This window comes from Trinickia sp., assembly GCF_051954495.1.
Taxonomy (GTDB): Bacteria; Pseudomonadota; Gammaproteobacteria; order Burkholderiales; family Burkholderiaceae; genus Trinickia.
In genome coordinates, this window is sequence record NZ_JBQCHR010000158.1 from 1 (window position 1) to 56784 (window position 56784).

Below are 56784 nucleotides of genomic sequence, written 5' to 3' on the forward strand. Positions count from 1 at the left end.
CCCCATTCCGGCGTTACCGCGCAGCCCCGGAATGAAATGCCCCTTGCCCTCGAGCTCGATCGAGACGGTCACCTCGGTGCCGATCAGCTTGTTCAAATCGATGTTCGCCGCCATGCTCGGCGAGAACGAGAGCGAATCGGGGGTCTTCAGCTCAAGCGTGTACTCGAACAACTCGCCAAGCGTTTCCCGGCCGCTCAGTTTGACCGGTGTGAGGATCGGTTGATCGCCGTACATCGGCAGGGCGGCGCCGGATATTGACAGCGTCCGCGGTGCATCAAACAAAGCCATTTCCGCTTCTCCCGTGATTTCGGCTCGCCTCAAGAGCGCACGCTTGCATGCGATCGCAATGCCAAGCCGCTGAGTGATAGAGGTGTCAAACGTGACGAATCATTCGATCGGACGCGCGCATATCAGCGCACGCCCCACAGCTCCATCCTGAGCGACGGAAACTCCCCGGCCACATGCAGCGCAATGCCGCCATGGCGTGCGATTTCCTCCCAAAGCGGCCCACCCCGCGTCAGCTCGTAATAGACGTAGCCCGCGTTGAACGGAATCTGCCGCGGCGGAACGGGCAACGCCTGCAGGCCGATACCGGGCAGATGACTGCCGACCAGGCTGGGCAGCTTGTCGGAAGGGCCGACCTTGGCCTGCGCGAGAAACTGCTGTTGCAGCACGTCGGGCGGCATCGCGGCATGCACGGCCAGCACGAGCGCAGTAAATCCGCGCATATCGGCGGGATCGACCACGGCGTTATGCATGCCGTGGCTCAAATCCTTCAGTGCGATGCTCTGCGCGCTGCGCACCAACACCGCATTGAGCAATCGGTGGGTGTCGTCGACGATGGGCTTTAAACATGCATACGGCGCCGTATGCCGGTACGCCGGCTGCGACGCGAGCGGCCGCCGCGTATCGGTGCGCAGATGCGTCGACAACTCACCCGCTATGCCGATGAGCAACGCGTACACGTCAGCCGGGGAGGCCGCCGGCACATGCAGCAAGTGCTGCAACAGCGGCTCGTAGCGGTTCAAAATCTGCAGCAACAGGTAATCGCTCACCGTCGCGGCGCTCGCCGTCGTCTCCTCCGTCCCGGCGAGCCGCTGCGCCAGCGCATTGGCCCGCAAGCGCGCGAGGTCATGGATTTTGGTGACCCAGCTAGTGAGCAGCGGGCTCGCCCCGTAGCCCGACACAGGGGGCACGAGCGTGTCGTCGAGTTCGATGCTGCCGTCGGAACGGATCGTCTTCACACAGGCAAACGCCAATCCGATCCACGCGTTGCCCAGTTCCTTCTCCGGCAAAAGGCGCAAACGCAAATCCGATAACTGCACCTGCTCCGGCCCAAGTCCAGTCGAATTCGTGTCGCGCAGTTCGGTATCGAATACGGCATAGCGCGCCAACGAATCGGCCGTGTCGTCGAAAGTCGTCTCTTCACAGTTCGGCAGACGCACGGGCACCGCGAGATAGATCACTTGATCGAGATGCTCGGGCCGGATCGTCAATGGCGGCGGCAATGTTGTAATGCCTGGCGCGTCGAATGGGGTGCCGTCCGCGAACACGCCCCCGGCCGATTTGACGATCACCTTGCCCAACGCCAGCGCTTCGATATCGATCGCGTAGTGCGTGAAGCCGAAAAAGAACGGCGAAAGCGGCGCCGCCCGCATATGCGCGTACTTTTCGAAATAGCGTTCTTGTTGTTGAAACAGCTGCGGTCTAAAAAACAACCCTTCCTGCCAGGCGACTTTGGCGTACCAGCTCATATGTATCGTCCGTCTCGTTGCTTCACGTTTGTCATCGCTTTACTTCGGTGATCTTGATGGCGTTGGCCTCGAGATCGATGGCGAGCTTGAGCTTCGGCTTGGAGAAGCGGTACCAAGCGGTTTCTCGCGTCGCGGGTATCGAATACACGGCTCGCCAAACCGAATTCGGCAGATCGCGATAAGCGGCCAGCACGCCGATCGCCGTCGTCGCCGGATCAAAGGGCCCGACGATCGTTCGATGCTCGCCGGGCCGCAAGACGAACTCGTCGCGGTTGACGAGTTCGTCGGGCAATACGGTCTTGTCGCGTTTCTGCAGCGTGAAGTAATCGGCCTCGTTGAATGCGGTCGTGTTTTTCAACGCATAGATGCGCACGGCGATGGGCCCGGCTCTCCCTTGATCGTCCGGGTTGACGCCAGGAAGGGCGCTGACTTTCAGCTCGAGCCGAACCGGCTCTTTCACTTCCGGCTTGGGTGCGCTGCTGACGCAGCCGGCAAGCGCCACGACGCTAACGAGTGCGGCTACGGGCGCTGTGATGGTCGAGAACGAACGCATGCAGAATTTCCTAGCGAGTCGATGTATCAGCAAATCCATCGACCGGTAAATCAACGAATCAATAAGCCCACGAGCCCATGAACCGATGAGCCCTCGGATGATCGGCCCCGGCAAAGCATGCTTCCTTCGCCGGGGCCGATCATTCGATGACGCTTACGCTTCCTTGTTGCCCTTGATATCGAAGCCGGCCGTCACCGCGCCGCCGCTGCCGCCCTGCGCGTTTTGCACGACGTATTCGTGCTTCACCTTTGAGAACGACAGCGATACGGCCTCGCGGCTCTTTTCGGCATCGCTCCGGCTGCCGGAAGGCTTCACGCGCGTGACGATCACGTCGTTCATCGTGATCTTCAAATATTCGAGCGGGTTCCCGCCTGCCTTGCGCATCACGAGCACGGCCTCGTTGATATGCTTGCCCGTCAGCGCGTACTTCATCAAATTCGGGCTCGCGCGGTCGATGTTGTGTTCGAACGTCAGATCCTTGACGGTAGCCTTGCCGGCGCCGCCGCCGCTGCCCGAATGCATCGACGACTCCTGCTGGATTTCCCACTCCCAGGTGAGAATCTCGATTTCGTCTTTGTGTGCGTCATCGAGCGACTCGCCGTTGATGCCGTCGATTTTCAGAAAAATGTCCTGCGCCATATCAACACTCCTTGAAGTTGATGACAAAAGGCCGCAGCCCGCCAGCGTCGTGTCGACGCCGCCAGGCTCCGGTCAAACGAATGAATAAATCGGTAGGTGCGTAAGCTGCGCAGCGATCCCGCCCGCGCCGTTACGCCGCTTCCTTGATCGAAGGAAGCTTGGTGACGAGGCGCAGCGAAACCGTAAGGCCTTCGAGCTGAAAGTGCGGGCGCAAGAAAAACTTCGCCTGGTAATAGCCCGGGTTGCCTTCTACGTCCTCGACGAGCACTTCGGCCGCCGCGAGCGGCCGGCGCGCTTTGGTCTCCTGCGATGAGTTGGCCGGATCGGCATCGACGTAATGCATGATCCATTCGTTGAGCCAGCGCTGCATGTCCTCGCGCTCTTTGAAGGCGCCGATCTTGTCGCGCACGATGCACTTGAGGTAATGCGCAAAGCGCGAACAGGCGAAGAGATAAGGAAGACGAGCCGATAGGTTCGCGTTGCCGGTCGCGTCCGGGTCGTAATACTCCGCCGGCTTTTGCAGCGACTGCGCACCGATAAACGTGGCGTGATCGGTATTCTTGCGATGCACGAGCGGGATGAAGCCGTTCTTCGAAAGCTCCGCCTCGCGGCGATCCGAGATCGCGATCTCGGTCGGACACTTCATATCGATGCCGCCGTCATCGGTGGGGAACGTATGGCACGGCAGGTTCTCGACCGTGCCGCCCGATTCGACGCCGCGTATCAGCGAGCACCAGCCGTATAGCTTGAACGAGCGGTTGATGTTCACGCCCATGGCGTAGGCGGCGTTCGCCCACCCGTAACGGCTGTGATCGGACCCGTTGGTGGCTTCCTCGAAATCGAATTCGTCGACGGGGTTGGTTTTCGCGCCGTACGGGAGGCGCGCCAGAAAGCGCGGCATCGCGAGTCCGATGTAGCGCGCGTCCTCTGTATTGCGCAACGAATTCCATGCGGTGTATTCAAGGTTCTGCGTGAAGATTTTCGTGAGATCGCGCGGATTGGCGAGTTCCTGCCACGATTCCATTTGCAGCACGGAAGGCGCGGCGCCCGCGATGAACGGCGTATGCGCAGCCGCCGCCACTTTCGCGATCGAGCCAAGCAGATCGACATCGGGCGGCGTGTGGTCGAAGTAGTAATCGGCGACGAGGCACCCGTACGGTTCGCCGCCAAGCTGCCCGTATTCTTGTTCGTAAATTTGCTTGAAGAGCGGGCTCTGATCCCACGCGATGCCCTTGTGGCGGCGCATCGTGCGGTGCAGCTCCGCCTTCGACACGTCCATGAAGCGGATCTTCAAGTGCTCGTCGGTTTCGGTGTTCGACACCAAATGACTCAATCCTCGCCACGCCGATTCAAGCTCTTGTAGATCCTCGTGATGCAAGATGAGATTGATCTGCTCGGACAGCTTTTTGTCGATCTGCGCGATGATCGCCGCAATGCTCTTGTAGGCGTCGTCGCTCATCGTGACCGACTGCGCGAGCGCTTGCTCGGCCAGCGTTTGAACCGCGCATTCCACGGCTTCGCGGGCATGATCCGTCTTAGGCCGGAATTCCTTTTCGAGCAGTTGTGCGAAATCGGAATGCGTCGGGGTTGCGGTTTGGGCCTGAGCGGCCTGGGCTTCTTGTTTCGCCACGGTGGTTATCCTCGGTCGGTTCGTCGGTTAGGACGGTCGGCTTGATCGGTTCGATGCTCGGTCAGCTCGCGCTTTCGTCGGCAGCGGCCTCGCTGCTGCTGCCGCTGTCGCGGCGCTCGGGCTTGGGCGCGGCGGCCAGCGATTTCAGCAGCGTCGGGTCCCGCAACAATTGCGTGACCAGCGCTTCGGCGCCCGATTTGCCGTCCATATACGTCTGCAAATTCGCCAGTTGCATGCGTGCTTCGAGCAGTTGCCGTAGCGGCTCGACCTGGCGAGCGATCGCCGCGGGCGAGAAGTCCTCCATGCTCTCGAAGGTCACGTCGACCATCATTTGGCCGTCGCCCGTCAGCGTGTTGGGTACGGCGAACGCCGCGCGCGGGCGGATCGCCTTCATGCGCTCGTCGAAATTGTCGATGTCGATGTCGAGAAAGCTTCGGTCCGATACCTCGGGCAACGGCTCGATCGGATGCTTGCCCGATAGGTCGGCCAACACGCCCATCACGAACGGGAGCTCGACCTTTTTTTCCGAGCCATAGACTTCGACGTCGTATTCGATCTGGACACGCGGCGCACGATTGCGCGCAAGAAACTTCTGTGAACTGTCGGATGCAGACATTGAGGACTCCTAAACGGTGACGAAGTAGGGAACGTTCCGGTGAGCCGGATGCTTATGAATCGCGGAACGCTGAATCGAAGGTAAGCGCCTGGGCGGGCGCGTGGGACGGGTCGGCCACGCCGATCGCAATGTGCGAGAGCGGTCGTTTCGCGGCGAAGGCATCGAGCCACACGCCACTGAGCCGCGGCAACACGTGCTGCTCGATAAAGCCGATGAGCACCCGTGCGCCTGTTTCCTGCACCAAGCATCGGCCGACGATGTAGTCGACCAGCGTCTGGCTATAGCTGAGCTCGATGCCGTGAGTGCCGGCCATGCGGTGGACGACGCGGCGCAGATGTAGACGCACGATGCTGGCGAGCGCGCTATCGGCGAGCGGACGGTAGGGCACGACGGTGACGCGCCCGAGGAACGCCGCCGGGAAGGCTTTCAACAACTCTGGCGCGAGCGCTTCACGCAGGCTGTCGATGTCCGGCGCTTTGGAAGGATCGGCGCATAGGCTCGCGCAACGTTCGGCGCCTACGTTGCTCGTCAGCAGAATCGTCGTGTTGCGGAAATCGATGTGGCGCCCATCGCCATCGTCCATGTAGCCCTTGTCGAATACTTGGAAGAACATCTCATGCACATCGCGGTGGGCTTTCTCGATCTCGTCGAGAAGCACGACGGAATACGGCCGACGGCGAACCGCCTCGGTGAGGATCCCGCCCTCTCCATAACCGACATAGCCCGGCGGCGCGCCCTTCAGGCCCGATACGGTATGAGCCTCCTGGTACTCGCTCATATTGACCGTGATCAGGTTCTGCTCGCCGCCGTAGAGCGCTTCGGCCAGCGCCAGCGCCGTTTCGGTTTTGCCGACGCCGGAGGGGCCGGCGAGCAGGAAGACGCCCAGCGGCTTGCGCGGATCGGCCAGGCCCGCACGAGCCGTCTGCACGCGCTCGGCGATGCGGCGCAGCGCACCGGATTGGCCGATCACCCGTGCTTCCAGCATGTCGGGTAAGACGCGTACAGCGGCAAGCTCGTCGGTCACCATGCGGCCGACGGGGATGCCGGTCCAGTCGGCGACGATTTCGGCGACGATCGCCTCGTCGACTTCCGGGAATACCAGCGGTGCATCGCCTTGCAAGCGGGCGAGCGCTTGTTCGAGTTCGCGCAGCTTGGACATCGATGCCGCTCGGTCGATCGGATCGCCGAGCGAGTCGAGCGGGCTAAGGGCAGCTGCGGTACCTGGGGCATCGATTGCATCGGTCGCATCCTCAACCGCTTGGCGCGCATTGATCAGCGCTTGCGCGGCAGCCGCCTCGTCCCGCCAGCGCGCGTCGATCGCCGCTTCTTCCGCCGCTAATCCGTCGATGCGCGCGCGAACGCCGGCCAATGCTTGGTCCGCATCGAGCCCCATCCGCGCCTCCTGCACGAGCAGGTCCTCTTCGACGCGCGCAGCCGCCAGCCGCCGCCGCACCTCCTCCAATTCGCGCGGCGCGGCATGCTGCGACAACGCGACCCGCGCGCACGCCGTGTCGAGCAGGCTGATCGCCTTGTCCGGTAATTGACGCGACGGGATGTAGCGGTGAGAAAGCGTGACGGCGGCGCGGATCGCTTCGTCGCGCACGACTACCCGGTGGTGCCGAGCAAACGTAGCGGCCAGCCCGCGCACCATGTCGACTGCGGCGGGCTCCGCCGGCTCAGCCACTTGCAACACCTGGAAGCGGCGGGTCAGCGCGGGATCTTTCTCGATGTGACGCTTGAACTCCGCCCAGGTCGTCGCCCCGATCATGCGGATCGTTCCGCGCGCCAGCGCGGGTTTGAGCAGATTGGCCGCATCGCCCGTGCCGGCCTGGCCGCCCGCGCCCACCAACGTATGAATCTCGTCGACAAAGAGGATCACGGGCACGGGCGATTTGGCCGCGGCTTCGAGTACGCCTTTTAGACGCGCTTCGAACTCGCCCTTCATGCTCGCTCCGGCCAACAACGCCCCGACGTCGAGCGAAAGCAGGCGCACATCGGCGAGCGCCGGCGGCACGCTACCTGCCGCGATGGCCCGCGCGAGAGCTTCGACTACGGCGGTTTTGCCCACCCCGGCTTCGCCCGTCACCAGCGGATTGTTCTGCCGGCGGCGCAGGAGCACGTCGATCATCGTTCGGATCTCGATCTCTCGCCCGATCACGGCGTCGATCTCGCCCGCTCGCGCGCGCGCCGTCAGATCCGTACAGTACTGCTCGAGCGATGCGCTTTGGGTCGCAGACGGCATCGCGCTCGATGCCTCGCCCGGCGCGGCGGGCGCGAACTCGCCACGGTCATAGGGCGCGCCGGCCGCTTCAGGCGAACCATCGATCCACGCGGGCAGCACATCGGCTAGCCCCTCGGTGGGGATCTTGCCGAAAGCCGCGGAGATCGCGAGCAGCACGCGCCGCAGCTCGGGGGTGGAGACGAGCGCCGCCACGAGCCACGCGCCGCGCACGCGGCTATCGCCATAGCCGAGCGTGGCCTGTACCCACGCGCGCTCGATCGCCGATTCGATGTGCCATGAGAAATCGCTGATCGAACTGGCGCCGGCCGGCAACGCAGCCAGCGCTCGAGCAAAGTCGCGATCGAGCACATCGCGATCGATGCCCGCATGCCGCACGATGCGATGCAGATCTCCATCGGGCTGCTGCAGGACTTGGTGCAGCCAATGGACTAGCTCGACATAAGGGTTGCCACGCAGCTTGCAAAACGCGGTGGCTGATTCGATGCCTCGGTAGAGCTCTCCCCCGAGCTTACCGAACAGTGCCTGGCGTGGAATCGTCATGCGTGATCCCGATGGCTTACGCCGTCGTCGCCACGCGTTCTAATGATCGCACTGCTCTCGCACATTGCACGGTCAACAGCCGCCTGGCATAGCCATACAGCCACGCGCTCTAGCATGGTCTTCTTCTCATTATTCGAATTCATTTATTTCTTGAAATTTCGTCAACTCTCAGTGGGCTGAATTATCAACACGAACACGAACTCGCATCAACAACCGTCGGCGAGAAAGAGACAGAGATCTCGTCGCGGCAGGCTAACAACAACCCACCCAGAGACGCGCAACACTCCCTCCCACACCCCGTCAGCTTTGACTGGCAGGCTTTACCCCGGCATCTCGAATAGGAAACTTCTCAAATTTCGTCACCTCGGAGAAACACCGAAACATCCTCCCTCGACACCGCCTTTTACTGAATCCAACCTCCAAAACAGGCACATCTCAAAATAGCGGCATATCGATTAACGACTATTAATTAAGAGATAAGCATTTCATCGCCATCCGTGGTTAAATGGCGGCCTTTTTGCAAGACAGATCCTTTCCATGGACTCACTGCGCCTCCCGTGGCGCCGCCGGCCGAGCGCCCCCAACGTCGAGCCTACGTTGATCGCCGAACACAAGCCGCCAGCGGAGCGGGACCCCGAATTCAATACTTCGTTCGAAGAGCATGTGTGTGAGCCGCAAGACGCCGATCCGATCCTCAGCCTGATCGGCGGGGCGGATGGGGGAACGCGAGCACAGCAAGCGTGGCACGACCCGGGCGAAACACCCGCGGCTTCGAACGCCACGAGCGCCGCCCCATGCGCGGCCGATCTCATCGCCACCTTGCATGAGCAATACTGGCGGGCGTTGAGCGATCCGCAGGCCTCGGTCACGCAATCATGGGTCGATCAATCAGACGAGGCGCCCGCGCATGCCATACCGCATGCCCTACCTTGCGATACGGACGAAGAAGCGGCACACGGAGCATCCGCGGGTACAAAGCAAGGCAACGCCGGCTCGATCGAAACCTTGCTCGCGGGCGAAAGCACGATCGACGGCTGCTTTGGCCGGCTGGAAGGCCGCTCTGCGGCCGATCCACTTGGCCTCGCCGAAGATTCGGAGCCGGAAGTTTTGCGGCTGTTTGCTCCACCCGAGTATTGCGCCGCCACGCAGCCTCATTCGTCAGCACGCGCGTCGGTCCTGCCGCCCCCGCTAACGCGACGCGAACACCATGTGCTGTCGATCGATAGTCCGCTCGTCGCGCCGTCATGCACGGAGCGCTCGGCCGTGAGCCCCGACAACCTCGGTTCTGTCGAGCCAGCGCTTCGCGCGAGCGGGCGACTCGCGCGCGAAGCTGAGCTAGCCGAAGCGGCCGTACCGTCCAACGCGAAGGCGATCGATGAGCAAGCGTGAACCGCGTCGCACGGCTGGCCATATGCAGCGCTCGGCGCCGCATCGCGCGAGCTCGCATTTGCTGCCCACACTCATGGATCGTCTGCGCGACGACGCGCCCCAGCGCCAATTCGAAACGCCCGAACACTACGCGGTCACCCGCAAGCAGCTGCGCGACATCATCCAGCGCGATCTCGCGTTCTTGCTCAACACCACCAGCATCGAGGACCTCATCGACCGCGATCGCTACCCGCAGGCCGCCGCCTCGACGGTCAATTTCGGCGTGCCGCCGCTCGCCGGCGCCTTCCTCGCCTCACGAAGGTGGAACGATATCGAGCAGATGATCCGACGGGCGATCACTGAATTCGAGCCGAGATTGATCCCCGGATCATTGGTGGTTTCGCCATGTCAGGCGATCGACGCCGGCGAGCATCACAACATCTTGTCGTTCGAAGTGCGAGGCATGGTGCAGATGGACCCGTATCCGCTCGAATTCATGGTGCAGAGTTCGCTCGATCTCGACACGAGCGAAGTCAACATCACGGGCATGCGCGCCGGCTGAGCGCTGTGCGGCACGCACCACATCACGAGGCCTCCCAATGGATCCGAGACTGCTCGAGTACTACAACCAGGAACTCATCTATATGCGTGAACTCGCCGCCGAGTTCGCGCAGGCTCATCCCAAGATCGCACGGCGGCTAGGTATGCAAACGGGTGAGACGGCCGATCCCTATGTGGAACGGCTCATCGAATCGTTCTGTTTTATGTCGGCTCGCACGCATATCAAGCTCGACGCCGAGTTTCCCCGCTTTACCGGGCGCCTGCTGGAAGTGATCTATCCGAACTACGTCGCGCCCACGCCGTCGATGGCGGTCGCCCGTCTCTATCCTGGGGGCTCGGAGGGTAATCTTGCCGAAGGCTATCGCGTCGCGCGCGGCTCGATGTTCGCGGCGCGCATCCCCGACGGCGAAAAAACCGCATGTCAGTTCACGAGCGGCCAGGACGTCACGCTCTGGCCGCTCGAAATCATCGACGCTCGCTTGACGGGCGTGCCACCCGACATTCCGGCGTTGGATCGCTATGTGTCGCCGGACAAGCAAGTGCGGGGCGCGCTGCGGCTGCGGCTCGCCGCAACGGGCAATGCCCGCATCGGCGATCTTAAGGCCCTCGATCGGCTGCCCGTCTATCTGGCCGGCGACGAGCAAGTCGCCTCGCATCTGTTCGAACTGCTGCACGCAGCTAGCGTGGCCTGCGTGATCGCCGCGCCGGGCGAATTCGGTCGGCCCGGGCGACCACCCGCCGTCGTGAGCCGCGATGCGGTAGGCCATGAGGGGCTGCGCTCGGATCAGGGCTTGCTCCCGCTCACCTGGACGAAATTCCATGGACACAACCTGCTGCACGAATACTTCTCCTGCCCGGCGCGTTTTCTGTTCTTCGCGCTCAACGGTTTGGGCGAAGGCTTCTCGCGGGTCGACGGCCGCGAGGTGGAAATCGTCGTGCTGCTCGATAGGATGCCGGGGCAACTGGCGAACCTTGTCGATGCGTCGCGCTTCGCGCTCTTTTGCACGCCCGTCGTCAACCTCTTCAAGCTCCATACCGACCGCGTCGAAATCTCCCCGCGCGACGTCGAATTTCATCTAGTACCGTCCAGGCTCGCGCCGCTCGATTACGAAGTGTTTTCCGTCGAGACCGTGTATGGACAAATCGGCGAGGCCTCGGCCGAACAGGAATTTCGTCCGCTCTTTCAAACGTTGAACGACGACGAGGGCAACCACGGTCGCTATTTCTCGGTGAGGCGCGAGCGGCGGCTGATGTCGGATTCTGCACGGCGCTACGGCACGCGCACACCGTACGTCGGCACGGAAGCGTTTCTTTCGCTCGTCGATCAGAACGAGGCGCCCTACAGCGAAGCGATGCGCTTCCTATCGGTCGATGCGCTCGTCACCAACCGCGATTTGGCTGCGCTCGTCCCGCGCGACGGCGTGTGCGATCTGACAACCGCGCAGTCCGCCCCGGTTCGGAACATCGGCCTCATTCGCCCGCCAAGCCCGCCCAAGGCGCCCTATGCGGAGCGCGAGATGGCGTGGCGGCTGATACGCCAGCTCAACTTCAACTACCTGCCGTTGGAGGAACTCGATCACCGCGACGGCGGGCGCGGGCTGCGCGATTTGTTGCGCCTGTACTTGACCGGCGAAGGGACTGAACAAGAACGGCAGGTCGAAAGCCTCGTCGGCGCAAAAACGCGGCCCGCGACACGCAAGCTGCCGGGCACAGGGCCCATGACATTCGGGCGCGGCGTCGAGTGCATGCTGACCGTGGACGAAACGGGCTTCTCGGGCGCGAGCCCGTATCTGTTCGGTCTCATCCTCGAGCATTGGCTGGCGCGTCATGTCTCGATCAACAGTTTTGCGCAGACGGAGCTGCACTCGATGCAGCGTGGCCGCTTGGCGCGCTGGCCACTGCGCAGCGGCACGCGCGGAGCGTTCTGATGGATGGAGCCGACGCAAGCGAGCGCATGCGAGAGCGCTCGATCTCGAACGAACTGCTCGCGCGCCTCGAGGCCGAGCCGTGGCGCTTCGGCTTCTTGCCGCTGCTGCGGCGCATCGGCGCGAGCGCGGCCATCGATCCGATCGGCACAGCGCGCCGGCCGCGCGCCGAACCGTTTCGACTCGGGCAGCAGCCGAGCCTCGCCTTTGCGCCCCGGGAAGTGGCCCGTGTGCGGCAAAGCGCCGGGCGGCTCGACGTGCGGCTCTTCGGGTTGGGCATGCTCGGGCCCAACGGGCCGTTGCCGATCCACGTGACGGAGATGGCGCGCGATCGCGAGGAAAGCCGGCGCGATACGACGACGGTCGACTTCTTCGATATCTTTCACCACCGCTTCTTTACGTTGTTCTATCGGGCGTGGGCGTCGGGGCAGGCTGCCGCGGGGCTCGATCGCCGCGACGACGAGCGGTTTTCCTTTTACATCGCGAGCCTCATCGGGCTGGACGCAGGCGAGATCGCGCAACGTTCGCTGCCTGCGCATGCGCGCTTGGCCGCCGCGGCTCACCTCGTGCGCGAGTCCCGCAACCCGGATGGACTGCGAGCCACGCTCGAGCACTACTTTGGCGTCCCGGTCGCCATCGAAGAAAGCGTGTTTCATTGGATCGAGATCGATCGGGCCGATCTGGGTCGAATGGGGCACCCGGGTCCTGCTTCGACGATGGGTGAAGGCGCGATCCTCGGCCGCGTCGCGCCGGATCGGCATCACAAGTTTCGTATCGTCATCGGTCCACTCGATCTCGACGCCTACTTGCGCTTCACGCCGCAAGGCGAAGATTTGCCCCGTCTAGTCGAATGGGTGCGTGCGTTCGCCGGCTATGAATTGGATTGGGAGCTGGAGCTGCGCATCAAGCCTCGAAGTACGCCGCCGGCGGTGATGGGCGGTGCGCAACGGATAGGCTGGTCGGGATGGCTCGGCGAAGCGCGCGGGGATCGCCCCGTTACCGGTATGCGGTTCAAGCCGGAGCATTACGTTCGGCGCCCCGCGCGCTCCTTTTCAACCTCTCAGGCGAATCGATGAGCAAGAAGCCCAGCGCTCAGCGCGCAAAAATCAATGCTGCGCCCGTCAAGCACGCACCGCATCACGATTGGCTCGCGCCCGTGAGCGGCACGGCCCCCTGTGGGCCCGATCTCGAATACGACCATGACTTCGTGGTGCTGTTCGCGAGCGCCGCGCCGAAGCAAGACGTGCAGTACGGCGCGTTCGTCGGCTCGCCGGAACCCGCCAACTGGAGCGATATCGAACGCGACTGCCAGCGGCTCATGGTGCGCACGAAGGATGTTCGCGTGGCCGTGCTATACACCCGGTGCCGTACGCGGCTAGCCGGCGCCGCGGGCCTTGCGCAAGGAATCGAGCTGATTGCCGCATGGCTCGGCGCGTTTGCCGACGACATTCATCCGCAACTGGGCGCCGACAACGAGCGCGACGCCGTGCTGGAAATGCGCATGAATGCGCTGCAGGCACTGGCCGATCCCGAGGGGCTTCTCGCCGATGTCCGAGACATCGTGCTCACGAAATCGACGATGACTCGTCTGCAGGTGCGCGATGTCGAGCGCGCGTTCTCGCATCCGCGCCCGGCCGATGCGCTCGCACCGGAATCCGTCGCTCAGCAGCTGCAGGAGTTGTCCGCTAGGCAAGCGGCCGTGATGGCTAGCTTCCGCGAGGCGGGCGCAGACCTCGAAAGGATCGACGCATGGTGCGCCGAACATCTCGATGCTTATCGGCCGAACTTTGCACCGTTGGCGGGGCTGCTGCGGCTGCTGCGTCAAGATGCGCCGAACGGCGCGGCGGCACGCGACGCAGTGCCGATAGCGGCCAGGGACGACGACGGCGCCGAACCGGCGCCGCCTGTCACAGATGAGCTTTCTCAACCATCGCTTGGCTCGATGAGAGATCAAGCACCGGGGCACGAGAGCCCGGGGCACGAAAGCCCGGGGCATGAGAGCCCGCGATTGCGGGGGTTGCCGCCCGAGCCGCCGCGCCCAAGTGCGGCGCCAGTCGACCGAGAAACGGCGCTGGCCTCGATTCGCTCGGCGCGGCGATGGTTCGAGACGAACGAGCCGAGCAGCCCGATTCCGGTACTGCTCAAACGCGCCGAGCAGTTCGTGGGCAAGCGCTATGCGCAAGTCGTGCGGGCCATTCCGGCCGAGCTCCTCGCGCAGTGGGAGGAGACGGACAGCGCATAAATTGGGCGGGGCCGCCGTGCGGCTGGCCCAACGCTATTGGAACGGATAGCAGCGCCTACGCGCCGTCCTTCCCGGCCTCGCCCCGTTCAGCTAGGCCATATCGCTTGATCTTCTCGTACAGCGTCGCCTTGCCGATCTGCAGCTCATCGGCGGCGGCCGACACCGAACCGCCATGTTGTTCGAGCGCCTCGGCGATCGCCGCACGCTCGAACTGTTCGACGCGCTCCTTCAACGAGCGAGTCGGCGCGGTTTCTCCTACCAGTCCGTCCGATGCCCGTTCGATCCCGAGCACGAGCCGATCCGCCACATTGCGCAATTCCCGGACGTTGCCGGGCCAATCGCGCGCCATGAAGTCTGCGCGCTGGCGCGGCGTCAGGATGGGCGCGGGGCGCTCGTAGCGCACGGCGGCGTCGAGTACGAAGTGTTCCAGCAACGGCACGATATCCTCGCGTCGTTCGATAAGCGCCGGCAACTCGATCGTCACGACATTGAGCCGATACAGCAAATCCCGCCGGAAGACGCCCGACGCCACCAGCGCTTGCATGTCGCCCTTCGCGGCTGCGACGACGCGCACATCCACTTGTACGGGATGGTTCGATCCCAACCGTTCCAGCGCGCCCTCTTGCAGGACGCGCAGTAATTTCACCTGCAACGCGGGCGGCATGCTTTCGATCTCGTCGAGAAATACCGTCCCGCCCGATGCATATTCGAGCTTACCGATGCGGCGTTTGGCGGCGCCGGTGAACGCACCCGGTTCGTAGCCGAACATCTCCGATTCGAACATCGACTCGGGCAACGCCCCGCAGTTGACGGCGACGAACGGTCTGGCCCCGCGCGGCGAGAGCTCGTGCAAGCTGCGCGCGACGAGTTCTTTGCCCGTTCCCGTATCGCCGATGATGAGCACCGATGCGTCGGTCGGCGCGACGTTCGCGATCAGGCGACGCACTTCGCCAATCGCGCCGCTGCGGCCGATGATGCGCGGGACGAGCGCGTCGCGCGCGGCGAGCTCTTTGCGCAGCGCGACGTTTTCCAGCATCAAGCGCCGGCGCTCGAGCGCACGCCGCACGGTATCGACGAGCCGCTCCGCGGCGAAGGGCTTTTCGACGAAGTCGTAGGCGCCGTCGCGCATCGCCTGGACGGCCATGGAGATGTCGCCATGCCCCGTGACCAGGATCACGGGCACGTCCGGCACATGCTCGCGGCATTGCGCGAGCAGCTCGAGGCCGCTCGCGCCGGGCAGCCGGATGTCGCTGACGATCACGCCGGTAAACGCGTCGTCGTCGAGCAGGCCAGCCACCCCGCCGATCGCCGTTTCGACCGATCCGTATCCGGCGACGGTAAAGCCCGCGAGCTGTAGGCTCTGTACGCTCGCGCGGCGCACGAGCTCGTCGTCTTCGATGAAGATCACCTGCGGGTTGTCCGTCGTCGTCGCGTTCATGGTGAGTGAGCCGTGTGAATGAGAGCTAGAAGCGGCGTGCCTTCGAGTGCGAGCTATCGCGGCCCGGCGGAGGTTTCGTCGGCCTGCGTGCCGGGCGACGCCGCAGACGTTGCAGACGTTGCAGACGTTGTCACCGTCGTCGTCGTCGCCGAGCCCGATGTCTGCGCGCGCCGTAGCGTCAGCACGAAAGCCGCCCCGCCGCCCGTGTCGTTTCGCGCGGCAAGCGATCCGCCGCAGTCGCGGGCGATCGACGACACGATGGCCAAACCGAGCCCGAGACCCTTGCCCGTTTGCTTCGTCGTGAAGAACGGCTCGAACACGCGCGGCAGCACATCGGCGGGAATGCCCGGGCCGTTGTCGCGCACCGTAATGCTCAGCGCCTCCTCGGCCACGTCCAAATCGACGATCAGCCTGGGCGCCGCCACAGGTTCCAGCGCATCGAGCGCGTTGGCGATCAAATTGATGAGCGCCTGTTCGAGGCGCAAGTCGTCGCAGTAAGCGGCGAGCGATGGGTGGTCCGTCGCCACGTCCATCGGTCGATAGCCGTTCGCCGCACCGAACGTCTGCGCCGCTTGCGGATCGGGCAAGCTCTGCCGCTCGCACAGACGAACTTCGAGCGTGACACGCTGCAGCCGCTTCTGCAGCAGATGCAGTGCGTTGCGCAACGCGCGCACGACGAAAGAGAGCGCGGAATGCGGCTGCGCCCGCCCGACGAACAGTTTGAGCTGATTCGTGATCTTGCCCATGCGATCGGTCAGCTCGCCGATCGCTTCCAGATTCTCTCGCGCGTCGGTCAAGGCGCCGCGCTCGATCAGCACGCGTGTGTTATCCGAGAACGTGCGCAACGCCGCCAGCGGTTGATTCAGTTCATGCGTGATGCCGGCGGCCATCTGGCCGAGCGCCGCGAGCTTGCTCGTTTGCAACAGCTCCTCGTGCGCCGCGCGCAATTCGTTTTCCGCGCGCGTGCGCTCGGCCACTTCCGTCTGCAACTGAGCGTTCGCCGCCGACAGATCGGCGGTGCGCTCCTCGACACGTTGGTTCAACTCGGCGTAAGCCTTTTGCAGCAGTGCACGGCCTTTCATGATGTCGCGCAGGCGGGCGCGCCGCATGCGCCAGTAGAAACCGAGCAAGCACAGGGAAACGAAAGCCGAACCGACCGCCGCCGTGGCATTGCGCGCGTCGTCGAGCACCGACTCCACCGGCGCCAGCGTCATCAGTTGCCACTGCGGCATACCGAGCGCGCGCTGCGTCAGCAAATAGTACGGGGAAAAGCGCCGTGCGCCGACGCGCACGATTTGCGCGTCGGGCGCATCGAGCGTGCGCACGGGTCGTATCGCGAGCGACGTGATCGGTTCGTCGGCGTATTGGCGCGCTTCTTCGATCGCCGCCGCCGCCGAACTCGGCAGATCGCGCACCGCGCGGTACTTCCATTCTCGCACCGACGACAGAAAAATCACGCCATGCTTGTCGGCGACGAATAGCGGCTCGTTGGCGTCGGTGCCCGGAAACCACTCGAGATTGAGCTTGACGACGGCGGCGCCGACGATGCGGCCGTTGCGATACACCGGCTGCGAAATGTAGTACCCCGGCACATGCGAGACCGTGCCGATACCGAAGAATCGTCCGACGCGCGCGCGCATCGCGTCGATGAAGTACGGGCGAAATCGATACTGCGAGCCGACGAAGCTGTCGGGGCGATTCCAATTGCTGGCGGATAGGCAAAGACCGTCGGCGCGGATGATATAGGCGACGTCGGCGTGCGCGTGCGTGTTCGCGTCTTCGAGATAGCGGTTGGCACGCGCAATGGCGTCAGGCGCGCCCGTATCGAGCGCTTCGCCGACCACCGGATGGCTTGCAACGAGGTAGGAAAGCGATTCGTAGCGCTCGAGCGTATCGCCGAGCGACCTGACCGTGCGGTCGGCCCGCACGGCGGCTTGCTGCTGCAACGCGTCGATCCCGCGCCGCCAGGCAATGCGCCAAGTGGCGGCGCACACCAGCACGAGCGTCGCGGCGAGTGCGAGAACGACGATGAGACGACGCGTCACGGTGGCGGATTCCGGGCAGAAACGTGAGGCCTATTGTGGCACAGCCGCATCGGGACGTTTCCACCCGAACCGCATTACACGCCCGCGGTCTTCGTCTGCGCGTCGGCTTCCACGGCGGCGCCGCGGCGGCCCAGCACCGCACGCAGCTTGGAGCGGTCGAGTTCGTTCTCCCAAGCGGAGACGACGACCGCCGCCACGCCGTTGCCGACGATGTTGGTCAGCGCACGGCATTCGCTCATGAAGCGGTCGATGCCGAGGATCAGCACCATGCCCGAGAGCGGAATGGTCGGCACGACGGCCAAGGTGGCCGCGAGCGTGATGAAGCCCGCGCCCGTCACGCCGCTCGCGCCCTTGGAGGTGAGCATGGCGACCGCGATGAGCGTGAGCTGCTGCGCGAGCGTGAGATCGGTGTTCGTCGCTTGCGCGATGAACAGCACGGCCATCGTCATGTAGATGTTCGTGCCGTCGAGGTTGAACGAGTAGCCGGTGGGCACGACCAGGCCGACGACCGAACGCGAGCAGCCGAGGTTTTCCAGCTTGCCCATCAATTGCGGCAGCGCGGCTTCAGACGAGCTCGTACCGAGCACGATCAGCATTTCTTCCTTGATGTAGCTGATGAAGCGCACGATGTTGAAGCCGACGAGGCGAGCCACGGTGCCGAGCACCACGAGCACGAATACGGCCGACGTCAGATAGAACGTGCCGATCAGCTTCATCAGCGGCAGCAGCGAGGCGATGCCGTACTTGCCGATCGTGAAGGACATCGCGCCGAATGCGCCGATCGGGGCGAGCTTCGTCACGATGCGCACGATGCCGAACATCACGTGCGAGACGCTTTCGATGAAATCGGTGACGGGCTTGCCGCGCTCGCCGATCGTAGCCAACACGCTGCCGAACAGCAGCGCGACGAGCAGGATCTGCAGAATCTCGCCCTGCGCGAACGCATCTACCAGCGTATGCGGGATGATGTGCATGAAAAAGTCGACGGCGCTCTGGCCGTGCGCCTTCGCGGCGTACGAAGCCACGGCTTTGCCGTCGAGCGAGTTCACGTCGACGTTGAAGCCCGCGCCGGGCTTGAGCACGTGGGTGGCGATGAGGCCGAGCACGAGCGCGAACGTGGAGATGACTTCGAAGTAGAGCAGCGCCTTGCCGCCGACGCGGCCGACCTTCTTCATGTCTTGCATGCCGGCGATGCCGGAGACGACCGTACAGAAGATGATCGGCCCGATGACCATCTTCACGAGTTTGATGAATGCGTCCCCGAACGGCTTCATGTCGACGGCGAACTTGCTCGAGAAATGACCGAGCAGAACGCCGGCGATGATCGCCGCAAGTACCTGCACATAGAGGATTCGATAGAAGGGTTTCTTCAGAGGACGCATCAGTGTCTCCCAGCTTGGAAAAATTAATCGACAGGCCGTGGCGGCCGTTCGTGAGGCCCATCGATTGCAAGGTCGATGCCAGCGCAAACAACGCGCTTAGTCATTGATTTTGCTAGGGAATTTTTTGCGAATCAGGCGATTCCATCCGGGTTTCCGGAATCGCGGACGGGCGGCGTCCGGCGGTTCGGAGGGGCAATGCGCGAAGGGTTCGGGCTTACCCCTATGGGAAGGATGCGGAAAGCAATGCACCCAAGGCCCTCCGAAACAAAACGCGGCGGCGCGGCCGATCATCGAGATCGACCGCGCCGCCGCGCTTAGAACAAACACCGGAACTCGGGCTTGCCGCCAATCAGCGGCAAACCGCAGCCATCATCTCAAACTACGCCCTCGACGCCCGCGTCGTGCGCTTGCTGATCGGCGTGATAGCTCGAGCGCACCATCGCACCGACTGCCGCGTGCGTAAAGCCCATCTTGTAGGCTTCTTCCTCGTACATCTTGAAGGTATCCGGGTGGACATAGGCACGCACGGGCAAGTGGTGCTCGGACGGCTGCAGATATTGGCCGACAGTCAGCATGTCGACGTCATGCGCACGCAGATCGCGCATGACCTGCAGGATCTCCTCCTCGGTTTCACCCAACCCGACCATGAGCCCCGACTTGGTCGGCACGTTCGGATGCAGCGCCTTGAAATCCTTCAGAAGCTTGAGCGAATGCGCGTAATCCGAGCCGGGGCGCGCTTCCTTGTACAGGCGCGGCACGGTTTCGAGGTTGTGATTCATGACGTCGGGCGGCGCCGCGTTCAGAATTTCCAGCGCGCGGTCGAGCCGGCCGCGAAAATCCGGCGTCAGAATTTCGATGCGCGTTTCGGGCGAATGCTCGCGAACGTGCCGAATGCACTCGACGAAATGCCCCGCACCGCCGTCGCGCAAATCGTCGCGATCGACGCTCGTAATGACGACGTATTTGAGCTTGAGCGCTGCGATCGTACGAGCCAGGTTCAGCGGCTCGTCCGCATCGAGCGGATCGGGACGGCCATGGCCGACGTCGCAGAACGGGCAGCGGCGCGTGCACTTGTCGCCCATGATCATGAACGTGGCCGTGCCCTTGCCGAAACACTCGCCGATATTCGGGCAGCTCGCTTCCTCGCAGACGGTGTGCAAGTTGTGCTCGCGCAGGATCTGCTTGATTTCGGTGAAGCGCGAATTGCCCGTCGCCGCCTTGACGCGGATCCATTCGGGCTTCTTCAGCTTTTCGATCGGCACGACCTTGATCGGAATGCGCGCGGTCTTCGCCTGCGCCTTTTGCTTGGCGGTGGCGTCGTACGGAGCGGGCGCGGCTTGCGGCGCGTCCAATGCGCCGCTCGGTTCGGAAGCGGTAACGTCAGTCATTCGGTGATCCAGTCGATGAGCGATGCGCGGCAGCGCCGTCGAGGTTTGCGGCGAGCCATGCCGCCAAGGTTTCGGCTACTTCGTGCCAGCCGGCGGCGACGCCGAGCGTCGCCATGTCGACCGTTTCCAAACCCACGTAGCCGCAGGGGTTGATCGCGAGAAACGGCCGCAAGTCCATCGCCACGTTCAGGCTCACGCCGTGATAGCTGCAGCCGTTGCGGATTTTCAGGCCGAGCGCGGCGATCTTCGCGCCCTCGTGCCCACCGGCTGCCTGCCCCGGCGCCACGTAGATGCCGGGCGCGCCGGCCCGGCGCTCGCCGGCGAGATTATACGCCGCGAGCGTATCGATCACCGCCTGCTCGATCCGCGTCACGAGATCGCGCACGAACAGCTTGCGGCGGCGCAAATCGAGCAGCACGTAGGCAACGACCTGCCCGGGGCCGTGATAGGTGATCTGCCCGCCCCGGTCCACCTTGACGAGGGGAATCGCCGGATCGGCCGCCAGCAGATGCGTGGGGTCGCCGGCTTGGCCGAGCGTAAAGACAGGCGGATGTTCGACGAGCCAGATTTCGTCTGGCGTATCGGCGGTGCGCGCCTCGGTGAACGCGCGCATCGCATCGAAACTGACATCGTAGGCTTCGCGCCCGCGCCAGCGCACGATCGGCGCGAAAGGGTCAGCCGCATCCGGCATGACGGCGTTCGAGGAAGACGGCAACGGGGAGACGGACGGAAGAGACGATGCAGCGCACATGATGGCCGCAGTTTACCGGAATCGGCTCCTGCCCGCCGGAGCCGTCTCCCAATTGCACCTACAAAATCAATTCTTTAGCCGCGGCTCACGGCCGCGGCGCCAGCATCAGACCGTGCGCCAGCCGCCGCCGAAGCGCGCTGCCCACCACTCGCCGACAGTCTCGATGAGATCGCTCAACACCGCCGTGCGCGGCAGCGGCGCGACGAATGCCACATGCGCCGTGCGCTGGCCTTCCACGCTGAGCCATAGCCGCTCGCCGCGGCGCAGGCGCAGCGAGCGCCCCGGCGCGAGCCAATAATCCTCGACGTCGTTGCTGCGCGTGACCCAGATCGGCGCGCCGTGCACCGCGACGCGCGTGCTATGAGAAACCATCACCGGCACCGTTTCGCCGGGACCGATTTCGAAGGTGAAGCTTGAAGAAATTTGTCGCATGATCGTCACCACCCAAAGGTTGTTCCCTGGCTACAATCGTAGGCGCGACAGTCACTTCGGCAAAACGATCAATTCTCACGTCCATGTGAGAAAAACTAACCGATTCCTGACCGACATGAATTTGCGAGAGCTCCCCGCGCTCAATGCATTGAAGACGTTCGAGGCCGCCGCCCGCCACGAGAGCTTTTCACGCGCGGCGGACGAGCTGTTCGTCACGCACGGCGCCGTCAGCCATCAGATTCGCGCGCTCGAGGAGGAACTGGGCACGCCGTTGTTCGCGAGAGAAGGCAAGCGCGTGCGCCTGACCGACGCGGGCTGCCGCTATGCCAAAGACGTGCGCGCCGCGTTGATGTCGCTCGCCGACGCCACGCGCGCCATGCGTGAAGGCCACCGCGCACGCCGGCTCGTCGTATCGTCGTCATCGTCGTTCTCCGCGCGCTGGATCACGCCCCGAATCGGCCGCTTCATCGAACGTCATCCGGAGATCGATCTCGAGCTTCAGTCGACGAACGCCCTCACCGATTTCACGCGCGACGACGTCGATGTCGGCATTCGCTTCGGCCCCGGCGGTTATACCGATCTTCACGTGGAGCGATTGCTGGACGAGGTGTCGTTTCCCGTCTGCGCGCCGACGTTCAACGACGGCGATCTGCCGAAAAGCCCGGCCGAACTGGCGGCGTCGCCGCGGCTGCTGCGCTCGGACGATCAAATGTGGAGTGTGTGGTTCAAGGCGGCCGGGCTCGCGGACGTGCCGGAGCCGCGACGCGGCGTGTTCTATCGGGATTCGTCGAATCTGCTGCAGGCCGCGACGGACGGGCAAGGCATCGCGTTGATCCGGCGCTCCATCGGGGCGCACGAGATCGCCACGGGGCGGCTCGTACGCTTGTTCGACATCGACGCGCCAAGCGCGTCCGCGCACTGGTTCGTCTGCCCCGCGCCGCTATTCGAAACCGCCCGCGTGCAGGCCTTCCACGCGTGGCTGATGGAGGAAGTGGCGGGCTTTCGGGCGCTGCTTACAGCACCACCGACACCATCGGATGACCGGTGAGGGCCCGATAGATGTCGTCGAGGTGCGCGCGGCTTTGCGCACGTACCGTCACGGTCAAGCCGGTGTAGTTGCCGCCGCTGGAGGGCCGCGTTTCGATGCGCCCGGCGTCGAAGCTCGCGTCGAACTGCCGCACGACGGTCACGATCGTCTCGGTGAAATCGGGGTGCGATTTGCCCATGACCTTGATCGGAAAATCGCAAGGAAATTCGAAAAGGGAGTCGTTCTCCGGGTTCATCTTGGCCTCCATCGACGTCACTTCTTCTTGCCGAACATCAGCAAGAGCGAGTCCCAAATGCGCCCGCCGATGCCGGCTTGCGGCACCGCCTGCAGCGCCACGACCGGGAACTGCGTCAACGTCTTGCCGTCGGCGACGATTTGCACCGTGCCCACTTGCTGGCCGTTCGCGAGCGGCGCGACGAGCGGCTCGGTCAACGCGAACTGCGGCTTGATCTTATCGCCCATGCCGCGCGGCACGGTGATGTACTGATCGCTCTTCACGCCCACCTGCACGGTATCGGCCGCGCCCTTGTAGACGCGCGGCGTCTGCACGCTCTGGTTGGCCTTGAACAGGCGCACCGTGTCGTAAGCCGAATAGCCGTAGTTCAGCATTTTCATGCTGTCCTGCACGCGCTCGTGCTCCTTTTGCTCGCCCATCACCACGCTGACGAGACGGCGCGAAGCATCGGGCACGCCGGGCAGCGCTCGCTTGGCCGAAGCGATGAGGCAGTAGCCGGCCGCTTCCGTATGACCCGTCTTCAGGCCGTCGACGCTCGGATCGAGCCACAGCAGCCGGTTGCGGTTCGGCTGCTTGATCTTGTTGTACGTGAATTCCTTAACGGAGAAGATGCTGTAGTACTCGGGATAGTCGCGAATGAGGTGCGCCGACAAGATCGCGAGGTCGCCCGCCGTCGTGTAGTGCTGCGGATCGGGCATGCCGTTGACGTCGGCATAGTGCGTGCCTTTCATGCCGAGCCGCTGCGCTTCGGCGTTCATCATCTCGACGAAATGCGCTTCGCTGCCGCCGACCAGTTCGGCCAGAGCGATAGCCGCATCGTTTCCAGACTGCACGATCATGCCGTAGACGAGGTCGTGCACCGTGACGGGCTTTTCGGCTTCGATGAACATGCGCGACTCGTCGTTGCGCACACGGCGCACCGCCAGGCTGGGCGTGACGACCTGGTCCATCGAAATCTTCTTCGTCTGCAGCGCTTCGAAGACGAGATAGGCCGTCATGAGCTTGGTCAGCGAAGCGGGCTCGACGCGCTCATCGGCATTGCCCGAGGCGAGGACTTGATTGCTCGTCGCATCGACGAGCACCCACGAACGGGCCGTGACGGCCGGCGGCGGCACCTGCGCCGACGCGGCGGGCGCATAGGCCGCGCCGGCCAAGAGCGTCGCGCCGATCAGTACGGCGACGGGGGCCGAGCGGTGAAACGAGGAAGAAACGACGGAAGAAGCAAGCGACGGGAGGCCGAAGGAAGAAGAACGCATAGATCGATTCGTGCAGGAAAGCGACGCGCGAGGCGCAATCGGAAAGTGCCGGCCGCCGGTTGGCGGATTTCGCCGCCCGTCGCGACGCACGATGAACGAGCGACGCGGCCCACGCGGCGCCGGTTTGACCGGCGACATGCGATTCGGTTCGCGTCTTTCGCCCTCGCGCGCCGATGTGCCGCCCCGTTACGCAACATGCGTGCGGGGCCGGATCGACGGAAACGGTGCGCAAAAAATTTCGCACATTATACGCGGCACGCCTCGCCGAAAACGCGCATTTTCGCGGTGCGAATACGTTCGGGGGCCCAAATCCCGGCCCCTAGTTCGACAGCCGTCACGGCCGAGCGCGGGCCGCAATGGTCAGTTCAATGCCAAGCTTCCACGACGATCCGCTTCAGGATGTGCAGCTTGCGATGCAGGAAATGCTCGGCGCCCGGAATGACGACCACGGGCAATTCCTGCGGCCTCGCCCAATTGAACACCGAGGCGATCGGCACCGTTTCGTCTTGCTCGCCGTGAATCACGAGCGTGTTCTCGGGCACGCTCGCCACCTCGAAGCGGCTCGCCGCCGTACCGACGAACACCATTCTTTCGACGCTCTGCTCTCGCTCCGCCAGCATCCGCGCCACATGCGAAATGACGGCCGTGCCGAACGAAAAGCCCGCCAGCACGAGCGGCAGCGCTTCGTGTCCGGGCCGCGCCCGCATATGAGCGATGACGGCCAAGAGATCGTCGCGTTCGCCCACGCCTTCGTCGTGCTGGCCCTGCGTCTGGCCCACGCCGCGAAAATTCGAGCGATAGGTGACGTAGCCCAGTTGCACGAGCGTGCGCGCGAGCGTTTGCGCGACCTTGTTGTCCATCGACCCGCCGAATAGCGGATGCGGATGCGCGACGAGCGCGATGCCCCGCACCGCGCCGTCCGGTTCGTCGAGCGCGATTTCGATTTTTCCGACGGGACCGTCGATGAGAGATTTCTTCGTGTGAACGTTCATGGCGCGGCGCGAATACGAAAGACTCAGGTGGGCTGATCGATCAACAGCCGCTCGACGATCTTGCCTTCCTTCAAATGCGAATCGACGATTTCATCGAGGTCGGCTTCATCGAAATAGGTGTACCAGGTGCCTTCCGGATACACGACGAGCGCCGGACCCTGCTCACACCGGTCGAGGCAGCCGGCCTTGTTGATCCGCACGTTGCCCGGACCCGCGAGGCCCAGCTTCTTCACACGCTTTTTCGTGTGGTCGAGCATCTTCTCCGCGTCGCAGCGCCGTCCGCAGCTCGGGCGCTCGGCGTCGGGTTCGCGTTGGTTCAAGCAGAAAAAGACGTGGTACTTGTAGAAGGAGTCCATGGTCTTCGGGTTCGAAGGGTTGACGCCGGACCGATCGGCGCCCTTGGCCCGCATGAGCCCGGAAACGCATCGCATCGGTATTCGGCATGGTCGGATGGATAAGCCGCGCCGATTATAGCGAGCGTCGCGCTCGCCTGCTGAGCGCTTGCCCGGCAAGGCTTCGCGCGTTCGGTCGAATGCATGGCGGCGCATACTCTAGCCGTTTCGAGTCGCGAGGCGCACGCCTCGCATGCGTCTCGCTCCTCCCGCCGTCACTGCGCGACGGCGCCGACCTGCATGCCGAGCCATGCGACGAGCTGGGCCACGAAATCGTCGCTGGCCGCGGCGAGCGCATGCACGCCGCCGGCGGCATTGGGCATGCTAGCCGGCGCGCGTGCGACGAAGGTTTGCTGCGCCACGACCTTGCCCTCATGCGTCAGGGTGGCGCGCGCGGTCAATGCGCCGTGACTTTGGCCCTCCCCGTCGTACACCTGCTCGAATTGCTCCAGATCGATGGTCAAGAGCGGTGCATTCACCGCCTGGCCGCCGCCGAGGACCGCTCCGTGGGCGGCGAGTGCGTCGCGCACGCGCTCGGTCAGCAGTTGCGACGGCCGCATCGCCCAATGGCTATTCGCGTAGGCGGCCGTCTGCGTCGGGTCGGCATAGCTCAAGCGATACAAGATGTCGTCGCTGTCGAGCACGCGCGGCGTGCGCACATCGAACAGGCGCAGCGTCGGCAGCGCGCCCGTATAGGCGGGCGGATTCGCCGGCCCGAGGTCGTAGCGAATGTTCGAGACGGCCGCGGGCATCCCGAGCGTGCAGCCAACGAGCGCCGTACCGAGCAGCCCCGCGGCGGCCAATGCGCAGGCAATGGAGGCAAGCTCGCGCAACGCCGCTCGCGCCTGCACCAACCGAGACATGCGCGCGCGGTCCGAACGCGAGCCTGGGGCCATTTTGATTGTTCGTGCCATGTGCTTGCTTTCCTTTGCAAATCAATGCGGTGCTACGGCGCCTGCCGCGCGCGGCCACGAGAAGCCCGGCTCGCCCGGGCCCGGCTGCGTGTGCGCGACACCGAACAGCACGCTCGTCGGGCTCGTACTGAAGACGTTGGCGGCCCGGTCGAAGGCACGCGCCGCGCCGCTGACGTCGGTTGCGAGCGCATTCACGCGCGGCAGCGTCTCGTAGTCGAGCCGCGTCGACATGTCCTGCAACGACGCGTCCATTGTCGCGAGCGCCCCGCCGGCACGATCGGCCGCCGCGCCGATCTTGTTCAAGTTCGAAACGAGCGGCCCGTTCGTTGCCGAAAGCGTCGTCATGAGCGCATTGGTCGATGCGAGGGTGTGGGTGAGCGCATCCATCGTGCTCGGCAATTGCGCCGCCGCTGGCGTCGCCGCTTGCGCGAGCGTCGTCACGGCGTCGGCCGCGTGCTGCAAGCTTGCCGCCGTCGCCAGGAGCTGCGTGCGCGTTGGCTCGGAGAGCATGGCATCGGCACGGGCGACGACGGTCTGCAGTTCGTCGAGCAGGGCATCCCCGCGCTGCTGCAATTGATCGAGCAAGCCCGGGCGCATCGGCAGTTGCGCGACGTGCTTCGCAGAGGTCGGCACGGGATTCAGATCGGCGCCCGTATCGTCGAGCTGCACGAAGGCGATACCCGTCACCCCCTGCAAGCCCAGGCTGCCGAACGTCGAGCGCGTGATCGGGGCATTCTTGTCGACAAGGATGCGGATCACGATCGTCCCCGGGTGGGTGTGGTCGAACCGGATCGACTGCACTTTGCCCACGGCCAGGCCGCGATAACGGACATCGGCATCGGTCGAGAGCCCCGTGACGTTCGTGTGCGAGATCAAGTCGTACGGCACGCGCACGGTGCGGTCGAGATTGAACCAGAAGACGACGAGCGCGATCGCGACGCCGAGTCCGATCGTAAAAAGCCCAGCCCAGAATGCGTGCGATTTATTTTCCATACGCGTGATTCCCGTCGTTGCGCGCGCGATATCGAACGGCGCGAAAAGCTTCGTGCCGGTGCGTCATAGCGGCACCTCGGCCGATGCGGACTCCAACGCGGCCGGCGGCAGCTTAGCGCGTCGCTCGGGCGGCAAGGCCTGCAGCGCGCGCCGGCCGCGCCGCCCTAAAAAGAACTCGCGGATGAACGGATGGTCCACCGCGGCCGCCTCCTCGATCGGCGCGGCGACGAGCACGCGCCGATCGGCGATGACAGCCACGCGCGTCGACAACGAAGTCATCGTGTCCAGGTCGTGCGTGACCATCACGACGGTCAGCCCGAGCGCGCGATGCAGCGTCGCGATCAGTTCCACGAAATCCTCCGATGCCTGCGGATCGAGCCCCGCGGTCGGCTCGTCGAGAAACAGCAGCTCCGGCTCCAGCGCGAGCGCGCGCGCGATGCCCACCCGCTTGATCATGCCGCCGGAGAGCGCCGCCGGCATCTTCGAGGCGTGCTTGCAGGGCAGCCCCACCATTTCGAGCTTGAGCATGACGATGTCGTTCAAGAGCGGGGCCGGCACGCGGCCGAGCTCGCGTATCGGCTGCGCGACGTTGTCGAACACCGACATCGAGGAAAACAGCGCCCCTTGCTGGAACAGCATCCCCATGCGGCTGCGCATGACGCGGGCCGTTTGCTCGTCCACCGAGGATGTATCGCGCCCGAATACCTCGATTGCGCCGGAGCTCGGCGCTTCGAGGCCCAGGATCTGGCGGATCAGCGTAGTCTTGCCTGAGCCCGATCCGCCTACGATCGAGACGATCTCCCCGCGCCGCACCTCGAAGTTCAAGTGCTCGTGCACGATCGTGGCGCCATAGCGCTTGGTCAGGTCGCGCACCTCGATCACCCGCTCGGCGATCGCGGGCGGCGGACGGTTGCGAACGGCGGCGGAAAGCGGCGCGGTCATAGGCCGACGTTCTGAAAAACGATCGCGAAGATCGCATCGGCGAGGATGACGACCGTGATCGAGGAGACGACCGACGATGTCGTTCCCACCCCGAGGCTTTGCGAGTTCGGCTTGATCCGAAAGCCGAAGTGACAGGCGACGAGCGCAATCAGCATGCCGAACGCGACACCCTTGCCCAGCCCGATCCATAGATTGGCGATCGGCACGACGCTCGGCAACGCCCGCGCGAAATAAAGCATGTCGATGCCCAACACGACCTGCGCGGCGAGCGCGCCGCCGATCAGCGCGATGATGTTGGTCCACATGACGAGCAGCGGCATCGCCACCGACAGCGCGAGGACACGCGGCAGCACGAGCCGCAGGCCGTGCGGAATGCCCATGACGAGCATCGCGTCGAGCTCCTCGGTCACGCGCATGACGCCGATCTGCGCCGTGATGGCCGAGCCCGAGCGCCCGGCGACCAGTATCGCCGACAGCACGGGGCCCAGCTCCCGAATCACGGACAGACCCAGAATATTGACGATGTATTGATTCGCGCCGAACAGACGCAGCTGCTGGGCCGACAGGTAGCTGAGCACGATGCCGATCAGGAACGCGACGAGCGCCGTGATCGGCAATGCCTTGGCCCCCGCGCTATACACGTTCGCCGAGATTTCCAGCCAAGGCGCGCGCGCGGGGCGGCGCAGCACGGACAGCGCATCGAGCACGAAGCGCCCGAACATTGCCAAGCCGCCGTAAGCGTGGTCGATGAACCCGAGCACGGACCGGCCGAGCGCGGTGACCGCATCCACGCGCTCGACTGCCTCCGGGCTTTCGCGCTGCGTTTCGAGCAGGGCGATGCGCGCGAATATGTCGCGCTGGGTATCCGTGAGCGTGACGGATTCGGGCAGCTTGCGGCCCCAGACACGCCACAGCGCTTGACCGCCGACATGGTCCATTCGCTCGACGGCCGACAAATCCCATTGCGCCGGGGCGGCGCGCGCGAGGGCGGCCAGGCGCGCGGTGGCGCCCGAGCGCGCGCGGTCGCGGGCCAGCGCGAGCGCGGTCCACTGTCCGGACAATTTGACGAGCGAGCCTTGGCCGCTCGTTTCGAGCCGCAAGCGGGGCGGGGTATCGAAGTCCAAGGAAGGAAGTTCCCACGCGATGAACTGAACTGCGGCCATTGTAGCGGGCGATGCGCCGCGGCTAGCATGTACCCGGCTGCCGGTACGTGCGGCGGCCGACCGAATGCTTCATACGTGGAGCGAAGACGCATGCGTGCGTCGATGACGCGCGCTCGCCGCTACGCCCTACAATATGGCTATGACCGATACCCTTTTTCCTCCCCCGAGCCCCGGCTCGGCGGCGAACCTCGACGGCGCCGATTGGCGCATCGACGAGCAGCGCGCGCGCGCGGGCGGCGCGAGTGCGATCCCGTCGGACGCGCTCGAAATCGTCGACGAGACGACGTCCACCAACACCGACCTCATGGCGCGCATGAAGGCGCTGCCGCGCGAGCGTGCCGCGGTCGGCGTGCACGCGGTGCGCGCTGCATACAGCCAAACGGCCGGCCGAGGACGGCAAGGGCGCAGCTGGCAGGCCACGCCGGGCCACGCGCTGACGTTCTCGCTCGCCTGCGTGCTGCCCCGGCCGCTCGCGGGGCTGGCCGGGCTCAGCCTGGCGACGGGCGTCGCGGTCATCGACGCCTTGGCGCGCTTGGCCCCGAGCGAGGCAGGGCGGCTCGCGCTCAAATGGCCGAACGATGTGCTGCTCGACGGCCGCAAGCTCGCCGGCATTCTGATCGAAACGGCCTGGAGCACCGCGAACGCCAGCGCCGCAGTCATCGGCGTGGGGATTAACGTGCGCCGGGACGAAGCGCTCGAGGCACAACTCGAAGCAGCGGCCGCGAGCATGCCGGCACAGGCCCGAGCAACGCCGCCAGCCGCGCTGTCGCAAGCCGTGCCGGAAGCGAACTTGACAGACACGCTGGCCGTCGTCGTCAAGGCGCTCACCGAGATGACCGAGCGCTTCGGCGCGCAAGGTTTCGCGCCGTTCGTCGGCCGCTGGAACGCCTGCCACGCCTATGCGAATCAAGAAGTCGTGCTGATCGACAAGGGCGTCGAGTTCGCGCGCGGTATCGCGACCGGCGTCGACAGCTCGGGGCAACTGCTGCTGTCGACCGATGCGGGCATGCAGGCGATCGCGACGGGCGACGTCTCGCTGCGGCTCGCCGACGGAGCGCCATGAGGAGAGGCGCGCCGTTTCTGCTCATCGACGCGGGCAATAGCCGCGTGAAATGGGCGTTGGCCGGCGTCGACGGCACGTGGCTTCGCAGCGGCGTGTTTTCGCACGCCGCGCACGCCCCGCGCGCTTCGGCCGATGCCGGCGCCGATGCGCAGGCCGACAACGCTCGCCCCTGGGCGAGCGAGTCCGGCGCGGCGAATGAGCACGAGGATCCGGCGTCGCAATGGGCCGCGCTTGCGGCGCCGTGCGGTGCGTGGATCTCGAATGTGGCGGGGCGCGATGCGGCCGAACGGATCGCCGCGCAGCTCGACGCGCGCTGGCCCGGCTTGCCGCGCACGTTCGTGCGCGCTCGCGAGCGCCAGTGCGGTGTAATCAACGGCTATGGGGCGCCGGAGCGGCTGGGCAGTGATCGGTGGGCCGGCCTCATCGGCGCCCATGCGGCGTTCCCGGGCGAGCCGCTCTTGATCGCCACGCTCGGCACCGCCACGACGCTCGAAGCGCTGACGGCGCAGGGACGGTTCGTCGGCGGGATGATCGCACCGGGGTGGTCGCTGATGATGCGCTCGCTAGGCGAGCATACGGCGCAGTTGCCGACGTTGAGCGCCGAGTCCGTGCGCGGCCTTGCCGGCGACGCCTTGGCAAAACACTGGTTCGCCGCCGATACGCCGCATGCGATCACCGCCGGGGCCTTGCTGGCCCAGGCGGGCCTCATCGAACGCGCATGGCGTGAATTGTGCCGCGCTTGGGACGCGCAGGTAAGGCTTGTCGTAGGCGGCGGCGCGGCAGACGACGTGGCCGCCGCGCTTGGCGTGCCGTACACGCGTCACGATACGCTCGTGCTGTCCGGGCTGGCGAGGATCGCCGCCGAAGACGGCGCTCGGGCGCCCTGAACGACTGGAGACGAGACGATGCTGCGTTGGCTGATCGCTATTTTGTTTCTCGCCAATTTGATTGCGTTCGCTTTGGCGAGCGGCATGCTGGGGCCGTTGCCGGCGTCGGGCCCCCGGGAGCCCCATCATTTGGAACGCCAGGTCCACCCCGATTGGCTAAAAACGCGGCCGATTTCCGAAGCCGACGCGGCCGAACAAGCCATCGTCGGGCGGCCCGACCCTACCCCCGCCATCGCCGTCGCACCGCTCGGCGGCTAAGGCCGGGGAGACGCCATCGCCATTCTCCGGCATCGGCGAACCCTCGGCGCGGCGCAGCAACGTTCGCCGAGCCGCGGCGGGTTATCTATCCGGCGGATTGCCGGTTGTTCGTCGCGCTACGACCGCCCTGCGTGCGCACGGACCTTGTCGAGCAAGGCGGTGGTGGAGCGTTGATGCTCGAATGCGATCGCCAGCGCCCGCCCGCCCCATCCGCGTACGAGCGCCGATTCCGGCAGTGCGTCCATGTCGTAATCGCCGCCTTTGACGAGAATGTCCGGGTGCACGGCTTCGATCAATTCGATCGGCGTGCGCTCCTCGAACCGCACGACCCAGTCGACGCTTTCCAGAGCGGCCAACAACGCCATCCGATCTTCCTCGCGATTGATCGGCCGATCGTCGCCCTTGCCGAGCATGCGCACCGACGCGTCGCTGTTCACGCCGACCACGAGGCACGCGCCCAGCGCCTTCGCGCGCGCGAGGTAAGTCACATGGCCCCGGTGCAGGATGTCGAATACGCCGTTCGTGAAGACGACCGGGCCGGCGAGCGTGGAGCGTCGCTCTGCCAGCGCTTCACGGGTGATGATCTTGTCTTCGAAGGAAACGGCAGACATGGGCGGTAGAGGTCCGATCGATGCCGGGCCTCAAGCGGCCTGGTGTTCGGCCGAGCCTGGCGTTTGCAGGCGCGCCGTGACTTCCTTGCGGTAGCGGTTCAGCTCTTGCGCCGTCGCGAACGTGCGCTCGAACAGAATCGACAGATTGTGCAGGATGCGCTCGACGACCTTCTTCTCCCAGCCGTCGTCGAAGCGGATCTGCTCGTCGAGCCAGCGTTCGAGCCATTCCGGATCGGGCAGCCGCGACTGGATCGTGTCGCGCGGGAAAAGATCGCGATTCACGTGCAGGTTCGTCGGGTGCAACGGTTTTTCGGTGCGGCGCGCCGAAGCCATCAGCACGCCGATCTTGGCGAACGCCGCGCGCGCGACGTCGCCGCAGTTCGTCATGGCCTTCTTCATGTAGCGCAGGTAAGCGCCGCCATGGCGCGCTTCATCGCGGGAAATCGTTTCGTAGATGTGCTTGATCACGGGCTCCGTGTGCCATTCGGCGGCGCGGCGATACCAGTGGTTCAGGCGGATTTCGCCGCAGAAGTGAAGCATCAGCGTTTCGAGCGGCGGCGCGGGATCGAATTCGAAGCGCACGGCGTGCAGCTCGGCTTCGGTCGGCACCATTTCGGGCTTGAAACGACGCAGGTATTCCATCAGGACCAGCGAATGCTTTTGCTCCTCGAAGAACCAAACGCTCATGAACGCGGAAAAGTCGCTGTCGTGGTGGTTGTCGCGCAGGAACATTTCCGTCGCGGGCAGCGCCGACCACTCGGTGATGGCGTTCATCTTGATCGTGGTCGCCTGCTCGTCGGTGAGCAGCGACGCGTCGAACTTGTCCCAGGGAATGTCCTTCTCCATGTCCCAGCGGACCGACTCGAGCGATTTATAAAGTTCCGGATAAAGCATGGTGTTCATAGGTCCCACCCCTGGTCTGCCCATTGCAACTCGTATGACAATTGCCGCATGCACGCGAAACCACCGCGCCGGTGCGGCAAAAAAACCACAATCTTACGCAGTGATCGCGCTCATTTTCTTGATCGAACTCAAGGTCGCCCGTGCGACGATGCTTCGCGCGTGAAGACATCGGCCGGCGCAACGCGCCTAGGCGATGATCGAACACGGCGCCGCGCTTCGCGCCGAGCCCCTCTTCGCTTCCGTTGGACGGGCGGCGCAACGACCTGCCGCGATCGTGGTTTTTTCGGTGTTCGCCCACGAAGCGAAATCTTTGGAATGATAGCATGCGCGGCCCGCGGCGCCGGCCTCTCTTACGGCTGGTTTACACGGGTTGCGGCGTTTGGCCAAGCATCTCTCCGATCCAACCGGTCAGCCGCTCCCGCTGCGCAAGCGTGTCGCGAAAACCGAGGTCGATCAGTTCGTTCGCGAATTCCGCCTCGAACAGCAGGTAGCTTGCGAACGACGCGCCGGCCGCACGATTGCCGCCGACCGCGCCCAGCAGGCCGCGCACCGTCAGCGGCAAGCGTTTGAGATGCCGCGCCGCGAGAATTTCGATGCGCTCGCTGGGGGCGATCGGCAGCACATCGACGTGCCGCCAGCCGCTTTCCGGCTCCACGTGCTGCGGCAGATGCGAAATCATGTTGTTGATGTGCTCGATGCGCTCGATGTCCGCGCCGATCGAATCGAGAAATACGCTCGCCAGCACCTGCTGGCCGATCTGAGCGAGCGACGGGTAGCCGCTTTCGATGCCGGACGCCGCCGGTACTTCGGGACGCGGCGTCGCGGCGCCGAGCACCACGATGCGATGCGCGCCGAAGTGTATCGCGGGGCTGAGCGGCGCGATTTGCCGGATGGAGCCGTCGCCGAAATATTCCACGCAGCCGTCCAGTTCCAGCGGCACGGCCGGAAACAAGAACGGAATAGCCGCCGAGGCCAGCAGATGCGCGGGGGCAAGCGCCACCATGCGCGCGCCGCGCTGAGCGCGCCGCCAAGACTGGATGGGCTCCTCGGCTTGGTAGAAGGTCAAATGACGGCCGCTCGAGTAGCTGAGCGCCGTGATGGAGAGCGCATGCAAAGCATGCGCCTCGAGCATTTCATCGATGCGCGCGAAATCGAGCGCGCCGTGCAGCAGCTGCGCTAACGGACTGTTGTCGAAAAGGGCGCGCGGGCTGCGCCGTACTGCCCAGCCGAAGCTCATCGCCGCAAGCCAGCGTGCGCCCGCCGCCGCCACGCCGCGCCAATCGGTGCGATATACCTGGCGCGCGCGAATGTTCGACCAAAAGTCGATCAGCCGCTCGACGCCGAGCGCGAAGTCGTCCGCATGGCTGGCGATCGACGCCGCGTTGATCGCGCCCGCGGACGTCCCGCAAATGATCGTAAACGGCGACGAGCGCCGCCGCGGTTCGATCTCGCGTGCGATCTGGGCAAGCGCCTTGAGCGCGCCGACTTGGTAGGCGGCGCGCGCGCCGCCGCCCATCAGAACCAGTGCGAGCCGCACGATGAACGGTTGGCGTTCACTTCTCGTCGCGTGCGCCGCCGCCCGAGCCGCCGGGCGGCTTCGTACCGCTCTTGCGGGCTGGCGCGCGCTTGGCCGCCGGCTTGGCGTTCGATGCGTTCGATGCGTTCGTGGCGCTGGATGCCGCCGAACCGCGGCCCGCACTTGCGCCCTTGGCGCCGCGCCCCGATGCGCCGCCGCTCGCCTTCGGCTTCGATTTCGAACCGGCCTCGCTGTCCGTCGCGGCGCCCGGTTGCGTCATCGCGAATGCCGCGAGCTGATTGAACTGCGACTGCAGCAGGTTCCACCATCCGGCCGGATCGAACGCGGCGCTTGCGTCGCCGCCCTCCGCGGAGCCAGCCGGCGAAGCGTCGGCGCCGCTCTCGGCGCGATTGCCGTCGCCGCCGCTCGCGCCCGCTGTGCTTGCCTCGCTCGAACGGCTTTCGGAAGCGCCCCAAGGCGAGGACGAAGCGGCTTTCGTGCTCGCGGGCCCCGACGTATCGCTCGGCTGCGTCATCGACGCCTGCGCGAAGGCGCCGAACGCGCGCAGCGTCGAGAGCGTCGCGCGCTGCACCTCGAGCGCCTGAATGGCCGATTGCAGCATGTTCAGGTTCAGCTTGAGCCACTGCTCGACAGCGCGCATGTCGGTGATGCGCTTATCGAGTTCTTCCACGCTCATGAGCGGCGACATCATGTCCGACATCGCGGTCAGCGGCGAGCTGAAGCCTTGCGCCGTACCCGGCTGCATCCCCGGAAACGCCGCGCCGAACGGCGTCAGGCGCATCATGTCCCACATCTTGTCGAGCATTTCAGCGGGCGGAAAACCCGGAAAGCCTGGAAAAGGCGATTGGTCGCCGGCGGTGTCGGTCATCGAGTGCTCTCCGATACGATGAGAATGAGTGAAGACGTGGGTGTGAATCAGAATCAGCGTCAGGAAAAATCGCTGCCCGGAAAATCGGGTGCGCGCCGCTCGCGCAGCGAGCTGATGCCTTCGCGCACGTCGGGGCCCGAGAAACCCATGAATTCGAGCGCGAGCGACGCATCGAACGTCGGCCCCGCCATACGCAGCCAGTTGTTGAGCGCGTACTTCGTCCAGCGTATCGCGCTTTGCGAACCTTGGGCGAGCCGCGTCGCGACTTCGAACGCTTTCGGCAGCAGTTCGGCCTCGTCGACGGCCAGCGACACGAGCCCGATCCGCTCGGCCTGCGCCCCGCTCACGGCCTCGCACAGCAGCAGGTAATACTTCGCCTTGGCCATGCCGCACAGCAGCGGCCAGACGATCGCCGCGTGATCGCCGGCCGCGACGCCGAGGCGCGTGTGCCCGTCGATGATGCGCGCATCGTTGGCCGCGATCGACACATCGGCCAGGAGCCCGGCGACGAGGCCCGCGCCCACGGCCGGCCCGTGCATCGCGGAGACGATCGGCTTGCTGCAGTTGATGACGTTGTAGACGAGATCGCGCGCCTCGCGCCAGACGCGCGAGCGCACGTCGAAGCGATCGGCCATCTGCTCGACGAGCGTGAGATCGCCGCCCGCCGAAAAGCCCTTGCCTTCGCCCCGGATCACGGCCACGCGCGTGTTCGGATCGCGGTCGATGTCGCGCCAAATCTCGGCCAGTTCGCGATGCATATGCTCGTCGGCCGCGGCAAGGCCGCTCTTGTTCATCCCCGCTCCGCTCATGACGACTTCGAGCACGCCGTGCGGATGACGTTGCAAGCGCAACGAGCCGTAATGCGCATAGAGCGCGAGATCGTCGGAAGTTGTCGTATCGGTCATCGGTATGGACTCGTGTTGAGCTGAAGAAACCCCGAACGTTCGCATGAGCCGCGACGCCGCTCGCTCGTCAGTGTAGGCGTGCGCGTGCGGCCCCGCATCGGGCCAAACCCGGCGCGCGCCCCCGGGCCCATCGAGCCTTCATGCGCTACGCCTGCTCGAGCGGCGCGACCGATTGCTCGATGGCGCCGAAGATCGACTTGCCGGCATCGTCGAGCATCTCGATCTTGACCGTGTCGCCGTACTTCATGAATTCGGTTTGAGGCGCACCGCCCGCAATCGTTTCGAGGCAGCGCTTCTCGGCGATGCAGCAGTAGCCGCGCTTCTCGTCCTTGTTCGAGACGGTGCCCGAACCCACGATCGAGCCCGCGCGCAAATTGCGCGTCTTCGCCGCGTGCGCGATGAGCTGGCCGAAGTGGAACACCATGTCCACGCCGGCGTCCGGCTGCCCCACTTTCTTGCCGTTCCAATGCACGATCATGGGCCGCTCCACGCGCCCCCCGCGCCAGTGTTCGCCTAACTCGTCGGGCGTCACGGCCACGGGCGAAAAAGCCGTGGCCGGCTTGCTTTGGAAGAAGCCGAAGCCCTTTGCGAGTTCCGCCGGAATCAAATTGCGCAGCGAGACGTCGTTGACGAGCATCACGAGACGCACGGCCTTGAGCGCGGCCTCGGGCGTCGCGCCCATGGGCACGTCGGTCGTGACGACGGCCACTTCGGCCTCGAAGTCGATGCCGAACGCCTCGGACGCGCAGACGATGTCCTCGCGCGGGCCGAGAAAGTCGTCGCTGCCGCCTTGGTACATCAGCGGATCGGTCCAAAACTCCGGCGGCATGTCGGCACCGCGCGCCCGGCGCACGAGTTCGACATGGTTCACGTAGGCGGAGCCGTCGGCCCACTGGAACGCTCGCGGCAGCGGGGCCATGCAGTCCTTCGGTTCGAACGCGAAGGCTGCGCGGGCACGGCCTTGATTGAGCGCGTCGTAAAGCTCGGCGAGCTGCGGCGCATAGAACGGCCAGTCGTCGAGCGCGCGCTGCAGCGTCGGCGCGATGGCGTCGGCAATCGCGGCCGTGCGCAAATCGCGCGAAACGACGATCAGTTGGCCGTCGCGCGACCCGTCTTTGAGCGTGGCAAGTTTCATGTGGGAGGAATCGAAGCCGTGTGGTGACGATAGAGAGAATCTATTTTACGATGGTGAATGCGTCACGCCGCTCGAGTTCGTCAGGATGACGCATCGGCGCCCGTTTTGCGTCCATTTTCCGCCCTGCTTTCGCCGTTTTCGGCTTTTCGTCGGTATCGCCCGCCCATGTCCGCTCCGCCTTCCCCCACGCCCGACACGCTCGATCCCGCGCTCGGCGATCCGCTCGATCCCCTCGACGATGGCGCCGAGGGCGAGGGCGAGGAAAAGGTGCGCTCGGGCATTCAGTCGATCGAAGTGGGGTTTCGCCTGCTGGAAGTGCTGACGAACGAGCCGCGCGCAATGATGCTGCGCGATCTCGCCAAGCGGGCGCAGATGAGCCCGGCAAAGGCGCATCGCTACCTCGTGAGCTTTCAGCGCCTAGGCGTCGTGGCGCAAGACCCCGTTTCAGGCCGCTATGAGCTCGGCGGCTTCGCGCTGCAGATGGGGCTGGCTCGCCTCGCGCGCGTCGACGGCGTGAAACTCGCCCGGCTGGCGCTCGGCGAGCTGCGCGATCGGCTCGACATCACGGTCGGTATCGCCGTCTGGGGCAATCAAGGGCCGACGGTCGTCCACTGGACCGAATCGAGCCATCCGGCGAAGGCGTCGCTCAAGCTCGGCGATGTCATGCCGCTGCTTGGCTCCGCCACGGGCCTACTCTTTGCGGCATATCTGCCGCGCGGCAAGACCCAGGCGATGATCGAGCGCGAGCTCGCCGGCTCGCGCCATTCGGCGCACGCGAGCGGGCCGCGCAGCGAAAGCGAACTCGAACGGGCGCTCGCGGACGTCCGCGAGCATGGCGCGGCGCGCGTGGCCGGGATGCTGCTGCCGACGATCCACGCCTTTTGCATGCCCGTTTTCGACGCCTCGGGCGAACTCGCGCTGGGCCTGATCGCGCTCGGTCATGAAGGCGCGTTCGATCTGTCTTGGGACGGGGAGATCGCCCTGGCGCTGAAAGCTTGCGCGAACAAGTTGTCCTACGAACTCGGCCACAGCAGCGCGCCGCGCTGACGCGGCGAGGACGATCGAGACCCGCCGACATGTCGTACGTATTCGCACCCGCCGCCCGCCGCACCCCCTGCCCCCCTAGCCGGGCACGGCGGCTCGCGCGGCGATGGGGCGCCGCATTCGCGGCGGTGCTCGCGGTTCACGGCGCCGCGCTCTTGTGGTTCGCGCGCTACCACGGGGCTTTCGAGGCAGAAGCGGTCAAGGCGCCGATTCAAGTCGCGCTACTGACCCCGCAGCCCATCGAACGCACCGAGCCGCAACGAGGGGCGCACCGCACGGCGCCGCCCCGCGCGCATGCGGCCGCCCACCGTTCGACGGACAGCCGAACAGCCGTGCTGCACGCTGTCAACCCGGGCGACACGCCGCCGGCCGCCGCTCAGACGGCCAGTGCATCCCAGGGCGACGCGACGTCCTCGGTCCCTGGCGCGTCGAGTCCGGGGGCCGCATCGACCGCCGCGCCCCCCGTCCAAGCCAGCGCAGCGAGCGCGGGCGTACGCTTCTCGGTGCCCCCTTCGGGCAATTTGCACTACAACACGTTTTACAACGGGGTGGAAAACGCGCCCGGCACGATCCGATGGACGAGCGACGGCGGCCGCTACGAAATGGTCGTTTCCGTGCCGTTGCCGTTCCTCGGCACGTTCTCGTACGAAAGCAGCGGGCGCATCGACGCGTTCGGATTGGCTCCCGAGCGCTACGTCGAGAAGCGCGGTCGCCGCCCCGAAGAGGTGACGACGTTCGACCGCGCCGCCAAACGGATCGGCTTCACGCGCACGAGCACGACGCTTGCACTGCCGGAGGGCGCGCAAGACCGCTTCAGCATGGTGATGCAGTTGGCAAGCCTCGTGCGCGGGGATCCGGAAACGTACAAGGCCGGCGTCACACGGGCGTTTTACGTGGCGGACGACGACAGCGGAGAACTTTGGCCGATCGAGACGATCGGCGACGAATCGATTCGCACTCCCGAAGGTTTTCTGGCGGCGCGTCACTTTATGAGACTGCCGCGCCACGACGGCGACCGGCGACGCATCGACGTGTGGCTTGCGCCCTCGCTGGGCTGGCTGCCGGCCCGCATCGTGCAAACGGAGCCGAACGGCACGCAGATCGAACTGTTGTGGCGCGGGCGGCTCGAGCCGCCGGGCGCGGAAAATGCGACAGCGAAGGCAAGGACACCGGATGGTTCGTCCAACGCCGAGCCGGCCGACCGAACGCCGGCCCAGGTGCGCGAGCAGCCCTAAACCAGCGGCTCGCACGTGCCGTTATCATGGTTATCGAGGCACGTGGACGATCCTCGATGTTTTCCCTCGCCGCTCGAACGTTTTGGATGGACGGGGTCTAACGGGTTGGTTAGGTCGCAAAGCAGCAAGCATGACGTCGAAGATGCATTTGGTTGCAATGTTCCAACCCGTTTTAAGCGTCGTTTAAGACCCACCCCTTGAAATTCCATGCAACACGCTCCACGTACTGGGCGGAAAACGGCCAGGAGCCAATCGGAATAAGGAGTGTCGCCATGCAAATGATCTACAACAGCCCCAACTATTGTGTCGTCGAGTTCGCGCCGCAAGCGGACCACCTGGCGATGAACGCAGGTGGCTACGAAATCGTAGACAAGAACACGCAGCGTGAGATCTTCATCGACGGCGCAATGGCGGCGCAGTTTCGCGAACACGTACGCAAGCTCATCGAGGAAGAGCCAACACTCGACGAAGTCGACGAGTTCCTCGGGCAATTCGACAGCCTGATGACGCAGCCCGTCGTCCTCCACTGAGGTTTCAGACGACACTCTCACACGCGGCCTGACGCCCCAAAGCGGCAAGGCCTAGCGGATCGAACCCCGCCCGGTATGCCGGACGGGGTTTTCTTTTTGCGCGCCCGGCGTCGCGGGCACGGCCGGCGAGGCGGGCCGGCAGCCGCTACAATGACGGTTTTCCCCCTCACGCCCCGCGCACGCTCGCCATGAATTCGTCCGCCGCTCCCGCCGGATCGCCCGCGTCAAGCACGCATTACACCCGAGGCGCCCAGCTCCCCGCGCTGCTCGCGTCGCGCATCCTCATTCTGGACGGCGCGATGGGTACGATGATTCAGCGCTACAAGCTCGACGAAGCGCGCTATCGCGGCGAGCGCTTCAAGGACTTCGCACGCGACGTGAAGGGCAACAACGAGCTGCTCTCGCTCACGCAGCCGCAAATCATCCGCGAGATCCACGAGCAGTACCTGGCCGCCGGCGCCGACATCATCGAGACGAACACGTTCGGCGCCACCACCGTCGCCCAAGCGGACTACGGGATGGAATCGCTTGCGCGCGAGATGAACCTGGAATCGGCCAAGCTTGCGCGCGCGGCCTGCGACCAATACTCGACGCCCGACAAGCCCCGCTTCGTCGCGGGCGCCATCGGACCGACGCCGAAAACAGCGAGCATCTCGCCCGACGTCAACGATCCGGCCGCGCGCAACGTCACGTTCGACGAGTTGCGCGCCGCGTATTACGAGCAGGCGCAAGCGTTGCTCGACGGCGGCGCGGATCTATTCCTCGTCGAGACCATTTTCGACACGCTGAACGCGAAAGCCGCACTGTTCGCGCTCGACGAATTGTTCGAAAACACGGGCGAAGTGCTGCCCATCATGATCTCGGGCACCGTGACGGACGCGTCGGGCCGCATCTTGTCCGGGCAGACGGTGGAAGCGTTCTGGAATTCGCTGCGTCACGCCAAGCCGCTGACGTTCGGGCTGAACTGCGCGCTCGGCGCCGCGTTGATGCGCCCGTATATCGCCGAGCTCGCCAAACTGTGCGACACCTACGTGTCGTGCTACCCGAATGCCGGCCTGCCGAACCCGATGAGCGACACGGGTTTCGACGAAACGCCGGAGGACACGTCGCGGCAGTTGAAGGAGTTCGCGCAAGCGGGCCTCGTCAATGTCGCCGGCGGCTGCTGCGGCACCACGCCCGAGCACATCGCGGCCATCGCGCAGGCTTTGAGCAACGTGAAGCCGCGCGCTTGGGCCAACTACCGCGACGCCGCTTGAGCCGCTTGAGCCGCTTGAGCCGCCTGCGCCCCGTCCGTCTTATCGCTTCGCGCCTTACCGTTTTACATCGACGACAACCATGACCGAACACATGATGCGCCTTGCCGGCCTCGAGCCGTTTAACGTCGCCTCCGGCGCGCTCTTCATCAACGTCGGCGAACGCACGAACGTCACGGGGTCCAAGGCCTTCGCGCGCATGATCTTGAACGGCCAGTTCAACGAAGCGCTCGCCGTCGCGCGCCAGCAAGTCGAGAACGGCGCGCAGGTCATCGATATCAACATGGACGAGGCGATGCTCGATTCGAAAGCGGCCATGGTGCGCTTTCTGAATCTCATCGCCTCCGAGCCCGACATCGCCCGCGTGCCGATCATGATCGACTCGTCGAAGTGGGAGGTGATCGAGGCCGGCCTAAAGTGCGTCCAAGGCAAGGCCATCGTCAATTCGATCTCGCTGAAGGAAGGCGAGGAAGCGTTCCGTCATCACGCTCGGCTCATTCGGCGCTACGGCGCGGCCGCCGTCGTCATGGCGTTCGACGAAACGGGCCAGGCCGACACGTTCGAGCGCAAGACGCAAATTTGCGAGCGCTCGTACCGCTTTCTCGTCGATGAAGTGGGTTTCGCGCCCGAGGACATCATCTTCGATCCGAACATCTTCGCGGTGGCGACGGGCATCGAGGAACATAACAACTACGCGGTCGATTTCATCGAGGCCACGCGCTGGATCAAGCGCAACCTGCCCTATGCGAAGGTGAGCGGCGGCGTATCGAACGTGTCGTTCTCGTTCCGCGGCAACGACCCGGTGCGCGAAGCGATTCACACGGTCTTCCTCTATCACGCGATTCAAGCCGGGATGGACATGGGCATCGTCAACGCGGGGCAGCTCGGCGTCTATGCCGATCTCGATCCCGAGCTGCGCGAGCGCGTGGAAGACGTCATCCTGAACCGTCGCCCCGACGCAACGGACCGCCTGCTCGAAATCGCCGACAAGTTCAAGACGGGCGCGGCGAAGAAGGAAGAGAACCTCGAATGGCGCAATCAGAGCGTCGAGGCGCGGCTCGCGCATGCGCTCGTGCACGGGATCACGAACTTCATCGTCGAAGACACCGAAGAGGCGCGGCAGAAGATCGCCGCCGCGGGCGGCCGGCCGATCAACGTGATCGAGGGGCCGCTGATGGACGGCATGAACATCGTCGGCGACTTGTTCGGCCAGGGCAAGATGTTCCTGCCGCAGGTCGTGAAATCGGCGCGCGTGATGAAGCAAGCCGTCGCGCATTTGATCCCGTTCATCGAGGAAGAGAAGAAACGGCTGGCCGAAGCGGGCGGCGACGTGCGCGCCAAGGGCAAGATCGTCATTGCGACCGTGAAGGGCGACGTGCACGACATCGGCAAGAACATCGTGTCGGTCGTGCTCCAATGCAACAACTTCGAGGTCGTCAACATGGGCGTGATGGTGCCGTGCAACGAGATCCTCGCCAAGGCGAAGACCGAAGGCGCGGATATCGTCGGCCTGTCCGGGCTCATTACGCCGAGCCTCGAAGAAATGGCGTATGTCGCCTCGGAAATGCAGCGCGACGACTACTTCCGCGAGAAGAAGATCCCCCTCTTGATCGGCGGCGCGACGACCTCGCGCGTGCATACCGCCGTCAAGATCGCGCCGCATTACGAAGGCCCCGTCGTCTACGTGCCCGATGCCTCGCGCTCGGTGTCCGTCGCATCGAATCTGCTTTCCGACGAAGGCGCCGCGAAGTATCTCGAAGACCTGAAAGCCGAATACGAGCGCGTTCGGCAGCAGCACGCCAACAAGAAGGCCCAGCCGATGGTGACGCTCGCACAGGCGCGCGCGAACAAGGCGCAGGTCGACTGGGCGGCTTACAAGCCGGTCAAGCCCGCGTTCATCGGGCGCCGCGTCTTCAAGAACTACGATCTGAACGAGCTTGCCCGGTACATCGACTGGGGTCCGTTCTTCCAGACGTGGGATCTCGCGGGCCCCTACCCGGCCATTCTCAACGACGAGATCGTCGGCGAATCGGCGCGGCGCGTGTTCTCCGACGCCAAGTCGATGCTCGCACGGCTGATTCAAGGCCGCTGGCTCACGGCTAGCGGCGTCATCGCGCTGCTGCCCGCCAATACGGTGGGCGACGACGACATCGAGATCTACACCGACGAATCGCGCACCAAGGTGGCGTTGACGTGGCACAACCTGCGCCAGCAAAGCGTGCGCCCCGTCGTGGACGGCGTCATGCGGCCGAACCGCTCGCTGGCCGATTTCATCGCGCCGAAGGATTCGGGCGTGGCCGACTACATCGGGATGTTCGCCGTCACGGCCGGTCTGGGCGTCGAGGCCAAGGAAAAGCAGTTCCTCGCCGATCTCGACGACTACAGCGCGATCATGTTCAAGGCGCTGGCCGACCGCCTGGCCGAAGCGTTCGCCGAAGCGATGCACGCGCGCGTGCGGCGAGAGTTCTGGGGCTACGCGCCAAGCGAGACGCTCGACAACGAAGCCATGATCGCCGAGCAATACGTCGGCATCCGCCCGGCGCCGGGTTATCCGGCGTGCCCCGATCACCTCGTCAAACGCGACTTGTTCGCCGCGCTGAAGGCCGACGAGATCGGCATGACGGTGACCGAATCGCTGGCGATGCTGCCCGCCGCGAGCGTCTCGGGCTTCTACATCGCGCATCCCGACAGCCGCTACTTCTCAGTCGGGAAGATCGACCGCGATCAAGTCGAGGATTTCGCGCGCCGCAACGCGCTCACGATGGCCGACGCCGAACGCGCCCTCGCCCCGCTGCTGTAAGGGTGCGGGCGAGTCCCGCACCGAACGAAAAAGCCCGGATCACGCGAACACGCGTGATCCGGGCCTTTTCTTAAATCAGATCATTGCGGCGAGCGTAGCGCGCGCTCTGCTCGCGCGGCCCGCGCCTTACAAAACGCCGACGCAGGCGCGACTCAAATGCCCCACAGGACGTCGGCATTCTCGCGCTGTGCGGCGCGCAGCATGTCGAGGAACGGAAACGCGCGCTGGGCCAAGCCGATCGGCAGCTCATGGTGCTCGTGACCGTCCTCGCCCTCGTGGAAATGCCCTTCGTGCTCGGCGATCTCCCGCTTGTCGGTCACGATGGCCGCCTCGAGTTTCGAAATAGCCGCGGGCAGTTCGTCGTGGCTGATCACGCCGCGCGCGCCCAGCTGCTTACCGACGATACCGACGAGATACTGAGCCAGATTCTCCAGCATGACAACGTCCGGCGCCGCACGACACTTGAATGTAATCAACATGATGGACCCGTTTCCTTTGTTCTGGTGACGTCAAGCCTGACGACGCCGCATCGCTTGCCGCGCGCGGCCGGCCTGCGCTATGCCGCGCGGGCCGATCGGCCGATGCTCGGCGCGTCATGAAGACATATTAGCACCTGGTAAAATCCGCCTAGACCCAAACGCGCGCCTTCGCGGCCCGTGCCCGCCATGACGGCGGGCGCCGCCGGCCCGCCATGCGCCAACCCTTCGCGTCCGCCCGGCGGACCGCCACTGCGGAATTCATCGAAACAGCATGCTGCCAGTCCATAAACAAAGTCTCGAAGCCTTGCTCGCCGCCGGCGTCAAGCAAGCGATCACCGAATCGAACGGCGATGCCGCCTCGATGCCCGCCATCGCGCTAGAACGCCCGAAAGCGGCCGCGCATGGCGACGTCGCCTGCAACGTGGCCATGCAATTGGCCAAGCCGCTGCAGAAGAACCCGCGCGAACTCGCCCAGCGCATCGTCGATGCGCTGCTCGCCCAGCCCGGTGCAAAGGACTTGATCGACGCGGCCGAGATCGCCGGCCCCGGCTTCATCAACTTGCGCCTCACCTCCAAGGCGAAGCAAGCCGTGATCGGCGCCGTCATGGCCGAGGGCGCCGCGTTCGGGCGGTCCACCCACGCTGCCGGCAAGCACGTGCTCGTCGAGTTCGTCTCCGCCAACCCCACGGGCCCGCTGCATCTCGGCCACGGCCGTCAAGCGGCGCTCGGCGACGCCCTCGCGAACGTGCTCGCGAGCCAAGGCTACGCGGTTCACCGCGAGTTCTACTACAACGACGCCGGCGTGCAGATCCACAACCTTGCGTTCTCGACGCAAGCGCGCGCGAAGGGCCTGAAGCCCGGCGACGCGGCCTGGCCCGAAGCCGCTTACAACGGCGAGTACATCGGCGACATCGCACGCGACTACATGAACGGCGAAACGGTCGCCGCGAAAGACGGCGAGCCGGTCAAGGGCAAGGGCGACATCGACGACCTCGACGCGATCCGCAAGTTCGCCGTCGCGTACCTGCGCCACGAGCAGGATATGGATTTGCAGGCGTTCGGCGTGAAGTTCGACCAGTACTACCTCGAATCGTCGCTCTACACGGAAGGCCGCGTGGAAAAGACCGTCGACGCGCTGATCGCCGCGGGCAAGACCTTCGAGCAAGAAGGCGCGCTGTGGCTGCGCACGACGGACTACGGCGACGACAAGGACCGCGTCATGCGCAAGTCCGACGGCACGTACACCTACTTCGTGCCCGACGTCGCCTATCACATCGCCAAATGGGAACGCGGCTTCACGAAGGTCATCAACGTACAGGGTTCGGACCACCACGGCACGATCGCGCGCGTGCGCGCCGGGCTGCAGGCCCTCGGCGTCGGCATCCCGAAGGGCTATCCCGACTACATCCTGCACAAGATGGTCACCGTCATGCGCGACGGCCAGGAAGTGAAGATTTCCAAGCGCGCGGGCAGCTACGTCACCGTGCGCGACTTGATCGAGTGGTCGGGCGGCGCGGCGCCGGGGCAAGAAGCGGCGCCTGACCTGCTGGACGAGGCGACGATTCAGCGCGGCCGCGACGCCGTGCGCTTCTTCCTCATTTCGCGCAAGGCCGATACCGAGTTCGTGTTCGACGTCGATCTCGCGCTCAAGCAGAACGACGAGAACCCCGTGTATTACGTGCAATACGCGCATGCGCGGATCTGCTCGATCCTCGCCGAGTGGAAATCGCGCTACGGCGGCGACGAAGCGGCGCTGCCGCGAATCGACGTCTCGGTGCTCACGAGCGCGCGCGCCATGACGCTCATGCACAAGCTGGCGGAATACCCCGACATGCTGACGCACGCGGCCTCCGAACTCGCGCCGCACGCGATCGCGTTCTACCTGCGCGAACTCGCGAGCGAATTTCACTCGTTCTACAATGCCGAGCGCGTGCTCGTCGACGTACAGGCCGAACGCGACGCGCGCATCGCGCTGTTGGCGGCCACGCGGCAAGTGCTGGCCAACGGCCTCGCGATGATCGGCGTTTCCTCGCCCGCCAAGATGTAACGCAATTCGCGTTTGCCGTGCCGCGCCACGCGCCGTCGCTATAATCGATGCCGCCGTCGCGCGGCATGCGCGCGGCGCACACCGCTCCCGAGTTCCTTTTGCAGGTGATTCAGATAATGGCAAAACCGAGCCGTACTTCGCCACGCAGCGCACCGAAGCAGTCAAAGCAATCGGGGAGCACGTTCCTCGGCATCGTGCTGGGCTTGATCGTCGGCCTTGCGATCGCCGTCGTCGTCGCGCTTTACATCACGCGCGCGCCCACGCCGTTCGTCGCGAAGGTCGCGCCGCCCACTGCCGGGTCCGAAGCAGGCACCGTCGAGCAGCAATTCGATCCAAACCGCGCACTGCAAGGCAAGACGCCAGGACAGCCCGTGCCGCAGGCCGCGCAGCAAACGCCCGCGCCGCCGAACACCGCGCCGGGTCAGTCGACGTCGGGACAACCCCAGCAAGCGCCTGGCTTGCTGCAGGAGCCCCAGATCGTCGAAGTGCCGCCGACGGGCGCGTCGAGCACGGCAGGCGCTGCCGCTACCGCGCCTGCCCAGCAAGGCCAGACGAACGCACAGGCGGGGGCGCAGCAGAAGAAGGCCGCGCCCCAGGCCGCGAACGTGCCGCCGGCCGGCGCCAGCGGCGCCGCGCATGCGAACAACGGCGCGTCGCCCGCGCCCGGCGACGCCAATACGGGGTACTTCCTGCAAGTGGGGGCTTATAAGACGGCCGCCGACGCCGAACAGCAGCGTGCCCGCCTGGCCTTCCAAGGCTTCGAATCGAAGGTGTCGCAGCGCGACGCGGGCGGGGTCACGTACTTCCGCGTGCGCATCGGGCCTTTCGCCAAGTTCGAGGATATGAATGCCACACGCCAGCGTCTGTCCGACGCCGGCATCGACACGGCCGTGATTCGCTTCACGAAGCAGTGATGCATGGTGGCGCCGCGCCGCCCGCCGCTGAACCTTGCGCGGGCGACGCCGGTCTTAATCGGCAGCCGCTGTGGCGTACTGCTGTGTCGCAGGGTTAGCCGCCGCGGCCGCCGGACTGACGTCCCACGTTCAAGCACCTAGTAGAGCAAAAATGAAAAAACTCATCCGCACGCTGTTGTTTTCCGTGAGCCTGGCCGTCGTCGGCGCGGGCGCCGCCTACGCTTCCCCTACCGCACCCGTCGCCGGCAAGGACTACACGGTGCTGAAAGCGCCGCAACCTGTCGACGTGCCAGCGGGCAAGATCGAAGTCATCGAATTCATGTGGTACGGCTGCCCGCACTGCAACGAATTCGACCCGTACCTCGAAAAATGGGTCAAGGCGCTGCCGGCCGATGTCGTTTTCAAGCGCGTGCCGGTCGCCTTTCGCGACGATTTCATTCCGCATTCGAAACTCCTTCACGCCCTTAACGCGCTCGGTCTCGAGCAGCAGTTGACGCCCGCGGTCTTCAACGAAATCCACGTCAACAAGAACTACTTGCTGACGCCGGACGATCAAGCCAAGTTCTTGGCCACCAAAGGCGTCGATCCGAAGAAGTTCCTGGCCGCTTACAACTCGTTTTCGACGCAAACCGCGATCAATCGCGACAAGCAGATGATTCAGGACTACAAGATCGACGGCGTGCCGACGCTCGCCGTTCAGGGCAAGTACGAAACGGGCCCGGCTGCCACCGATAGCCTGCCCGGCACGATCCAAGTCCTCGACTACCTCGTTTCGCAAGTCCGCGCGAAGAAGATGTAACGCGCGGGCGCCGGCATGAATCCACCGTTGAAGGTTTTCATCACCGGCGCCTCGAGCGGCATCGGTATGGCCCTTGCGGCCGAATATGCGCGGCAAGGCGCGACGCTCGGTCTCGTCGCCCGCCGCGCCGACGCACTGGCCGAGTTCGCTCGGCGCTTTCCCCATCTGTCCGTTTCCGTCTATCCGGCCGACGTCCGAGACGATGCGGCCATTGCGAACGCCGCCGCGCAATTCGTCGACGCGCATGGTTTGCCCGACATCGTCATCGCGAATGCCGGTATCAGCAAAGGCGTCGCAACGGGGCACGGCGATCTCTCGACTTTCCGCGAAGTCATGGACGTGAACTACTTCGGCATGGCCGCGACGTTCGAGCCGTTCGCTCGGCCGATGAGCGAGGCGCGGCACGGCACGCTCGTCGGTATCGCGAGCGTGGCCGGCGTGCGCGGGCTGCCGGGCTCGGGAGCCTATAGCGCCTCCAAGGCGGCAGCGCTCGCGTATCTCGAATCCTTACGCGTCGAGATGCGGCCGTTCGGCGTGGCCGTCGTGACGATCGCGCCGGGCTACATCCGCACGCCGATGACGGCGCACAACCCCTATCCGATGCCGTTCCTGATGGACGCCGACCGCTTCGCGCAAAAAGCCGCCGGGGCGATCGCCCGCAAGGTGAGATTCGCCGTGTTTCCTTGGCCGATGCGCGTCGTCGCAGCCTTGCTTTCTTGCCTGCCGCGGTGGTTGTACGACAAGCTTTTCGAGAAGGCGCCGCGCAAACCGCGGGCAGTGCTTTAGGGCGTCGCTCCTTCAGCAGAACGCACCGCCTTGCCGAAGCCGCCCAACGCGCTCACTTGCGCGACGCAAGAGCGACACGTCGATGTCCGCCCATCCAACAGGCGACAGGTGCGTCAAATCGTGAGCGCCCCCGCCGCACCGCCATCCGACACGACTCCATCTTCCATGCCCATCCCCGACGCCGCCGGCACCCTTCACCCTCGCGCCGATAGCAACACCCGCATCGTCTCGCTCGTCCCGAGCATCACCGAATTGCTCTTCGCGCTGGGCATGGGCGAGCGCGTCGTCGGCCGCACGGGCTTTTGCGTGCACCCGCGCGAAGCGGTCCGCGCGGTTCCGAAAGTGGGCGGCACAAAAACCGTCAAGCTCGAAGCCATCCGCGAACTCGCCCCGACTCACGTGATCGTCAACATCGACGAAAACGAAAAGCCGACGATCGATGCGCTGGCCGAATTCGTCCCGCACGTCATCGTCACCCATCCGCTTACGCCGCACGACAACCTTTCGCTCTACGCACTACTCGGCTCGATCTTCGACTGCGAAGCAGCGGCGCAACGGCTATCGGAAGCGTTGTCGTCGAGGCTCGACGCCCTCGCCGTCGAACAATTGCCCGAACGCCATGTCCTCTATGTGATTTGGCGCGACCCGTGGATGACGATCGCACGCGATACCTACATCTCGTCGATGCTGCGCCTCGTCAACTGGCAAACATGGCCAGCGGCGACAGGCGGTTTCACCGGCGCCGATCGCTATCCTGCGTTCGATTTCGACGACCCGGCCTTTGCGAGCGTCGAGCGCGTCTTGCTCGCATCCGAGCCCTATCGTTTCACCGAAAAGCACCGCGACGCACTCGCCGCCGACCCGAGGCTCGCCGGCAAGAAGCTGCAGCTCGTCGACGGGGAAATGATCTCCTGGTATGGCTCGCGCGCGATCGACGGCATCGATTACCTCCGTGCCCTCGCATCGGCGGCGCTCACCGAGCCCTGACGGCACGCAACGCCCGCGGCGGTCTCACGAAAGCCTTGGCCTACCGCCCGCGACCCCGCAGCCACGCCCCGCCGCAAGCCCATCTACCCCCTCCCGCCATATCGATATAAGGGGCATATCGTTGTCGACGGGGCGCGCTTCGGCTAAGCTCGTTGACTCGCCCCGTTGCAGCTTTGAAGTCCGGCCGTCCCTTCGCCTTACTCGGAGAACCCATGCGCGCCAAATTGCTCGCCGCCACGCTCGCTGTCTTGCCCGCTCTCGCCCTCGCCAAGCCGCTCACGGTTTGCACCGAAGCGAGCCCCGACGGCTTCGACGTCGTTCAATTCAACTCGCTCGTGACGACGAATGCGTCGGCCGACGTCATCTTCAACACGCTCGTCGACTACGACGAAGCGGCCAAGAAGGTCGTGCCATCCCTCGCCGAAAAATGGGATGTCAGCAGCGACGGCTTAAGCTACACGTTCCACCTGCGCCCGAACGTTGCGTTCCAGACCACCGACTACTTCAAGCCGACGCGGCCCATGAATGCCGACGACGTCGTCTTCACCTTCGATCGGATGCTCGACGACGCCAATCCGTGGCACAAGGTTGCCGGCCCGAACGGCTTTCCGCACGCGCAATCGATGGGGCTCGTCAAGCTCGTCAAAGCGATCAAGAAGATCGACGATCGCACCGTGCAGTTCGACTTGAACGAGCCGAACGCGACCTTCCTCGCCATGCTGACGATGGGCTTCGCTTCGATCTATTCGGCCGAATACGCCGACGAGCTGCAAAAAGCCGGCAAGCAAACGGACATGAACGCCAAGCCCATCGGCACCGGCCCGTTCGTGCTCAAGAGCTACACGAAGGACGCGACGATCCGCTACGATGCGAACCCGACTTACTGGGGGCCTAAACCGAAGGTCGAGCGGCTCATCTATGCGATTACGCCCGATGCGTCCGTGCGTATGCAGAAGGTCAAGGCGAACGAATGCCAAATCGCCCTTTCGCCGAAGCCCAGCGACGTCGCGAGCGCCAAGGACGACAAGGCGCTGGCCGTCGTGCAAACGCCCGCCTTCATGACGGCGTTCGTCGCGCTGAACACGCAGCACAAGCCGCTCGACGACGAACGCGTGCGGCAAGCGATCAACATGGCGTTCGATCGCGCGACCTACCTGAAAGTCGTGTTCGACAACACGGCCGCGCCGGCTACGAACCCCTATCCGACCACCACTTGGAGCTACGACAAGGCCATCGCGCCCTATGCCTACGATCCGGCCAAGGCGAAGGCGCTGCTCGCGCAAGCGGGCTATCCCAACGGGTTCTCGACGACGATCTGGGTGCGTCCGCAAGGCAGCGTGCTCAACCCGAAGCCGAAGGCGGGCGCGGAGCTGCTGCAGGCCGATCTCGCGAAGATCGGCGTGAAGGCCGAGGTCAAGGTGATCGAATGGGGCGAGCTCATCAAGGAAGCAAAGCAAGGGCAGCACGACATGCTGTTCATGGGATGGGCCGGCGACAACGGCGATCCCGACAACTACCTCACGCCGCTGTTCAGCTGCAACGCCGTGAAATCGGGGATCAACTTCGCCCGCTTCTGCGATCCGCAGCTCGACAAGCTCATCGCCGACGCTCGCGCGAGCGCCGATCAAGCCACCCGGTCGAAAGACTATGAGGCCGCGCAGAAGATCATCCACGATCAAGCGCTCTGGATCCCGCTCGGCTATCCGACGGCCAGCGCCATCACGCGCAAGTCGGTGGCGGGCTACATGGTCAGTGCCTTCGGCCGGCAGAACTTCGACAAGGTCGCGGTCGAATGAGCCCTGAATGACGCCGGAATGACGACGCAGCAGCGCACGGGGCGGCTCGTTGACGCATGTCATACAGCCGCCTTACTCTAGGCGCTCGTCGTCAAGAATCGATCAGGGCAGTTCATGCGAAATCTCGGCCGCACGGTGGCGGCATTCACGATCTGGACCGCGGCGGCTAGCGCTGTCGCACAAACCGCCGCCCCCGACGCGGCCGATAGTCGAACGGACGACACGTCGATCGCCGTCGCGCCGATGCTCGTCACGCAGGTGAACGTCACGACGGACACAGGTACGGCAGCCACACCCCCGGCCACCCCTCGCCCGCCCATGCCCCCCGGGCCGCCCCCGATGGTGGCGGTGCCGCAAGCGGTCTACGTCACGCATTTTGTCGCCGTCCCAGCCGGCGCGCCGCCGTCCGGCCTGCTCGCCCGGCTGCGCGCGGCCTTGCATGCACATGCCGCCGGGCGCGACGCGGGGCTCGTCGCCCAAGCCGTCGTGCAACGGCTCAATCACGCGGGCTTGGCCGCGCGGTACCTCGCGCCGGGCGAAGCCGTGCCCGTGACGGGCTGGCTCGTCAGCGGCGTCTTCCATCTGTCCGGGCAACCCGCTGAAACGTCGGACAGCGGCGCGGCGCAAGCGGAGACCGAGGCCGCCGGCGCCGACGTTTCGATCGCCGTCGCCGATCTCGAACATAGCGCCGATACGCCGTTCGCCGTCTTGGGCGCCGCGCCCGCCGGTCAAGCGACCGAAACGTTCGCCCAGGGCGACTGGCGCCCGTACGTCGTGCCCGCCAAGCTTTCGTTCGAACGCGCCGATCGGAACACGGCCGTGGCCGCGCTCGCGCAGCAGATCGTGAACGCCTTCGTCGGCAACATGACCGCCCTGCGCCAAGCCGACGCGCGCGCCATTTCCCCTTAGCCTCTGCGCCGCCTCATAGCGGCCGGTCTTACGAGCTCGCCCGGTAGCAACACGCGCGCGGCTGCTCTATCCTTCAGGGACATGACGGCGCCCCGCCCCCGGGCGCGCCTCTCCCGCGGAGTTCGACATGTCTTACCTGCTGTTGATCATGGAACCGATCGGCCAGCGCGCCGAGCGCACGCCCGAGGCCGGCCACGAGGCCTACGATGCGATGGTCCGCTTCGGCGAAGACCTGAAAGCGCGCGGTCTGCTCGTCGCCGCCCAGTCGCTCGCGCCGACCAAGGAGGCCGTGCGGGTCGAGGTGCGCGGCGGTGAACGGCGCTTCATCGACGGCCCGTTCGCCGAAGCGAAGGAAATGGTCGGCGGCTTCTATCTGCTCGATTGCGACCGCGAGGAAGAGGCGTTGGCGATCGCCGCCGAATGCCCGGCGGCCGAGTGGTGCACGGTCGAAGTCCGTCGTTTGGCGCCCTGCTACGAATCCTAGCGATCCCGGCCCGATCCGCCGGTGTCGAAAATCGAGGTGCTCGCTCGTCGTACGGTGTAGGAGCCCGATGAACGGCCTCCCTCACCTTCGAGGAGCGAAGCGATGCGATTCATGATCATGGTCCGGGCCAACGCCCAAAGCGAATCGGGAGCGATGCCCGAGGAATCTCTCGTCGCCGCGATGGCGGCCTTCCACGAGACCCTAGCCAAAGCCGGCGTGCTGCTCGACGCGAACGGCCTGCAGCCGAGCGCGAAGGGCTGGCGGGTGCGCTATTGCGGCGGCAAGCGGACTGTCATCGACGGCCCGTTCGCCGAAACCAAGGAATTGATCGCCGGCTATACGGTGATCCAAGTTCGCTCCCGAGAAGAAGCCATGGAATGGGCCCGGCGTTTTCCCGCGCCGTTCGGCGACGCGGCCGATGGCGAAATCGAGGTGCGCCCGCTGTACGAATTCGACGATTTCGAACCGAGCGAAAGTATCGAGCGCTTTAAAGCACTCGACGCTGGCCTGCGCTAAGCGATGTCCACTCCCACTCATCAAGCGATCGACGCGGTCTGGCGAATCGAAGCGGCCCGCGTGGTCGCGCATGCCGCGCGCTTCGTGCGCGACGTCGGCCTAGCGGAGGAACTCGCGCAAGACGCGCTCGTCGCCGCGCTCGAACACTGGCCGAAGGAAGGCGTGCCCGACAACCCGGGCGCCTGGCTCATGGCGACGGTCAAGCACCGCGCGCTCGACAAGCTTCGGCAAGATGCGCTGCATGCCAAAAAGCACGAGGCGATCGGGCGCGACTTGGACGCGCTCGAAGCCCACGTCGTGCCCGACTTCGTCGATTCGCTCGATGCCGCACGGGCCGACGATATCGGCGACGATCTGCTGCGACTCATTTTCACCGCCTGCCATCCGGTGCTGTCCACGGACGCGCGCGTCGCGCTGACGCTGCGCCTGCTCGGGGGCCTCGCCACGCACGAGATCGCCCGCGCGTTTCTCGCGCCCGAGCCGACGATCGCGCAGCGCATCGTGCGCGCGAAGCGCACGCTGCGCGAGGCGCGCGTGCCCTTCGAGGTTCCTCGAGCCGATGCCCGGGCGGCTCGCCTGGCGTCGGTGCTCGAAGTCGTGTATCTGATTTTCAACGAAGGGTATTCGGCCACCGCCGGAGACGATTGGATGCGCCCCGCGCTATGCGACGAGGCCTTGCGCGTGGGCCGCATTCTCGCCGAACTCGCGAAAGAGGACAGCGAGGTGCATGGGCTCGTCGCGCTCATGGAGTTGCAGGCGTCCCGCCTGCACGCGCGCACGGACGCGAAAGGCCGCCCGGTGCTGCTTGCCGATCAAGACCGTTCGCGCTGGGATCCGCTGCTGATTCGCCGCGGCCTCGCGGCGCTGGCGCGCGCTGAAGCGCTCGGCGGCGCACTCGGGCCTTATGCGCTCCAAGCCGCGCTCGCGGCCTGCCATGCGCGCGCGCACCATCCGCAGGATACCGATTGGACGCGCATCGTCGCGCTCTACGATGCGCTCGCGCAGATCAATCCGTCGCCGGTCGTCGAACTCAATCGCGCGGTGGCCGTCGGCATGGCGTACGGTCCGCAAGCGGGTTTCGCGATCGTCGAGGCATTGGCTGCCGATCCCACGCTCGCCCGCTATCACTGGCTGCCAAGCGTGCGCGCGGATTTCCTGGCGAAGCTGGGCCGGCGCGAGGAAGCGCGCTCGGAATTCGAGCGCGCGGCCGCCATGACCCAGAACGCACGCGAGCGCGAACTCTTGCTGCTGCGCGCGGGGGAAATGCAGAGCAATTCCTAAAAGTCGATCCGACGACGATGCAACGACGCCTGCCCCGGCCGGGAACGCTTCATGCTGAGCGAGCTTTCTATTTGCTTTCACCACGAGCACATAGGAGCGCTCATGAGACATGCCCGATGCACGATGTATCGTTTTGGTTTTGTCGCCGCGTTGCTCTCGCTCAACCCCGCGCCGAGTATGCAGGACGCCCGCGCAGAGGAAAGCGTCGCCTCGCCCAACCGGGAGGCAGTCAGCCAGCTCATCGTCAAAATGCGGGAGATGGCGACGCGCCAATCGGCGCATGACGGCCCCAGTCCGGAAGAAGCGCGCGCGGCGTTGGCCCGGCGCGCCGTGGAACGTGCGCTAAGCGAGCACTCGAGAGGGGACAATCGACCATCGCGGACGCGCCGCTCGGCCGATAGCGTCATCGACGTTCGCCCCATGTCGGGCGCCGCGTACGTCGTCAGGTTAGACACCACGTTCGCCGGCGAGGCCGCCGAGGTGCTCGCCGAGCGCGTGCAGGCGCAGTCGGAAGTCGAATATGCCGAACCCGACTATCTGCTGCATCGGCAGTCCGCGCCGACCGATCCGCTCTATCCGGCGCAATGGGCCTATCGAGACGGCATCGGCGCAGCGCGCTTTGAAACCGCGTGGGAGACGACGACTGGACCGAGCGGCATCGTGATCGCCGTGGCCGACACGGGATATCGCCCGCATCCCGACCTCGTTGCCAATCTGCTCCCAGGGTACGACTTCCTCACCAACCCTTTCTATGCCAACGACGGCGATGGCCGGGACGCTGACGCGTCGGACCCGGGCGATTGGGTAACGGCCGAAGATTCGCAGCGGTGCGACGGCACGGATCGGTGGATCGACAATAGTTCGTGGCACGGCACGCATGTCGCGGGCACGATCGGGGCGGTGGCCAACAACGAGATCGGCGGAGTGGGCGGCGTCTGGCACGCGCGAATTTTGCCGGTGCGCGTGCTCGGCAAATGCGGCGGGCCCATTAGCGACGTCGTCGACGGCCTGCGCTGGGCCGCGGGTCTGCCCGTGCCGGGCGCTCCCGACAATCCGCATCCGGCGAAGATCGTGAATGTAAGCCTAGGCACCTCGCTGCCGTGCGGCCGCACGCTGCAATCGGCCATCGACGATATGCTCGCCCGAGGCGTAAGCGTCGTGGCGGCCGCCGGCAACGGCTGGGGCGAGGTGGGCCAACCCGCGAGCTGCCGCGGCGCGATCGCGGTGGCGGCTATCGACGCCAAAGGCAACAAGTGGGCGGCGAGCAACGCCGGCCGGCGCATCGATTTGGGGGCGCCGGGCGCGGATATCCTGTC

The 56784-nt window shown here is 65.2% G+C and carries 53 protein-coding genes and 1 pseudogene (1 of these 54 only partly in view); 26 read left to right on the top strand and 28 right to left on the bottom strand.

Annotated elements, in window-relative coordinates; all coding sequences use genetic code 11:
* From ACTHNR_RS21520 to tssH, 7 genes and pseudogenes are all read right to left on the bottom strand, one after another.
* A pseudogene (locus ACTHNR_RS21520) lies at positions 1-288 on the bottom strand (type VI secretion system Vgr family protein); the annotation flags it as partial.
* 122 nt (positions 289-410) lie between these two features.
* Positions 411-1754 (bottom strand): type VI secretion system baseplate subunit TssK, encoded by a 1344-nt coding sequence (tssK, locus tag ACTHNR_RS21525; protein ID WP_440549834.1) that lies wholly within the window; start codon positions 1752-1754, stop codon positions 411-413.
* A gap of 31 nt (positions 1755-1785) precedes the next feature.
* Complete coding sequence (gene tssJ, locus ACTHNR_RS21530) at positions 1786-2307, bottom strand: type VI secretion system lipoprotein TssJ (RefSeq protein WP_440549836.1); 522 nt, start codon at positions 2305-2307, stop codon at positions 1786-1788.
* Between the two features lie 153 nt (positions 2308-2460).
* Positions 2461-2946 (bottom strand): Hcp family type VI secretion system effector, encoded by a 486-nt coding sequence (locus ACTHNR_RS21535; RefSeq protein ID WP_440549840.1) that lies wholly within the window; start codon positions 2944-2946, stop codon positions 2461-2463.
* A 130-nt stretch (positions 2947-3076) separates the two neighbouring features.
* A complete protein-coding gene (gene tssC, locus ACTHNR_RS21540) occupies positions 3077-4576 on the bottom strand; it encodes a type VI secretion system contractile sheath large subunit (RefSeq protein ID WP_440549843.1) in 1500 nt (499 codons plus the stop codon).
* Between the two features lie 61 nt (positions 4577-4637).
* The gene (tssB, locus tag ACTHNR_RS21545) at positions 4638-5192 is read right to left on the bottom strand and encodes a type VI secretion system contractile sheath small subunit (RefSeq protein ID WP_440549846.1); all 555 of its coding nucleotides are present in this window, start codon (positions 5190-5192) and stop codon (positions 4638-4640) included.
* A 52-nt stretch (positions 5193-5244) separates the two neighbouring features.
* Positions 5245-7974 carry a type VI secretion system ATPase TssH gene (gene tssH / locus ACTHNR_RS21550; RefSeq protein ID WP_440549848.1) on the bottom strand — a complete coding sequence of 910 codons (2730 nt, stop codon included), beginning with the start codon at positions 7972-7974 and terminating at the stop codon, positions 5245-5247.
* Between the two features lie 537 nt (positions 7975-8511).
* On the opposite strand from tssH, the gene ACTHNR_RS21555 reads away from it, so the two are divergent.
* From ACTHNR_RS21555 to ACTHNR_RS21575, 5 genes are read left to right on the top strand one after another with little or no spacing between them, the layout of a single operon-like run.
* Entirely contained in the window at positions 8512-9363 is an 852-nt protein-coding gene (locus ACTHNR_RS21555; protein ID WP_440549851.1) for a TagK domain-containing protein, read from the top strand.
* Positions 9350-9904 (top strand): type VI secretion system baseplate subunit TssE, encoded by a 555-nt coding sequence (gene tssE / locus ACTHNR_RS21560; protein ID WP_440549854.1) that lies wholly within the window; start codon positions 9350-9352, stop codon positions 9902-9904. Before ACTHNR_RS21555 ends, tssE begins: the two co-directional genes overlap by 14 nt.
* Before the next feature lie 37 nt (positions 9905-9941).
* Entirely contained in the window at positions 9942-11831 is a 1890-nt protein-coding gene (tssF, locus tag ACTHNR_RS21565; protein ID WP_440549856.1) for a type VI secretion system baseplate subunit TssF, read from the top strand.
* Complete coding sequence (gene tssG, locus ACTHNR_RS21570; protein WP_440549858.1) at positions 11831-12904, top strand: type VI secretion system baseplate subunit TssG; 1074 nt, start codon at positions 11831-11833, stop codon at positions 12902-12904. Before tssF ends, tssG begins: the two co-directional genes overlap by 1 nt.
* Positions 12901-14070, top strand: coding sequence for an ImpA family type VI secretion system protein (locus ACTHNR_RS21575; protein WP_440549861.1), 1170 nt, complete (start codon positions 12901-12903; stop codon positions 14068-14070). Before tssG ends, ACTHNR_RS21575 begins: the two co-directional genes overlap by 4 nt.
* A 55-nt stretch (positions 14071-14125) precedes the next feature.
* Here the strand turns inward: ACTHNR_RS21575 and ACTHNR_RS21580 are convergent, their stop codons facing one another.
* The 6 genes from ACTHNR_RS21580 to ACTHNR_RS21605 all read right to left on the bottom strand — a co-directional run bounded on the left by ACTHNR_RS21580 (position 14126) and on the right by ACTHNR_RS21605 (position 21506).
* A complete protein-coding gene (locus ACTHNR_RS21580) occupies positions 14126-15508 on the bottom strand; it encodes a sigma-54-dependent transcriptional regulator (RefSeq protein WP_440549864.1) in 1383 nt (460 codons plus the stop codon).
* Positions 15509-15561: 53 nt separating this feature from the next.
* Entirely contained in the window at positions 15562-17553 is a 1992-nt protein-coding gene (locus tag ACTHNR_RS21585; protein ID WP_440549867.1) for a sensor histidine kinase, read from the bottom strand.
* 74 nt (positions 17554-17627) lie between these two features.
* Complete coding sequence (locus ACTHNR_RS21590) at positions 17628-18935, bottom strand: dicarboxylate/amino acid:cation symporter (RefSeq protein ID WP_440549870.1); 1308 nt, start codon at positions 18933-18935, stop codon at positions 17628-17630.
* Positions 18936-19309: 374 nt separating this feature from the next.
* Positions 19310-20323, bottom strand: a complete 1014-nt coding sequence (lipA, locus tag ACTHNR_RS21595; RefSeq protein WP_440549873.1) for a lipoyl synthase — start codon at positions 20321-20323, stop codon at positions 19310-19312.
* Complete coding sequence (gene lipB / locus ACTHNR_RS21600) at positions 20316-21014, bottom strand: lipoyl(octanoyl) transferase LipB (RefSeq protein WP_440549876.1); 699 nt, start codon at positions 21012-21014, stop codon at positions 20316-20318. Before lipB ends, lipA begins: the two co-directional genes overlap by 8 nt.
* A 165-nt stretch (positions 21015-21179) precedes the next feature.
* On the bottom strand, positions 21180-21506 hold the full coding sequence (locus ACTHNR_RS21605) for a DUF2917 domain-containing protein (RefSeq protein ID WP_440549879.1): 327 nt from the start codon (positions 21504-21506) through the stop codon (positions 21180-21182).
* Positions 21507-21621: 115 nt separating this feature from the next.
* Between ACTHNR_RS21605 and ACTHNR_RS21610 the strand changes: the two genes are divergently transcribed.
* Positions 21622-22554: a transcriptional regulator GcvA gene (locus tag ACTHNR_RS21610; protein ID WP_440549881.1), complete on the top strand. Its 933-nt coding sequence runs from the start codon at positions 21622-21624 to the stop codon at positions 22552-22554.
* Here ACTHNR_RS21610 and ACTHNR_RS21615 read toward each other — a convergent pair.
* From ACTHNR_RS21615 to ACTHNR_RS21650, 8 genes are all read right to left on the bottom strand, one after another.
* Complete coding sequence (locus tag ACTHNR_RS21615; protein ID WP_440549884.1) at positions 22520-22789, bottom strand: DUF493 family protein; 270 nt, start codon at positions 22787-22789, stop codon at positions 22520-22522. The genes ACTHNR_RS21610 and ACTHNR_RS21615 overlap by 35 nt on opposite strands.
* 17 nt (positions 22790-22806) lie before the next feature.
* Positions 22807-24045: a D-alanyl-D-alanine carboxypeptidase family protein gene (locus tag ACTHNR_RS21620; protein ID WP_440549886.1), complete on the bottom strand. Its 1239-nt coding sequence runs from the start codon at positions 24043-24045 to the stop codon at positions 22807-22809.
* Between the two features lie 365 nt (positions 24046-24410).
* A complete protein-coding gene (locus ACTHNR_RS21625; protein WP_440549888.1) occupies positions 24411-25037 on the bottom strand; it encodes an alpha/beta hydrolase in 627 nt (208 codons plus the stop codon).
* Positions 25038-25060: 23 nt separating this feature from the next.
* Complete coding sequence (locus ACTHNR_RS21630) at positions 25061-25393, bottom strand: (2Fe-2S) ferredoxin domain-containing protein (RefSeq protein ID WP_440550000.1); 333 nt, start codon at positions 25391-25393, stop codon at positions 25061-25063.
* 251 nt (positions 25394-25644) lie between these two features.
* On the bottom strand, positions 25645-26292 hold the full coding sequence (locus ACTHNR_RS21635) for an ABC-type transport auxiliary lipoprotein family protein (protein WP_440550003.1): 648 nt from the start codon (positions 26290-26292) through the stop codon (positions 25645-25647).
* A gap of 72 nt (positions 26293-26364) precedes the next feature.
* Positions 26365-27336 (bottom strand): MlaD family protein, encoded by a 972-nt coding sequence (locus ACTHNR_RS21640; protein ID WP_440549891.1) that lies wholly within the window; start codon positions 27334-27336, stop codon positions 26365-26367.
* Between the two features lie 63 nt (positions 27337-27399).
* Positions 27400-28356 carry an ABC transporter ATP-binding protein gene (locus ACTHNR_RS21645; protein ID WP_440550006.1) on the bottom strand — a complete coding sequence of 319 codons (957 nt, stop codon included), beginning with the start codon at positions 28354-28356 and terminating at the stop codon, positions 27400-27402.
* Positions 28275-29402: an MlaE family ABC transporter permease gene (locus ACTHNR_RS21650; RefSeq protein WP_440550009.1), complete on the bottom strand. Its 1128-nt coding sequence runs from the start codon at positions 29400-29402 to the stop codon at positions 28275-28277. Before ACTHNR_RS21650 ends, ACTHNR_RS21645 begins: the two co-directional genes overlap by 82 nt.
* Before the next feature lie 178 nt (positions 29403-29580).
* On the opposite strand from ACTHNR_RS21650, the gene ACTHNR_RS21655 reads away from it, so the two are divergent.
* From ACTHNR_RS21655 to ACTHNR_RS21665, 3 genes are read left to right on the top strand one after another with little or no spacing between them, the layout of a single operon-like run.
* Complete coding sequence (locus tag ACTHNR_RS21655; protein WP_440549893.1) at positions 29581-30504, top strand: biotin--[acetyl-CoA-carboxylase] ligase; 924 nt, start codon at positions 29581-29583, stop codon at positions 30502-30504.
* A complete protein-coding gene (locus ACTHNR_RS21660) occupies positions 30501-31391 on the top strand; it encodes a type III pantothenate kinase (protein WP_440549896.1) in 891 nt (296 codons plus the stop codon). Before ACTHNR_RS21655 ends, ACTHNR_RS21660 begins: the two co-directional genes overlap by 4 nt.
* A gap of 18 nt (positions 31392-31409) precedes the next feature.
* Positions 31410-31649 carry a hypothetical protein gene (locus ACTHNR_RS21665; protein ID WP_440549898.1) on the top strand — a complete coding sequence of 80 codons (240 nt, stop codon included), beginning with the start codon at positions 31410-31412 and terminating at the stop codon, positions 31647-31649.
* Positions 31650-31765: 116 nt separating this feature from the next.
* On the opposite strand, the gene rfaE2 is transcribed toward ACTHNR_RS21665, so the two are convergent.
* Positions 31766-32260 (bottom strand): D-glycero-beta-D-manno-heptose 1-phosphate adenylyltransferase, encoded by a 495-nt coding sequence (gene rfaE2, locus ACTHNR_RS21670; RefSeq protein WP_440549900.1) that lies wholly within the window; start codon positions 32258-32260, stop codon positions 31766-31768.
* A 30-nt stretch (positions 32261-32290) separates the two neighbouring features.
* Positions 32291-33163, bottom strand: coding sequence for a ferritin-like domain-containing protein (locus tag ACTHNR_RS21675; protein ID WP_440549903.1), 873 nt, complete (start codon positions 33161-33163; stop codon positions 32291-32293).
* Positions 33164-33356: 193 nt separating this feature from the next.
* On the opposite strand from ACTHNR_RS21675, the gene ACTHNR_RS21680 reads away from it, so the two are divergent.
* The gene (locus tag ACTHNR_RS21680) at positions 33357-33482 is read left to right on the top strand and encodes a hypothetical protein (RefSeq protein WP_440549905.1); all 126 of its coding nucleotides are present in this window, start codon (positions 33357-33359) and stop codon (positions 33480-33482) included.
* A 42-nt stretch (positions 33483-33524) separates the two neighbouring features.
* On the opposite strand, the gene ACTHNR_RS21685 is transcribed toward ACTHNR_RS21680, so the two are convergent.
* The 4 genes from ACTHNR_RS21685 to ACTHNR_RS21700 form a co-directional block, all read right to left on the bottom strand.
* Positions 33525-34700, bottom strand: a complete 1176-nt coding sequence (locus tag ACTHNR_RS21685; protein WP_440549908.1) for a patatin-like phospholipase family protein — start codon at positions 34698-34700, stop codon at positions 33525-33527.
* 16 nt (positions 34701-34716) lie between these two features.
* The gene (locus ACTHNR_RS21690) at positions 34717-35568 is read right to left on the bottom strand and encodes a PhaM family polyhydroxyalkanoate granule multifunctional regulatory protein (RefSeq protein WP_440549911.1); all 852 of its coding nucleotides are present in this window, start codon (positions 35566-35568) and stop codon (positions 34717-34719) included.
* Positions 35569-35627: 59 nt separating this feature from the next.
* Positions 35628-36473 (bottom strand): enoyl-CoA hydratase/isomerase family protein, encoded by an 846-nt coding sequence (locus ACTHNR_RS21695; RefSeq protein ID WP_440549914.1) that lies wholly within the window; start codon positions 36471-36473, stop codon positions 35628-35630.
* A 145-nt stretch (positions 36474-36618) separates the two neighbouring features.
* Complete coding sequence (locus ACTHNR_RS21700; protein ID WP_440549917.1) at positions 36619-37608, bottom strand: fumarylacetoacetate hydrolase family protein; 990 nt, start codon at positions 37606-37608, stop codon at positions 36619-36621.
* 165 nt (positions 37609-37773) lie between these two features.
* On the opposite strand from ACTHNR_RS21700, the gene ACTHNR_RS21705 reads away from it, so the two are divergent.
* The 5 genes from ACTHNR_RS21705 to metH all read left to right on the top strand — a co-directional run bounded on the left by ACTHNR_RS21705 (position 37774) and on the right by metH (position 44470).
* Positions 37774-38655, top strand: coding sequence for an IclR family transcriptional regulator (locus ACTHNR_RS21705; RefSeq protein WP_440549919.1), 882 nt, complete (start codon positions 37774-37776; stop codon positions 38653-38655).
* Positions 38656-38684: 29 nt separating this feature from the next.
* Positions 38685-39887, top strand: a complete 1203-nt coding sequence (locus ACTHNR_RS21710; protein ID WP_440549921.1) for a DUF3108 domain-containing protein — start codon at positions 38685-38687, stop codon at positions 39885-39887.
* 272 nt (positions 39888-40159) lie between these two features.
* Positions 40160-40417 (top strand): BTH_I0359 family protein, encoded by a 258-nt coding sequence (locus ACTHNR_RS21715; protein WP_440549924.1) that lies wholly within the window; start codon positions 40160-40162, stop codon positions 40415-40417.
* Between the two features lie 188 nt (positions 40418-40605).
* A complete protein-coding gene (locus tag ACTHNR_RS21720) occupies positions 40606-41673 on the top strand; it encodes a homocysteine S-methyltransferase family protein (protein ID WP_440549927.1) in 1068 nt (355 codons plus the stop codon).
* 79 nt (positions 41674-41752) lie between these two features.
* On the top strand, positions 41753-44470 hold the full coding sequence (gene metH, locus ACTHNR_RS21725) for a methionine synthase (protein ID WP_440549930.1): 2718 nt from the start codon (positions 41753-41755) through the stop codon (positions 44468-44470).
* A 152-nt stretch (positions 44471-44622) separates the two neighbouring features.
* On the opposite strand, the gene ACTHNR_RS21730 is transcribed toward metH, so the two are convergent.
* Entirely contained in the window at positions 44623-44949 is a 327-nt protein-coding gene (locus ACTHNR_RS21730) for a DUF1840 domain-containing protein (RefSeq protein ID WP_440549933.1), read from the bottom strand.
* 271 nt (positions 44950-45220) lie between these two features.
* On the opposite strand from ACTHNR_RS21730, the gene argS reads away from it, so the two are divergent.
* From argS to ACTHNR_RS21785, 11 genes are all read left to right on the top strand, one after another.
* Positions 45221-46996 carry an arginine--tRNA ligase gene (gene argS / locus ACTHNR_RS21735; RefSeq protein ID WP_440549935.1) on the top strand — a complete coding sequence of 592 codons (1776 nt, stop codon included), beginning with the start codon at positions 45221-45223 and terminating at the stop codon, positions 46994-46996.
* 98 nt (positions 46997-47094) lie between these two features.
* On the top strand, positions 47095-47910 hold the full coding sequence (locus ACTHNR_RS21740; protein ID WP_440550012.1) for an SPOR domain-containing protein: 816 nt from the start codon (positions 47095-47097) through the stop codon (positions 47908-47910).
* A gap of 151 nt (positions 47911-48061) precedes the next feature.
* Positions 48062-48709, top strand: coding sequence for a thiol:disulfide interchange protein DsbA/DsbL (locus ACTHNR_RS21745; RefSeq protein WP_440549938.1), 648 nt, complete (start codon positions 48062-48064; stop codon positions 48707-48709).
* A gap of 15 nt (positions 48710-48724) precedes the next feature.
* A complete protein-coding gene (locus ACTHNR_RS21750) occupies positions 48725-49495 on the top strand; it encodes an SDR family oxidoreductase (protein WP_440549941.1) in 771 nt (256 codons plus the stop codon).
* 165 nt (positions 49496-49660) lie between these two features.
* Complete coding sequence (locus ACTHNR_RS21755) at positions 49661-50482, top strand: helical backbone metal receptor (RefSeq protein WP_440549943.1); 822 nt, start codon at positions 49661-49663, stop codon at positions 50480-50482.
* Positions 50483-50694: 212 nt separating this feature from the next.
* Positions 50695-52278 carry an ABC transporter substrate-binding protein gene (locus tag ACTHNR_RS21760; protein WP_440549946.1) on the top strand — a complete coding sequence of 528 codons (1584 nt, stop codon included), beginning with the start codon at positions 50695-50697 and terminating at the stop codon, positions 52276-52278.
* Between the two features lie 114 nt (positions 52279-52392).
* Positions 52393-53187, top strand: coding sequence for a hypothetical protein (locus tag ACTHNR_RS21765; RefSeq protein WP_440549948.1), 795 nt, complete (start codon positions 52393-52395; stop codon positions 53185-53187).
* A 127-nt stretch (positions 53188-53314) separates the two neighbouring features.
* Entirely contained in the window at positions 53315-53671 is a 357-nt protein-coding gene (locus tag ACTHNR_RS21770) for a YciI family protein (RefSeq protein WP_440549951.1), read from the top strand.
* 102 nt (positions 53672-53773) lie between these two features.
* Positions 53774-54187, top strand: coding sequence for a YciI family protein (locus tag ACTHNR_RS21775; protein WP_440549954.1), 414 nt, complete (start codon positions 53774-53776; stop codon positions 54185-54187).
* Positions 54188-54190: 3 nt separating this feature from the next.
* Positions 54191-55468, top strand: a complete 1278-nt coding sequence (locus ACTHNR_RS21780) for an RNA polymerase sigma factor (RefSeq protein ID WP_440549957.1) — start codon at positions 54191-54193, stop codon at positions 55466-55468.
* A 102-nt stretch (positions 55469-55570) separates the two neighbouring features.
* A protein-coding gene (locus ACTHNR_RS21785) for a S8 family peptidase (RefSeq protein ID WP_440549959.1) crosses the window boundary here: on the top strand, positions 55571-56784 show its 5' portion. 304 nt of this gene lie beyond the right edge of the window; the window shows 1214 of its 1518 coding nt (coding positions 1-1214); its start codon is at positions 55571-55573; its stop codon lies beyond the right edge, outside the window.

Coding starts and splice junctions, on each gene's coding strand:
- tssK (WP_440549834.1), bottom strand. CDS start 1,754: ATGAGCTGGTACGCCAAAGTCGCCTGGCAGGAAGGGTTGTTTTTTAGA.
- tssJ (WP_440549836.1), bottom strand. CDS start 2,307: ATGCGTTCGTTCTCGACCATCACAGCGCCCGTAGCCGCACTCGTTAGC.
- ACTHNR_RS21535 (WP_440549840.1), bottom strand. CDS start 2,946: ATGGCGCAGGACATTTTTCTGAAAATCGACGGCATCAACGGCGAGTCG.
- tssB (WP_440549846.1), bottom strand. CDS start 5,192: ATGTCTGCATCCGACAGTTCACAGAAGTTTCTTGCGCGCAATCGTGCG.
- tssH (WP_440549848.1), bottom strand. CDS start 7,974: ATGACGATTCCACGCCAGGCACTGTTCGGTAAGCTCGGGGGAGAGCTC.
- ACTHNR_RS21555 (WP_440549851.1), top strand. CDS start 8,512: ATGGACTCACTGCGCCTCCCGTGGCGCCGCCGGCCGAGCGCCCCCAAC.
- tssE (WP_440549854.1), top strand. CDS start 9,350: ATGAGCAAGCGTGAACCGCGTCGCACGGCTGGCCATATGCAGCGCTCG.
- tssF (WP_440549856.1), top strand. CDS start 9,942: ATGGATCCGAGACTGCTCGAGTACTACAACCAGGAACTCATCTATATG.
- tssG (WP_440549858.1), top strand. CDS start 11,831: ATGGATGGAGCCGACGCAAGCGAGCGCATGCGAGAGCGCTCGATCTCG.
- ACTHNR_RS21575 (WP_440549861.1), top strand. CDS start 12,901: ATGAGCAAGAAGCCCAGCGCTCAGCGCGCAAAAATCAATGCTGCGCCC.
- ACTHNR_RS21580 (WP_440549864.1), bottom strand. CDS start 15,508: ATGAACGCGACGACGACGGACAACCCGCAGGTGATCTTCATCGAAGAC.
- ACTHNR_RS21590 (WP_440549870.1), bottom strand. CDS start 18,935: ATGCGTCCTCTGAAGAAACCCTTCTATCGAATCCTCTATGTGCAGGTA.
- lipA (WP_440549873.1), bottom strand. CDS start 20,323: ATGACTGACGTTACCGCTTCCGAACCGAGCGGCGCATTGGACGCGCCG.
- lipB (WP_440549876.1), bottom strand. CDS start 21,014: ATGCCGGATGCGGCTGACCCTTTCGCGCCGATCGTGCGCTGGCGCGGG.
- ACTHNR_RS21605 (WP_440549879.1), bottom strand. CDS start 21,506: ATGCGACAAATTTCTTCAAGCTTCACCTTCGAAATCGGTCCCGGCGAA.
- ACTHNR_RS21610 (WP_440549881.1), top strand. CDS start 21,622: ATGAATTTGCGAGAGCTCCCCGCGCTCAATGCATTGAAGACGTTCGAG.
- ACTHNR_RS21615 (WP_440549884.1), bottom strand. CDS start 22,789: ATGAACCCGGAGAACGACTCCCTTTTCGAATTTCCTTGCGATTTTCCG.
- ACTHNR_RS21620 (WP_440549886.1), bottom strand. CDS start 24,045: ATGCGTTCTTCTTCCTTCGGCCTCCCGTCGCTTGCTTCTTCCGTCGTT.
- ACTHNR_RS21625 (WP_440549888.1), bottom strand. CDS start 25,037: ATGAACGTTCACACGAAGAAATCTCTCATCGACGGTCCCGTCGGAAAA.
- ACTHNR_RS21630 (WP_440550000.1), bottom strand. CDS start 25,393: ATGGACTCCTTCTACAAGTACCACGTCTTTTTCTGCTTGAACCAACGC.
- ACTHNR_RS21635 (WP_440550003.1), bottom strand. CDS start 26,292: ATGTCTCGGTTGGTGCAGGCGCGAGCGGCGTTGCGCGAGCTTGCCTCC.
- ACTHNR_RS21640 (WP_440549891.1), bottom strand. CDS start 27,336: ATGGAAAATAAATCGCACGCATTCTGGGCTGGGCTTTTTACGATCGGA.
- ACTHNR_RS21655 (WP_440549893.1), top strand. CDS start 29,581: ATGACCGATACCCTTTTTCCTCCCCCGAGCCCCGGCTCGGCGGCGAAC.
- ACTHNR_RS21660 (WP_440549896.1), top strand. CDS start 30,501: ATGAGGAGAGGCGCGCCGTTTCTGCTCATCGACGCGGGCAATAGCCGC.
- ACTHNR_RS21665 (WP_440549898.1), top strand. CDS start 31,410: ATGCTGCGTTGGCTGATCGCTATTTTGTTTCTCGCCAATTTGATTGCG.
- rfaE2 (WP_440549900.1), bottom strand. CDS start 32,260: ATGTCTGCCGTTTCCTTCGAAGACAAGATCATCACCCGTGAAGCGCTG.
- ACTHNR_RS21675 (WP_440549903.1), bottom strand. CDS start 33,163: ATGAACACCATGCTTTATCCGGAACTTTATAAATCGCTCGAGTCGGTC.
- ACTHNR_RS21680 (WP_440549905.1), top strand. CDS start 33,357: ATGATCGAACACGGCGCCGCGCTTCGCGCCGAGCCCCTCTTCGCTTCC.
- ACTHNR_RS21690 (WP_440549911.1), bottom strand. CDS start 35,568: ATGACCGACACCGCCGGCGACCAATCGCCTTTTCCAGGCTTTCCGGGT.
- ACTHNR_RS21695 (WP_440549914.1), bottom strand. CDS start 36,473: ATGACCGATACGACAACTTCCGACGATCTCGCGCTCTATGCGCATTAC.
- ACTHNR_RS21700 (WP_440549917.1), bottom strand. CDS start 37,608: ATGAAACTTGCCACGCTCAAAGACGGGTCGCGCGACGGCCAACTGATC.
- ACTHNR_RS21705 (WP_440549919.1), top strand. CDS start 37,774: ATGTCCGCTCCGCCTTCCCCCACGCCCGACACGCTCGATCCCGCGCTC.
- ACTHNR_RS21710 (WP_440549921.1), top strand. CDS start 38,685: ATGTCGTACGTATTCGCACCCGCCGCCCGCCGCACCCCCTGCCCCCCT.
- ACTHNR_RS21715 (WP_440549924.1), top strand. CDS start 40,160: ATGCAAATGATCTACAACAGCCCCAACTATTGTGTCGTCGAGTTCGCG.
- ACTHNR_RS21720 (WP_440549927.1), top strand. CDS start 40,606: ATGAATTCGTCCGCCGCTCCCGCCGGATCGCCCGCGTCAAGCACGCAT.
- metH (WP_440549930.1), top strand. CDS start 41,753: ATGACCGAACACATGATGCGCCTTGCCGGCCTCGAGCCGTTTAACGTC.
- ACTHNR_RS21730 (WP_440549933.1), bottom strand. CDS start 44,949: ATGTTGATTACATTCAAGTGTCGTGCGGCGCCGGACGTTGTCATGCTG.
- argS (WP_440549935.1), top strand. CDS start 45,221: ATGCTGCCAGTCCATAAACAAAGTCTCGAAGCCTTGCTCGCCGCCGGC.
- ACTHNR_RS21745 (WP_440549938.1), top strand. CDS start 48,062: ATGAAAAAACTCATCCGCACGCTGTTGTTTTCCGTGAGCCTGGCCGTC.
- ACTHNR_RS21750 (WP_440549941.1), top strand. CDS start 48,725: ATGAATCCACCGTTGAAGGTTTTCATCACCGGCGCCTCGAGCGGCATC.
- ACTHNR_RS21755 (WP_440549943.1), top strand. CDS start 49,661: ATGCCCATCCCCGACGCCGCCGGCACCCTTCACCCTCGCGCCGATAGC.
- ACTHNR_RS21760 (WP_440549946.1), top strand. CDS start 50,695: ATGCGCGCCAAATTGCTCGCCGCCACGCTCGCTGTCTTGCCCGCTCTC.
- ACTHNR_RS21765 (WP_440549948.1), top strand. CDS start 52,393: ATGCGAAATCTCGGCCGCACGGTGGCGGCATTCACGATCTGGACCGCG.
- ACTHNR_RS21770 (WP_440549951.1), top strand. CDS start 53,315: ATGTCTTACCTGCTGTTGATCATGGAACCGATCGGCCAGCGCGCCGAG.
- ACTHNR_RS21775 (WP_440549954.1), top strand. CDS start 53,774: ATGCGATTCATGATCATGGTCCGGGCCAACGCCCAAAGCGAATCGGGA.
- ACTHNR_RS21780 (WP_440549957.1), top strand. CDS start 54,191: ATGTCCACTCCCACTCATCAAGCGATCGACGCGGTCTGGCGAATCGAA.